At 44.1% G+C, this 57671-nt stretch carries 50 protein-coding genes and 4 tRNA genes (1 of these 54 running past the window's edge); 29 read left to right on the top strand and 25 right to left on the bottom strand.

Annotated features, from left to right (window positions below):
• On the top strand, positions 1-684 hold the 3' portion of the coding sequence (locus R7190_RS12570) for an endonuclease/exonuclease/phosphatase family protein (RefSeq protein ID WP_064369248.1). The gene continues 180 nt to the left of window position 1, outside the view; the window shows 684 of its 864 coding nt (coding positions 181-864); its start codon lies beyond the left edge, outside the window; its stop codon occupies positions 682-684.
• 36 nt (positions 685-720) lie between these two features.
• On the opposite strand, the gene R7190_RS12565 is transcribed toward R7190_RS12570, so the two are convergent.
• The 3 genes from R7190_RS12565 to R7190_RS12555 are packed head-to-tail and all read right to left on the bottom strand — an operon-like array spanning position 721 to position 1885.
• Positions 721-1161 carry a YeeE/YedE family protein gene (locus R7190_RS12565; RefSeq protein WP_064369247.1) on the bottom strand — a complete coding sequence of 147 codons (441 nt, stop codon included), beginning with the start codon at positions 1159-1161 and terminating at the stop codon, positions 721-723.
• Between the two features lie 14 nt (positions 1162-1175).
• Positions 1176-1589 (bottom strand): YeeE/YedE family protein, encoded by a 414-nt coding sequence (locus R7190_RS12560; protein ID WP_372058356.1) that lies wholly within the window; start codon positions 1587-1589, stop codon positions 1176-1178.
• 5 nt (positions 1590-1594) lie between these two features.
• Positions 1595-1885, bottom strand: coding sequence for an ArsR/SmtB family transcription factor (locus R7190_RS12555; protein WP_005376206.1), 291 nt, complete (start codon positions 1883-1885; stop codon positions 1595-1597).
• Between the two features lie 151 nt (positions 1886-2036).
• On the opposite strand from R7190_RS12555, the gene R7190_RS12550 reads away from it, so the two are divergent.
• Entirely contained in the window at positions 2037-3740 is a 1704-nt protein-coding gene (locus R7190_RS12550; RefSeq protein ID WP_104976080.1) for an FAD-dependent oxidoreductase, read from the top strand.
• Positions 3741-3807: 67 nt separating this feature from the next.
• Here R7190_RS12550 and R7190_RS12545 read toward each other — a convergent pair whose 3' ends face one another.
• Entirely contained in the window at positions 3808-4506 is a 699-nt protein-coding gene (locus tag R7190_RS12545; RefSeq protein WP_053349909.1) for an aspartate/glutamate racemase family protein, read from the bottom strand.
• Between the two features lie 139 nt (positions 4507-4645).
• The gene (locus R7190_RS12540; RefSeq protein ID WP_031781164.1) at positions 4646-5446 is read right to left on the bottom strand and encodes a PhzF family phenazine biosynthesis protein; all 801 of its coding nucleotides are present in this window, start codon (positions 5444-5446) and stop codon (positions 4646-4648) included.
• A 147-nt stretch (positions 5447-5593) separates the two neighbouring features.
• On the opposite strand from R7190_RS12540, the gene R7190_RS12535 reads away from it, so the two are divergent.
• A complete protein-coding gene (locus R7190_RS12535) occupies positions 5594-6043 on the top strand; it encodes a YkgB family protein (protein ID WP_005376100.1) in 450 nt (149 codons plus the stop codon).
• A gap of 198 nt (positions 6044-6241) precedes the next feature.
• Here R7190_RS12535 and R7190_RS12530 read toward each other — a convergent pair whose 3' ends face one another.
• Together R7190_RS12530 and R7190_RS12525 are read right to left on the bottom strand one after the other, a co-directional pair.
• Positions 6242-6718 (bottom strand): DM13 domain-containing protein, encoded by a 477-nt coding sequence (locus R7190_RS12530; protein WP_005376099.1) that lies wholly within the window; start codon positions 6716-6718, stop codon positions 6242-6244.
• 195 nt (positions 6719-6913) lie between these two features.
• Complete coding sequence (locus tag R7190_RS12525; protein ID WP_186585273.1) at positions 6914-9238, bottom strand: FdhF/YdeP family oxidoreductase; 2325 nt, start codon at positions 9236-9238, stop codon at positions 6914-6916.
• Between the two features lie 667 nt (positions 9239-9905).
• Here R7190_RS12525 and R7190_RS12520 point away from each other — a divergent pair.
• The 10 genes from R7190_RS12520 to R7190_RS12475 all read left to right on the top strand — a co-directional run bounded on the left by R7190_RS12520 (position 9906) and on the right by R7190_RS12475 (position 23338).
• On the top strand, positions 9906-10790 hold the full coding sequence (locus R7190_RS12520; protein WP_054730252.1) for a LysR family transcriptional regulator: 885 nt from the start codon (positions 9906-9908) through the stop codon (positions 10788-10790).
• Between the two features lie 53 nt (positions 10791-10843).
• The gene (fdhD, locus tag R7190_RS12515; protein ID WP_047101073.1) at positions 10844-11674 is read left to right on the top strand and encodes a formate dehydrogenase accessory sulfurtransferase FdhD; all 831 of its coding nucleotides are present in this window, start codon (positions 10844-10846) and stop codon (positions 11672-11674) included.
• 405 nt (positions 11675-12079) lie between these two features.
• Positions 12080-13474: a hexose-6-phosphate:phosphate antiporter gene (gene uhpT / locus R7190_RS12510; protein WP_021707729.1), complete on the top strand. Its 1395-nt coding sequence runs from the start codon at positions 12080-12082 to the stop codon at positions 13472-13474.
• 138 nt (positions 13475-13612) lie between these two features.
• The gene (gene uhpA / locus R7190_RS12505) at positions 13613-14221 is read left to right on the top strand and encodes a transcriptional regulator UhpA (protein ID WP_005376090.1); all 609 of its coding nucleotides are present in this window, start codon (positions 13613-13615) and stop codon (positions 14219-14221) included.
• Positions 14221-15723 carry a signal transduction histidine-protein kinase/phosphatase UhpB gene (gene uhpB / locus R7190_RS12500; RefSeq protein ID WP_170893244.1) on the top strand — a complete coding sequence of 501 codons (1503 nt, stop codon included), beginning with the start codon at positions 14221-14223 and terminating at the stop codon, positions 15721-15723. Before uhpA ends, uhpB begins: the two co-directional genes overlap by 1 nt.
• Before the next feature lie 6 nt (positions 15724-15729).
• Entirely contained in the window at positions 15730-17070 is a 1341-nt protein-coding gene (locus R7190_RS12495; protein ID WP_064369240.1) for an MFS transporter, read from the top strand.
• Positions 17071-17194: 124 nt separating this feature from the next.
• Positions 17195-18412 carry a mannose-6-phosphate isomerase, class I gene (manA, locus tag R7190_RS12490; RefSeq protein ID WP_005376084.1) on the top strand — a complete coding sequence of 406 codons (1218 nt, stop codon included), beginning with the start codon at positions 17195-17197 and terminating at the stop codon, positions 18410-18412.
• Between the two features lie 352 nt (positions 18413-18764).
• Positions 18765-20027, top strand: a complete 1263-nt coding sequence (locus R7190_RS12485) for a hydroxymethylglutaryl-CoA reductase (RefSeq protein WP_047101062.1) — start codon at positions 18765-18767, stop codon at positions 20025-20027.
• A gap of 407 nt (positions 20028-20434) precedes the next feature.
• The gene (locus R7190_RS12480) at positions 20435-22003 is read left to right on the top strand and encodes a DUF1800 domain-containing protein (protein ID WP_064369239.1); all 1569 of its coding nucleotides are present in this window, start codon (positions 20435-20437) and stop codon (positions 22001-22003) included.
• A 9-nt stretch (positions 22004-22012) separates the two neighbouring features.
• Positions 22013-23338: a DUF1501 domain-containing protein gene (locus R7190_RS12475; protein ID WP_132936433.1), complete on the top strand. Its 1326-nt coding sequence runs from the start codon at positions 22013-22015 to the stop codon at positions 23336-23338.
• Between the two features lie 86 nt (positions 23339-23424).
• Here the strand turns inward: R7190_RS12475 and R7190_RS12470 are convergent, their stop codons facing one another.
• On the bottom strand, positions 23425-24519 hold the full coding sequence (locus R7190_RS12470; RefSeq protein WP_053349917.1) for a ketoacyl-ACP synthase III: 1095 nt from the start codon (positions 24517-24519) through the stop codon (positions 23425-23427).
• 162 nt (positions 24520-24681) lie between these two features.
• Here R7190_RS12470 and trxC point away from each other — a divergent pair, with 162 nt between their 5' ends.
• Together trxC and R7190_RS12460 are read left to right on the top strand one after the other, a co-directional pair.
• Positions 24682-25116 (top strand): thioredoxin TrxC, encoded by a 435-nt coding sequence (trxC, locus tag R7190_RS12465; protein WP_005387991.1) that lies wholly within the window; start codon positions 24682-24684, stop codon positions 25114-25116.
• Positions 25117-25292: 176 nt separating this feature from the next.
• Positions 25293-26453, top strand: coding sequence for an MFS transporter (locus tag R7190_RS12460; RefSeq protein ID WP_017634647.1), 1161 nt, complete (start codon positions 25293-25295; stop codon positions 26451-26453).
• A gap of 49 nt (positions 26454-26502) precedes the next feature.
• On the opposite strand, the gene R7190_RS12455 is transcribed toward R7190_RS12460, so the two are convergent.
• On the bottom strand, positions 26503-26892 hold the full coding sequence (locus tag R7190_RS12455) for a nitrous oxide-stimulated promoter family protein (protein ID WP_025767744.1): 390 nt from the start codon (positions 26890-26892) through the stop codon (positions 26503-26505).
• Between the two features lie 14 nt (positions 26893-26906).
• Positions 26907-27416, bottom strand: a complete 510-nt coding sequence (locus tag R7190_RS12450; RefSeq protein ID WP_025767743.1) for a GNAT family N-acetyltransferase — start codon at positions 27414-27416, stop codon at positions 26907-26909.
• A 136-nt stretch (positions 27417-27552) separates the two neighbouring features.
• Between R7190_RS12450 and R7190_RS12445 the strand changes: the two genes are divergently transcribed.
• Positions 27553-27744 carry a DUF2986 domain-containing protein gene (locus R7190_RS12445; protein ID WP_005376066.1) on the top strand — a complete coding sequence of 64 codons (192 nt, stop codon included), beginning with the start codon at positions 27553-27555 and terminating at the stop codon, positions 27742-27744.
• 49 nt (positions 27745-27793) lie between these two features.
• Here R7190_RS12445 and R7190_RS12440 read toward each other — a convergent pair whose 3' ends face one another.
• Together R7190_RS12440 and R7190_RS12435 are read right to left on the bottom strand one after the other, a co-directional pair.
• A complete protein-coding gene (locus R7190_RS12440) occupies positions 27794-29965 on the bottom strand; it encodes a TonB-dependent receptor (protein WP_017634648.1) in 2172 nt (723 codons plus the stop codon).
• 89 nt (positions 29966-30054) lie between these two features.
• The gene (locus R7190_RS12435; RefSeq protein WP_042520969.1) at positions 30055-30792 is read right to left on the bottom strand and encodes a siderophore ferric iron reductase; all 738 of its coding nucleotides are present in this window, start codon (positions 30790-30792) and stop codon (positions 30055-30057) included.
• Positions 30793-31211: 419 nt separating this feature from the next.
• On the opposite strand from R7190_RS12435, the gene R7190_RS12430 reads away from it, so the two are divergent.
• On the top strand, positions 31212-32543 hold the full coding sequence (locus R7190_RS12430; RefSeq protein ID WP_213867734.1) for an anaerobic C4-dicarboxylate transporter: 1332 nt from the start codon (positions 31212-31214) through the stop codon (positions 32541-32543).
• 86 nt (positions 32544-32629) lie between these two features.
• Here the strand turns inward: R7190_RS12430 and R7190_RS12425 are convergent, their stop codons facing one another.
• Entirely contained in the window at positions 32630-33118 is a 489-nt protein-coding gene (locus R7190_RS12425) for an NYN domain-containing protein (protein ID WP_005387978.1), read from the bottom strand.
• 119 nt (positions 33119-33237) lie between these two features.
• On the opposite strand from R7190_RS12425, the gene R7190_RS12420 reads away from it, so the two are divergent.
• Positions 33238-33678, top strand: a complete 441-nt coding sequence (locus R7190_RS12420; protein ID WP_017820187.1) for a DUF4174 domain-containing protein — start codon at positions 33238-33240, stop codon at positions 33676-33678.
• Between the two features lie 16 nt (positions 33679-33694).
• Here R7190_RS12420 and cobA read toward each other — a convergent pair whose 3' ends face one another.
• The 4 genes from cobA to nirB form a co-directional block, all read right to left on the bottom strand.
• Positions 33695-34453, bottom strand: a complete 759-nt coding sequence (gene cobA / locus R7190_RS12415) for a uroporphyrinogen-III C-methyltransferase (protein WP_054865301.1) — start codon at positions 34451-34453, stop codon at positions 33695-33697.
• A gap of 173 nt (positions 34454-34626) precedes the next feature.
• Positions 34627-35478 (bottom strand): formate/nitrite transporter family protein, encoded by an 852-nt coding sequence (locus R7190_RS12410; RefSeq protein WP_213963779.1) that lies wholly within the window; start codon positions 35476-35478, stop codon positions 34627-34629.
• Positions 35479-35673: 195 nt separating this feature from the next.
• On the bottom strand, positions 35674-35997 hold the full coding sequence (gene nirD, locus R7190_RS12405) for a nitrite reductase small subunit NirD (protein WP_213866322.1): 324 nt from the start codon (positions 35995-35997) through the stop codon (positions 35674-35676).
• A 13-nt stretch (positions 35998-36010) separates the two neighbouring features.
• Positions 36011-38575 (bottom strand): nitrite reductase large subunit NirB, encoded by a 2565-nt coding sequence (gene nirB / locus R7190_RS12400; RefSeq protein ID WP_318137548.1) that lies wholly within the window; start codon positions 38573-38575, stop codon positions 36011-36013.
• A 526-nt stretch (positions 38576-39101) separates the two neighbouring features.
• Here nirB and rnk point away from each other — a divergent pair.
• From rnk to R7190_RS12375, 5 genes are all read left to right on the top strand, one after another.
• A complete protein-coding gene (rnk, locus tag R7190_RS12395; RefSeq protein ID WP_005390213.1) occupies positions 39102-39509 on the top strand; it encodes a nucleoside diphosphate kinase regulator in 408 nt (135 codons plus the stop codon).
• 238 nt (positions 39510-39747) lie between these two features.
• Positions 39748-40707 carry a GGDEF domain-containing protein gene (locus R7190_RS12390; RefSeq protein ID WP_025767735.1) on the top strand — a complete coding sequence of 320 codons (960 nt, stop codon included), beginning with the start codon at positions 39748-39750 and terminating at the stop codon, positions 40705-40707.
• Positions 40708-40934: 227 nt separating this feature from the next.
• Entirely contained in the window at positions 40935-41921 is a 987-nt protein-coding gene (locus R7190_RS12385) for an ABC transporter substrate-binding protein (RefSeq protein WP_005376042.1), read from the top strand.
• A 133-nt stretch (positions 41922-42054) separates the two neighbouring features.
• Positions 42055-43260, top strand: coding sequence for a diguanylate cyclase domain-containing protein (locus R7190_RS12380; RefSeq protein ID WP_250157692.1), 1206 nt, complete (start codon positions 42055-42057; stop codon positions 43258-43260).
• A 235-nt stretch (positions 43261-43495) separates the two neighbouring features.
• Positions 43496-44488: an LLM class flavin-dependent oxidoreductase gene (locus R7190_RS12375; protein ID WP_005376038.1), complete on the top strand. Its 993-nt coding sequence runs from the start codon at positions 43496-43498 to the stop codon at positions 44486-44488.
• Positions 44489-44493: 5 nt separating this feature from the next.
• Here R7190_RS12375 and R7190_RS12370 read toward each other — a convergent pair.
• Together R7190_RS12370 and R7190_RS12365 are read right to left on the bottom strand one after the other, a co-directional pair.
• Positions 44494-44567 (bottom strand) — tRNA-Cys (locus R7190_RS12370).
• Between the two features lie 36 nt (positions 44568-44603).
• A tRNA-Leu gene (locus tag R7190_RS12365) sits at positions 44604-44690 on the bottom strand.
• 301 nt (positions 44691-44991) lie between these two features.
• Here R7190_RS12365 and R7190_RS12360 point away from each other — a divergent pair.
• Positions 44992-45921, top strand: coding sequence for a CHAD domain-containing protein (locus R7190_RS12360; protein WP_167416011.1), 930 nt, complete (start codon positions 44992-44994; stop codon positions 45919-45921).
• 69 nt (positions 45922-45990) lie between these two features.
• A complete protein-coding gene (locus R7190_RS12355) occupies positions 45991-46779 on the top strand; it encodes a lipase family protein (protein ID WP_005375991.1) in 789 nt (262 codons plus the stop codon).
• A gap of 74 nt (positions 46780-46853) precedes the next feature.
• On the opposite strand, the gene R7190_RS12350 is transcribed toward R7190_RS12355, so the two are convergent.
• The 4 genes from R7190_RS12350 to R7190_RS12335 form a co-directional block, all read right to left on the bottom strand.
• Complete coding sequence (locus R7190_RS12350) at positions 46854-47108, bottom strand: hypothetical protein (RefSeq protein WP_005375990.1); 255 nt, start codon at positions 47106-47108, stop codon at positions 46854-46856.
• 130 nt (positions 47109-47238) lie between these two features.
• Entirely contained in the window at positions 47239-48762 is a 1524-nt protein-coding gene (gene amyS / locus R7190_RS12345) for an alpha-amylase (protein WP_167416010.1), read from the bottom strand.
• 307 nt (positions 48763-49069) lie between these two features.
• A tRNA-Cys gene (locus R7190_RS12340) sits at positions 49070-49143 on the bottom strand.
• A gap of 36 nt (positions 49144-49179) precedes the next feature.
• Positions 49180-49266 (bottom strand) — tRNA-Leu (locus R7190_RS12335).
• A 550-nt stretch (positions 49267-49816) separates the two neighbouring features.
• Between R7190_RS12335 and R7190_RS12330 the strand changes: the two genes are divergently transcribed.
• From R7190_RS12330 to R7190_RS12315, 4 genes are all read left to right on the top strand, one after another.
• The gene (locus R7190_RS12330) at positions 49817-51448 is read left to right on the top strand and encodes a methyl-accepting chemotaxis protein (RefSeq protein WP_005375988.1); all 1632 of its coding nucleotides are present in this window, start codon (positions 49817-49819) and stop codon (positions 51446-51448) included.
• A 201-nt stretch (positions 51449-51649) separates the two neighbouring features.
• Positions 51650-52879: an alanine racemase gene (gene alr / locus R7190_RS12325; protein WP_005375987.1), complete on the top strand. Its 1230-nt coding sequence runs from the start codon at positions 51650-51652 to the stop codon at positions 52877-52879.
• Positions 52880-53190: 311 nt separating this feature from the next.
• Entirely contained in the window at positions 53191-53922 is a 732-nt protein-coding gene (locus R7190_RS12320) for an AzlC family ABC transporter permease (RefSeq protein ID WP_031781397.1), read from the top strand.
• On the top strand, positions 53919-54227 hold the full coding sequence (locus tag R7190_RS12315) for an AzlD family protein (RefSeq protein ID WP_005375985.1): 309 nt from the start codon (positions 53919-53921) through the stop codon (positions 54225-54227). The genes R7190_RS12320 and R7190_RS12315 overlap by 4 nt, the downstream gene beginning before the upstream one ends.
• A gap of 140 nt (positions 54228-54367) precedes the next feature.
• On the opposite strand, the gene dld is transcribed toward R7190_RS12315, so the two are convergent.
• Positions 54368-56074 carry a D-lactate dehydrogenase gene (gene dld / locus R7190_RS12310; protein WP_053349928.1) on the bottom strand — a complete coding sequence of 569 codons (1707 nt, stop codon included), beginning with the start codon at positions 56072-56074 and terminating at the stop codon, positions 54368-54370.
• A 382-nt stretch (positions 56075-56456) separates the two neighbouring features.
• Positions 56457-57359 carry a LysR family transcriptional regulator gene (locus tag R7190_RS12305; protein WP_017633645.1) on the bottom strand — a complete coding sequence of 301 codons (903 nt, stop codon included), beginning with the start codon at positions 57357-57359 and terminating at the stop codon, positions 56457-56459.
• Positions 57360-57671: the final 312 nt, after the last annotated feature.

The raw sequence follows: 57671 nt of genomic DNA, 5'->3' as shown, positions 1-57671 counted from the left end.
CTTGCTTTTCAAGAAGTCGAAAGCGTCGCTGCAATGCAAAAAGCTGTTGGCAATGACTTCACTATTTATCTTTCCGATCGTTCAAACGCCTCCAACCGACACCTTCAGTTTAACGACACCAACCAATACACAGGCTTTGCCGTGCGCAATGGCGTAAGCGTATTAGACAAGCCAGACTTCTCTATCACACGAGGCAACAGCAAGCTGCGCTTCGCGAGCTACCTTGTTTTAAATCCAAACCAAGAAAACGAGACTCACCTACTCTCTGTACATCTGAAAGCGGGTTGCAGTGGCGCGTATCGTAATAACCGCGATTGTAAGATAGTGAAACAACAAGGACAGGCACTAGCTAAGTGGATAAAGGCGCGCGAGGACAACAAACAACATTATGTCGTGCTTGGCGACTTTAACCACAACTTGGGTTATCAAGGAGATTGGTTATGGGACGTGATATCAGACAATACTAGTGCAAAGCTAGTGACTAAAGACACTAAAGCGGAATGTAAAGTGCGTTCTAATCGTAATCCGAATAAAACCCACCAATTCCGCTCGGTGATAGACCACATTATTGTGAGTGGTGATTTAAAGGCGTCGTCTGGTGTTCAAACCGTTTTCAAAACACAAGATGTACTCGACTATAAACTGAGTGACCATTGCCCGGTTTCTACGACACTCACTTTTTAGCGTTTAAGTACTATTTTTAACGTTGAAGTACTTTCTTTATTGACGAACCACTCTTTTAGCGGTGAATGACCCAGCCAACATTGCCGCTATAAAGAGCAGAACTTGTGTGTTGCCAGTGAAAAGGCTGGCAACCGCAGGACCAGGACACACACCCAGTAACCCCCAACCAATACCAAACAGTACAGCACCACCGACTAACTTTTTGTCTATCGCTTTAGAAGTTGGGCATACAATCTCATCACCAAACACAGATTCGCTTCTTGGCTTTATTAATAAAAGATAAGCTGGAACGAACACCGCAAGTGCTCCGCCCATTACAAAGGCTAAGCTTGGATCCCATGCTCCAGTAATATCGAGAAAGCCAATCACTTTTGCCGGTTCAGCCATACCAGAGACCACCATACCAATACCAAAGAGCACACCAGAAAATGCAACAACGGACATTTGCTTAATACTTTTCATTACATGAGTTTTCATAACGGCACTATTCCTCACGATACTAGCAAGACGGTTAACATGGCTGTGGCCATAAAAGTACACGTCGCGACCACAGAACGGATTGAGAAACGCCCTATCCCACAAATGCCATGACCACTAGTACAACCATTGCCGATACGCGTACCGACACCGACTAACAAGCCAGCAACGATAACTAAAACAACAGAACCGCTGTACTGTTCTGGTACATGCCCGCCAAGAACATAAACAGCAAACACGCCACCTAATACCATCGCAATTAAAAAAACAATGCGCCAAACGCGATCTGCGTTCTCAACGGCACCGTTTAAGATCCCACTGATCCCAGCAGTCTTGCCAGTAAATAGCATCAGTGTTATCGCTGATACGCCAACTATTATGCCGCCCAACAGCGACATCCAAGGAACTTCAAACATAGCAACCGCCAAACTAATTACTTACAGAAAACTTGCTTAAAGGCCTCAACCAGCGGACCAACTCTTTCATCAGAAATTGAATAAAATACCTGCTGAGAAACTTTTCTAGCTTTAATAATGTCGTGCTTTCTCAATACGGTGAGATGTTGTGAAAAAGCAGATTGGCTTAATGATGAACCTTCAAACAGTTCACCGACCCCTTTCTCGCCCTCAATCAGCTTACACATCACGATTAGGCGCTCTGGATGAGCCATAATTTTAAGCAGCTCACTCGCTTCGGTCGCACTTTGTAGCATACTGTCGCCCATTCTTATGCCTCTTCATTACTACATTACATTTTATTAGATATTACTAATTAATATTATTAAGTCAATGCTAATGTAGATTAAATAACATTAGACTTAGCTAATTTATTTAAGTAAGGTGTAGGCGTTTTCGATCATTCAGCAGGAGAAATCCATGAGCAAAATCGTGATTATTGGTGGGGTTGCTGGCGGTGCATCTGCAGCAGCTCGCGCTCGTCGTCTTAGTGAAGACGCAGAAATCATTATGTTTGAACGCGGTCCATTTGTGTCATTTGCAAACTGTGGCTTACCCTATCACATTGGTGGTGATATCCAAGAGCGCAGCAAACTGCTTCTTCAAACGCCTGAGAGCTTTTTAGCGCGTTTCAATGTTGATGTCCGTGTGATGAACGAAGTGGTTTCTATTAACCGTCAAGACAAAACGGTTACGGTTAAGAATTTGCTTGATGGCTCGGAATACCAAGAGAGCTACGACTTTCTTCTACTCAGCCCTGGCGCAGGTCCAGTTGTGCCGCCTATTCCGGGTATTGATAACCCGTTAACGCACTCGCTGCGCAATATTCCAGATATGGATCGCATCATTAAAACGATCGAAACCAACAAAGTTGAACACGCTACGGTCGTTGGTGGTGGTTTTATCGGTTTGGAAATGATGGAAGCCTTCCACCAGCTAGGCATAAAAACCACATTAGTTGAAATGGCGGATCAAGTGATGACGCCCGTTGACCGTGAAATGGCTGGCTTCGCACATGCTGAAATTCGTGAGAAAGGCATCGACCTTAAACTTGGCGTCGCACTTGAGTCGGTGAAATTCGTACCTAACGAGCACGTGGCAAGTTTCGACTCTGGTGAGAGCGAAAAACACCAACATCTAGAAGGTGAATTGGAATTAACACTAAACAACGGTGAAAGACTCACCACCGATATTTTGATTATGGCAATTGGTGTTCGCCCCGAGACCAAATTAGCGAAAGAAGCTGGCTTAGAAATCGGCGCTCTTGGTGGTATTTATACCAATGAATACATGCAAACCAGCGATCCTTCGATCTACGCTGTCGGCGACGCGGTAGAAGAGAAAGACTTTGTGACTGGCGAGCAAACTCTAGTGCCACTTGCGGGCCCGGCAAACCGTCAAGGCCGAATGGCAGCAGACAACATGCTTGGCCGCCAAGAAACTTACCAAGGTACGCAAGGCACGGCGATCTGTAAGATTTTTGATTTAGCCGTCGCTTCTACTGGTAAAAACGAGAAACAGCTGAAACGTGAAAACATCGCTTATGAAAAAGTGTATGTGCATACAGCAAGTCACGCGAGTTACTACCCAGGTGCAGAAACCGTGTCATTCAAAATGCTGTTTGATCCAGTAACAGGTAAAATATTAGGTGCGCAAGCAGTAGGTAAAGACGGTGTTGATAAACGTATCGACGTAATGGCAGTTGCTCAGCGTGCTGGTATGACGGTAGAGCAACTGCAACACCTCGAGCTCACTTACGCGCCACCTTATGGCTCTGCTAAAGATGTAATTAACCAAGCGGCGTTTGTGGCAAATAACATCATCAAAGGCGATGCGACCGCGATTCATTATGATGAAATGGATTCACTGACAGAAGACCAACTGTTACTTGATGTTCGTAATCCTGGTGAATTGGAGTCCGTTGGTTATCTTGAAGGTGCAATTAATATTCCTGTCGATCAACTACGTCGTCGCATGCACGAACTTCCTAAAGACAAAGAGATCGTGATTTACTGTCAAGTTGGGTTACGCGGTAACGTAGCATACCGTCAGCTGGTCAACAATGGTTACAAAGCCCGCAACTTGATTGGTGGATACAGAACTCTCAAATTTGCTCGCTTATAACTTGATAATAAAAAAGAGAAAACCACGTGCTTGGTTTTCTCTTTTTTTGCAGGAAAGAAAGCGTAGATCATTCACCTTCAATTGCCAAACGGACTGCTGCTTGAGCATGGATAGAAGTGGTATCGAGTAGTGTAACATCGGTGTGACTTTGGTTTACAAGTAAGGCAATTTCAGTACACCCGAGAATCACAGCTTCAGCTCCGTGCTCTTTTAGTTTTTCAATAATTTGCAAGTATATCGTCCTTGACTCCTCTTTGATTTCACCTTGGCATAACTCTTTATAAATAATGTTATGTACTTTAGAGCGGTCGTCTTGATCGGGAATGACGACATCAAGCCCATAACGGTCGGAAAGCCTTCCTTTATAAAAGTCTTGCTCCATTGTGAATTGAGTACCAAGGAGTCCGACCTTTTGAACCCCTTTCTCACGAAGTAACTCAGCAGTCGCGTCTGCGATATGTAGTATGGGGATATTAATACTGGCTTCAATTTGAGGCGCAACTTTGTGCATTGTGTTAGTACAAATAAGAATGAAGTCAGCGCCCCCTTTTTCTATTAAAGATGCAGCATCAGATAGAATGCTTGCCGTTTCTTCCCATTTACCTTGATGTTGAAGTTTCTCTATCTCCGAAAAATTCACGCTATACATACAAATTTTTGCGGAATTTAGGCCGCCTAACGCCTCTTTGACTCCTTCGTTGATCAATTTGTAATAACTAAGCGTCGACTCCCAGCTCATACCACCTAGAAGACCGATAGTTTTCATATAACTCTCCAATCGTTATACACCACCGTGCCAGGGGGGTTTTTACAAAAAAAATCAGCCACTTAAATAAGCAGCATTCAAGCGTCTTCACTATTGAGCATTGGGTAACACGAAAATAAAATCATTCCCACAAGGACCGCTACGCGATTCTCATATATCCTCGCAATATCGTTACTGCATTTCCAGAAAGCTTAACGTGCTCAGTGCTTAACAACTCTGTATGGACGACCCCACTTCTCTTGGAGGCTTGGAAGCCTTTCAGTTGCTTTTTGTTGAGCTCTTTAGCCCAGTAAACACATAAAGCGCAATGTGCAGAGCCTGTAACTGGGTCCTCATTAACACCTACCCAAGGCGCGAAGTATCGAGAGACAAAATCGGCGTCAGTGCTTGATTGAGCAGTGATGACGACGCCACGGCCTTTTTGTTTAAGCAGCGCACCAAAATCAGGGTCGAGCTGTTCAAGCACAAATTCATCATTAATGACGACCAACTGCTTATTATCAAACTGACCGTAGGCGACTACATTGGCGGCATCTAGCCCCAAACCATGAAGTAAGTCTTTGTTAATACTAGCTCGCATATCTAAAGTTGGAGCAGGAAACACCAAATGAATTTCTTCATGATCGAGTTGTGCAGTTAAAACCCCAGATAGCGTAACGAACTCAATCGTATCTCCAGTATTATATAACCCCTGCTCTTTCAGAACGTGCGCCGTTGCAAGTGTGCCGTGTCCACACAAAGCAACTTCCGTCCTCGGTGTAAACCAACGAAGTTGCATTGTACTGAGTGACAGAAATGCCGTTTCAGATAACGACATCTCGGCCGCGATGGCCAACATCGTTTCCTCATCAAGGCTTGACTCTGTGATACAAACACCCGCGGGATTACCTTTGAAAACCTCTGATGTAAACGAGTCAACCTGAAAAATTTTAACTTCCACGAAATATCCTTAAGTTCTATCAAACACGTAATTCTGTATCACGTGATTTTTAATATCTGTTGTTTGAGCGAAAAAAACCTATGAAATTTTCTACCAACCTTATAGGTCTTGTTGGAAGCGCTAACAAACAGGAGAATGTAGTTAATTATGCAAAACGTAAAAAGCCATCATCAATGTGACTCAATTGGATATCTTATCGGAGTTTTCGGCGTTTCTTTAGTTCTAATATGGATTGGTATTTATAAATTCACACCTACAGAGGCCAAGCTTATACAACCGCTCGTTGAAAATCATTTTCTGATGAGTTGGTTGTATGATGTGATGTCAGTTCAAGCCGTATCAAACATCATTGGCGCAACAGAAATCATTGTCGCTATTGGATTAATCGTTGGCCTTAAAAACACACGAGTCGCTTATTTTTCTGGCATAGCCGCCGCAATTATTTTTCTTGCGACACTCAGCTTTCTAATTACGACACCGAATACATGGAAAGTGTCTGATGGGGTTTTGGTGACAAACTTCTTTTTAGTAAAAGATATTCTATTTTTAGCCATTGCGATTAGCGTCATCGAACGAAACAAGCCAAACAGAGAATAACTCTAAATAGTTCGAAATCTTGTTTTTCCAGAACGTAGCCTGAAAGGTGCAAACGACTTACAGGTCGAATGGTTCTGTCAATAACTCTAAACAAAGGCTCTTAAATTTAGAGTGTTTAAGAGTCTTTGCCTCTTAATTATGCGAAACAACATCCTAGCGTAAAGTGAAAAGAAAAGCCTTTCACTCTACTGCTAAGGTTTATTGATACTTTGCCGAAGTAATGAACTCACCGAATGTCTCGCACCATACAACAACCGTATTGTATTCAGAAATTGAAGTGCTTTGAGGAACCTCAACAACGAAGTTATCGAACGTTTTGACATCACCAATTAAGCTCATCTCAGATTTAAGGTCATTAAACTCTTGTTCCGTTTCGACAAACTTAGGAGATAGATAGAGTTTATAGTCTGGTCCGGGAGCGAGTTTTCCTACCAACGTAATGACTTCAGAACTCAAATGAATTTCTCCCTCTCCCCAATGAAAAGCGTCGCTACCTTTGAGTTCCCTCTTAAACACTGCGCTGTATTCTGCACCTTGCTTGCTCTTAGCAACTTGTTCATCGGTCGGCGCAGGTGGTGCAATAAGGATCGGTAAAGTATAGATACCTATCGCAATGCCAATAGAAACTGCCACTAAGTGACTGATTGTTAATTTAATTATATTTTTCAAGGTCATAAGCATCTTCTTATTAGTTTTACTACTTGAAATTAGATTCAAATCGGCCTTATCTGTCTATTATCGAGCAGCATAATGTCATTAACATTATACACAAGCTATGCGCACTAAATGCAGACTGAGCGCAATTAAAAACGGCTGATAATTAATATCAGCCGTTTGCTTATCGGAAATGTCGTTGTGCCGGTTTGGTCACTATTCCGCTTCCACCAAAGCGATCTTATCGGATGTCGATTTTTCCAATTTTATCGCAATAAACTTAGAGGTTGGCGTAAACGTTCTATCCCCATAACTGTCCAAAGGAACTAATGGGTTTGTTTCTGGATAGTAAGCCGCCGCCTGACCTGCTGGTACATCATAGGCAACAAGCGTAAATCCGCTCACACGGCGCTCAACGCCATCTTCCCACAATGACACCATGTCCACTTTGTCGCCCGGTTCAAAACCGAGTTTACGAATATCCGCTTCATTGATAAACAGCACTTCGCGCATACCAAATACTCCACGATAACGGTCATTCAAGCCGTAAAGTGTCGTATTGTATTGGTCGTGTGAGCGCATGGTTTGCAAGATCAAATCTGGCTTTTGGCCTTTTTCGAGTATCGCTTCGCTGATCAACTGCTTCGGCAACTCGCTAGAGCTGAACTGTGCTTTGCCGCTTGGTGTATTCCATCGACGCTCGGCAGCTGGGTTTACCAAGTGGAATCCACCCGGGTGTTTAAGCTTATGGTTAAAGTCGGTAAAGCCCGGAATCGTGTCTGCAATCAAATCGCGAATACGGTCGTAATCTTCAATCGCCCACAACCAATCAATTGGTTTTGCCCCGAGTGTAGCATTGGCAATACCGGCAATAATCGCTGGTTCTGAACGCAAATGCTCCGAACGCGGTTTTAGCTGACCAAATGAGATATGTACCATGCTGAAGGTATCTTCAACCGTCACGCCTTGTGGGCCAGTCGCTTGCTGATCAATCTCGGTACGGCCTAAGCATGGAAGAATAAGCGCATCTTTACCTGTGACAAGGTGAGAACGATTTAACTTCGTCGAAATGTGTACGGTTAAATTACAGTTTCGCATCGCGTTGTGCGTACGTTCTGTGTCTGGCGTTGCTTGTGCAAAGTTGCCGCCCAAACCGATAAATACTTTCGCTTGCCCTTCTTCCATCGCTTTAATGGCTTGCACAGTGTTGTGGCCTTCACCACGCGGGACGTCAAAGTTAAATCGACTTTCAATGCGATCCAACAACAGATCTGAAGGTTTTTCATCAATGCCCATCGTACGGTCGCCCTGAACGTTACTGTGACCACGCACTGGTGAAAGCCCCGCTCCCGGCTTACCAACGTTACCTCGTAACATTTGCACGTTTGCGACTTCTTTAATGGTTGGCACAGAGTGACGATGCTGAGTCAACCCCATCGCCCAACACATGATCACACGTTCTGCACGTCGATACATGCTCGCCACCATCTCGATTTCACTTAAATCAAGACCCGATTGTTCCGCGATGTGTTCCCAAGAGGTTGCGTCCACTTCAGCCAAATACTCATCAATACCTGTTGTGTGTTGCTTGATGAATTCACGATCAAATACCGCTTTTCCACCGTTTTGCAATGCCTTGCGTTCCCATTGCAACAAGAATTTCGCGATGCCACGAAACACTGCCATGTCTCCACCTAAAGCAGGACGCAGGTACGCCGTGTTGGTAGGCTCTGAACCGTTACTCAACATCTCAATCGGCATCTGTGGGTTTTGGAAACGCTCTAATCCGCGCTCTTTCAGCGGGTTTAGACAGATAACCTGTGCTCCACGTTTTACCGCTTCACGCAGAGGTTCAAGCATTCGTGGGTGGTTCGTACCCGGGTTTTGACCAATCACGAAAATCGCATCAGCTTCTTCAAAATCATCAAAGATCACTGTGCCTTTACCAACGCCAATGGTGTCTTTCATCCCGATAGCACTGGCTTCGTGGCACATGTTGGAACAATCTGGAAAGTTATTGGTACCGAATGCGCGCACAAATAGCTGATACAAAAACGCCGCTTCGTTGCTTGCACGACCAGAGGTATAAAACTCAGCTTGGTGTGGTGAATCCAATTGATTGAGATGTTTCGCGACAAGTGCAAAAGTCTCATCCCAAGAGACTGGCACGTAGTGATCGGATTCAGCATCGTATCGCATTGGGTGCGTGATACGGCCTTGGTATTCCAACCAGTAATCGGTTTGCGTTGAGAGAGAAGAAACGCTGTGATTGGCAAAAAACTCAGGATCAACCAGACGATTGGTCGCCTCCCAGTTTACCGCTTTCGCGCCATTCTCACAGAAATTGACTTTACCACTATCTGGCGACTCGCCCCATGCACATCCAGGGCAGTCGAAACCGCCATTTTGGTTGGTTTTGAGCATAGTGCGAATGTTTTTAACTGCATTTTCACTGCCCCACCAACTTCTGGTTACGGCTTTCAGTGCACCCCAACCACCAGCTGGACCTTTGTATGTTTTTATTTGTTCTTTTTGGCTCACGACTTTACTCCTCGCAGATATACCAGCAAGCAGGGTGCCCGTGAAAACAAGCGCGTTATTTATTGAGATAATGCGGAAGTATTGAAGGGCTTAGTTTCTAATCCATGTATTTTTTAATCCAAATAAGTAACCACTCAACATGCTCTCGCTTGTCCGAGCGTTTACTTATCTAGATTCTTGATATCGGATACCCGCCTACTGCTTCTAAGACTGTTAGATTCAATGCGCATTGTTGCGTCTTGATCTAAATCAAAGATTAAGTCGTTATTCAATATGCGTCCAATTGATAATCCTGACCGAGTGATAAACAAAATCTATGACGAATTTTTCCACTGACGGTCATCACATTTTTAATCAATACAATTTATGAGGTTAATCGTTTTCCCATCCGATTCCACCTAGTTCGCTTAACGAACTCAATAAAATCGCCACTCTTGATAATAGATAATATCTATCACACTATAGATACTTTAAATTTGACCCTAATTAATATCAGGAATAGCCTTGATTCAGATCAATTTTGAGTGAGGTTTTATTCTTGACTTGGTTTTGGTTTTCCATTCCCCAGTTAAAACGCTCCAGCGCTTAAAAAGTACGGTAGTGCTGTGCCCTTTTTAGGGAGTTCCCCCCGTACATGTGACTCACAACGCAAGGTTAACAAGCCATTATGGATATCAAACAACTTAAATATCTCATCGCACTTGAACAGACCAAACACTTTGGTCAAGCCGCCGCATTGTGCCACATTACGCAGCCTACCTTGTCCATGAGAATCCGAAGCTTAGAGGAAGAACTCGATCTCGAATTAATCCAAAGAAGTCAAAGATTTGAAGGGTTTACTGAAGCAGGAGAACGCATTTTAGCTTGGGCGAAAACCGTCTTAGCCGCTCATGATGGACTGCAAGCCGAGGCTGCTAACTGCCGTGGTCAGTTGGTCGGTTCACTTCGGCTTGGAATGGTGCCACTCGCCAGCCAAAACCCGATGGAATTGCTCAAACCATTAGCTCAACAGTTCCCTGAGTTACGCTTTCAAATACTCTCCATGACGACCGAACAGATCATAGACCAACTCAATCGCAATCAACTTGATTTGGGGATGTGTTATGTCGATCAAGTCAACACCGCTTACTTCGATGTTATCGAGCTATACTCGACCAAACTTGGCGTTTTATTCGATGAGCGTCATTTCGATTTTGCCGAATCTGAAGTGTTGTGGGAGTCACTCAATAACATTCCGCTAGGGCTGCTTTCGAAGGGTATGCACTATCGCCACTCAATTGATCTTAGCTTTGTGAGTAAAGGGCTGGTTCCGCAAACCGTCATTGAAAGTAACTCCACCTTTCACTTGATCCAAGCAGTAACCAGTGGCCTTTGTTGCGCCATTATGCCGCTGAACTGTGGATTAGAAGAGTTGAACGATACGCTTCGCATTATCCCTATCGAAGAAGCCGCCGTTCACGCCCCGCTAGGTTTGTTAAAGCGAAAACAAGAACCCTTCTCCGCGCTAACCGATCAGTGCTTCGCAGAAGCGAAGAACATATTCAATCGATAACAACAACCCACACGTCAATTTTTGGCATACATAACGGCTTATGAGGTGATTTCATGAGATGTACTACTCAATCTTATTTTGAACTGTCCGATTTCAATCAAGCACCACCTCAACCAAGTGCGTTCAATTACCGAGAATTGATTGATGGCCGCCCAGTGCAACAAATGTCGCTGGCGAGTGAGTCAGCTTTAGCTATCAGCTATAACGGCATTAGCCAAGCGGTCATGATGGTGACGCCAGGCCATCTGGAAGACTTTGTGAAAGGGTTTAGCCTAAGCACAGGCATCGTCCACGACTTCAAAGAGATCAAAGACATTGAAATTGGTGGCGATCACGAATCTCATTATGCGGAAGTAGAAATCAGCAACCGCGCTTTCTGGGCGCTAAAAACACAACGTCGGAATCTTGCAGGCACAACCGGATGCGGCATTTGTGGCGTCGAGGCTCTGGAACAAGCTTTGCCTGATTTAGCACCGCTAACACCGTCTCTTCCTCCGCGCTCCGATGTATTCGAAGGGCTGCGAGACAAAGTCGCACTGCATCAAGAAGCCGCACGTGAATCTGGCGCGCTACACGCCGCTTTATTTTCAGATTTACAAGGCAACATCAAGTTGTGCCGAGAGGACATCGGCCGTCACAACGCGCTAGATAAGTTGATTGGCGCATTGGCCAACAATCACATCGAACCTCAAAGTGGCTTCGCAATCATGACAAGCCGTTGCAGCTTAGAGTTGATCCACAAAGCCGTTCGCGCGCGTATCCCCACTCTGGTTTGCTTATCTGCACCGACAGCGTTAACCGTCGAATGGGCAAGAAGAAACCATTTGAACCTAATTCACTTGCCAAAATACGGCTCGCCGCGTCTATACAGCCCTGCGCCTTAACACGTCAACCTAGCCGAATTCCTAATATTTCTAACGGAGACCTCTGGGTCTCTGTTGTTTGTTTCTCATTCGCGATTGATAGCTAGCAACGAGACACTATTCTTCCAACCAAACGTACTCACCCCTTGTCAGCACTAAGCTTGCGTATATTAACCTGCTTGCATTTGAACGCTTTCCAATCCGATAAGAAACCAGTCAAAAACCCATAAATTAGTAAGGATTTTGTGTGACTCTTTTCACGCTTTTCCGCCTTCCTAGGCATTTCTAGGAATTTTTCCTAGCCGATCTAGGCAACCATCTCATGTGCCTCACAAAACCACTCTCTAGAATTCCGCTCAGTCAAAGGTAACAAGAGCGCATAACGGCCTCCGTTGTGTTTCTAAAACAATTACAAGAGAGTTCATCATGTTAAAATTCCTCGAACAGGTGCGGAAGCCGACCCTCGATCTTCCTGTCGAAGTTAGAAGAAAGATGTGGTTTAAACCGTTCATCCAATCTTACTTGGTCGTATTTATCGGCTACCTAACCATGTACTTGATTCGTAAGAACTTCAATGTCGCGCAAAACGACATGATCTCAACTTACGGTTTGAGCATGACAGACCTAGGTCTTATTGGCCTTGGCTTCTCCATCACATACGGCATCGGTAAAACCGTTGTCTCTTACTACGCTGACGGTAAGAACACCAAGCAATTCCTCCCTTTTATGCTGATCCTTTCTGGTCTTGCAATGCTTGGTTTCAGCTTCAGCATGGGCGGCGGTAGTGCAAGCCTGTTCTTGATGGTGGCTTTCTACGCTCTGAGTGGTTTCTTCCAAAGTACTGGTGGCCCTTCTAGTTACTCAACCATTACAAAATGGACACCTCGTAACAAACGCGGCTCTTACCTAGGCTTGTGGAACATGTCACACAACGTTGGTGGTGCGGGCGCAGCGGGTGTTGCTCTTTTCGGTGCCAACTACCTATTCGACGGCCACGTAATCGGCATGTTCGTGTTCCCTTCTATCATCGCGATCATCGTTGGTTTTATCGGTATGCGCTTTGGTAGCGACTCTCCAGAAGCTTACGGTCTAGGTAAAGTAGAAGAACTTTTCGATGAAGCAGTGAGTGAAGAAGACACCGCCGCTGAAGAAAACCAAATGACCAAAAAAGAAATCTTTGTTGAATACGTTCTTAAAAACAAAGTTATCTGGCTACTTTGCTTTGCCAACATCTTCCTTTACATCGTTCGTATCGGTATCGACCAATGGTCAACGGTATACGCGTACCAAGAACTTGGTCTGTCAAAAGAAACGGCAATCTCTGGCTTTACTCTGTTCGAAGTCGGTGCGCTTGTGGGTACTTTGATGTGGGGTTACCTGTCTGACCTAGCAAACGGTCGCCGCGCATTGGTTGCTTGTGTATCTCTTGGTTTGATCATCGTATCGCTTGAGTTCTACCAACACGCCACTAGCGAGTTCATGTACTTAGCCTCTCTATTTGTATTGGGCTTCTTGGTGTTTGGTCCGCAACTTCTTATCGGTGTTGCCGCGGTTGGTTTTGTCCCTAAAAAAGCAATCAGTGTGGCTGACGGCGTAAAAGGTACATTCGCTTACCTAATCGGTGACAGCTTCGCGAAACTTGGTCTCGGTATGATTGCAGACGGTACACCTATCTTCGGCTTAACTGGTTGGAAAGGTACCTTCGCAGCTCTAGATACCTCCGCCATGATTTGTATTGTTTTGCTTGCTTTCGTCGCTATCGCGGAAGAGAAGAAGATTCGACACGCGAAGAAGCTTCAACTTGCACAAAACCAAGCCTAGCTTCTCTGCGCGCTTTACTTCGGTAAAGCGCGCAAGATCATTAAAATGAGTTGATCAATTCAGTATCATTAAAGGTTTTTCTATTGGCTCCTGTTGGAGCTTATTGTTGTTAGTCGTCTGCTCTATTTGGTTGTAATAATGATTCATGTTGCTCTAGTTGATGATCACGTCATCGTGCGTTCAGGTTTCGCACAATTATTAAATTTAGAAAGTGATATTACCGTTGTCGGTGAATTCGGCTCTGTCGCCGAAGCGCGCAAAGGCTTGCCTGCGGTACACCCTCATGTCGTCATCCTAGATATCTCCATGCCAGATGAAAGCGGCTTAAACTTTCTTAGCGAAATACCAACTGGCATTGCCTGCGTGATGCTTAGCGTGCATGACTCCCCTGCGATGGTGGAAAAATCACTAAAGCTAGGTGCAAAAGGCTATCTTAGTAAACGCTGTAGCCCAGACGAACTTATTCAAGCCGTGAGAACCAGTGCTTCTGGCGGCTGTTACCTCACATCAGATATTGCACTTAAACTTGCAACGCCTAGCGACAACACCACCTCTCTATGCCAACTGACAAAACGTGAAAACGAGGTATGTCAGCTACTTGCGACCGGGTTGGATGTAAAGTCTGTCGCGGCAGAGCTTGGCTTGAGCCACAAGACCGTGCATGTGCATCGTGCGAATGCCATCGACAAACTCGGCGTGAAAAACAACGTTGAGCTCGCCAAACTATTTTCTCAAGAGTCCTTTTAATGCGAGCTTACGCTGTTACCACCATTTGCGGACTATTTGTTATGGCTTGCGCCTGGTTCTGCTTATGGGTGATTGCCTATTACTTTGTCAATGATCCCGAACTGGCGATCTTATTGTTTCCTTTCGCTTTAAGATTAGGTGTCGCCCTGCACACTCGCACCGCTTATTGGCCGACGATTTACCTTTCGGAGTGGGGACTTTCCATCGCACTTGCGATCTTACTGGGTCAACCGCAGTGGCTTACCGTGCTGATTGCGAGCATTGCCAGTATCCCGGTCACTCTGATTGCGAAAAAATACTACTACGGAGACCAAAACCGCCATTTAGCCGTGATGAGCGCAGTCATTATCATTAACGCGTTTATTAATGTGATGGCCGTTGGTTTTCACGTTCCTTCGGTTTACATGGTATGGCTGGCTAGCATTTCTGGAGGCTTGCTCGTGGTGCCTATGTGCTACTTGTTATGGAGTTATTTGTTCCAAAGTCGTTGGTCTCCGCTTAGCTCTCTCCTACTTAGTAATGCCGTTGTATTTCAGGTGCGTCATATCGTGCTTTATGCGCTACTTTTGATCGGCAGTATTTTGGTGCAAACCAGCTTGCCTGAAGAGCTAAAACGATTTGCGCCATTTTGTATGGCGATTCCAATCATCGTGCTTGCTCTGCGTTACGGCTGGCAAGGTGCTCTGCTCGCCACCATGCTCAACAGCATAGCGCTGATTGCGGCTCGTAGCGGCGTATCAAATCTAGAAATCACCGATTTGTTATTATCTCTCTCGGCGCAAACCATCACCGGCATTATGCTCGGCTTAGGGGTTCAGAAACAAAAAGACCTCAATCACAAACTGCGCGGCGAACTTGCGCGCAATCAGAATTTGTCTCGCCAGCTTATCAAAGCGGAAGAATCGGTAAGACGCGATATTGCGCGCGAGCTACATGACGAAATCGGACAGAACATCACGGCAATCCGCACACAAGCCAACATCATTAAACGAGTGAACAACGCAGAAACACGCGTTGGTTGCGCGGACATGATCGAAGGGCTTTCGCTCAACGTGTACGACACCACTAAGCGACTGTTGAGCAAGCTAAGACCCAAAATGCTGGATGATTTGGACTTGAAAGAATCCGTCGAGCAACTGACGCGAGAGATGGAATTCGCCAATCACGGAACGAATGTTCAACTGAACTGGCAAGGCGATTACACCAGCCTGAGTGACACACTCAAAGTCACCCTATTCCGTTTATGCCAAGAGTCATTGAATAACGCAGCCAAGTACGCAGAAGCGCAGTTGATCAATATTGAACTGACAATTGGAGAAGCTGCGGTGTCACTGATGATTCACGATGATGGTGTCGGTTTCAAAGTTCAGGACAGCATGAACGGCATGGGCGTTCGCGGCATGCAAGAGCGTGTGCACGCGTTAGGTGGAAAAATCGTTATCTACTCCACCAGCGATCAAATGATCGGCACACAAATCAGCATTACTTTACCTAAGGTGTAACTCAAGATGTTTGGATTTTTACGTTCACCTAAATTTACTCAACCGAGCCTGAGCAACGAGCAAATCGACCAGCGTTACCACCATTGGCGTTTGCACATTATGTTGGGGATGTACATCGGCTACGCAGGTTTCTATTTTACCCGTAAGACCTTTAACTACGCCGCACCAGCGATGATTACCGATCTTGGCTTAGATAAAGGCGATTTGGGTCTTATCGGTACACTTTTCTACATTACTTACGGCTGTTCGAAGTTTATTTCTGGCACGATTTCGGATCGCTCTAATCCTCGTTATTTCATGGGATTAGGATTGATTGCGACAGGTCTGGTCAATATCGCGTTCGGTTTTTCTAGCTCACTCGCGGCTTTCATTACTCTGTGGATCTTAAACGCGTGGTTCCAAGGCTGGGGCTGGCCTTCATGCTCCAAGCTGTTAACCACTTGGTATTCACGTTCCGAGCGTGGCTTCTTATGGGCGATTTGGAACACCGCACACAACGTTGGTGGCGCGCTGATCCCTATTTTGGTGGGCTATTTGACGTTGCACTACAGCTGGCGTGAAGGTTTTATTCTACCCGGCATCATCGGGGTATTGCTCGGTCTATTCGTTTGTTGGCGATTGCGCGACAAACCCACAACAATGGGTTTACCAAGTGTCGGTCAATGGCGCAACGACGCACTAGAACTTGCGCAAGAAAATTACGGACGTGGCCTCACCTACCGCGAAATTCTGAAATCGTACGTATTTAACAACAAATACATCTGGCTGCTCGCGTTCAGTTATGTGTTGGTTTACATCGTTCGTACCGCAATCAATGACTGGGGAAACCTGTACTTGACCGAGCAGCATCACTATAGCCTGATTAACGCCAACGCTGCTCTGTCTATGTTTGAAATCGGCGGTTTTGTTGGTTCATTGGTTGCGGGTTGGGGCTCAGACAAACTCTTTGGCGGTAACCGTGGGCCAATGAACTTGCTGTTCGCGATTGGGATTTTCTTATCTGTCTCTGCGCTTTGGCTGATGCCTCTGACCAACTTTGCATTCCAAGCGGCGGGATTGTTCTCCATCGGCTTCTTTGTCTTTGGACCACAAATGCTGATCGGTATGGCGGCGGCGGAGTGCTCTCACAAAGATTCTGCCGGCGCGGCAACAGGATTCGTGGGCTTGTTCGCCTACATGGGCGCAGCATTGTCTGGTTATCCACTGGCGTTAATTCTTGAAGAATATCATTGGACGGGTTTCTTCATCATCATTTCAGTTTGTGCAGCCGTCATTGGCCTTTTGTTGCTGCCATTTTTGCAAGCGCAGCCATCACGAAAACCACTCGAACCAAAGCCTCGGTTGTAAATCGACTTATCGCCCTTAGGGCAAATTGGCGAGTGACCTAACCGCGCTCGCCCTCCTTATTTAACGTATCTCTGCTCAATTTTTCTTCCGATTCAGTTCGGAGGGTTAACTATGGGAAAAATTCATGAATTTGAACACTATTTCATCGCATAGCTTCTTTCAAATGAACAACAAAATCCAAAACTACGCCTGGGGAAGCACCTCTTCTATTCACGATTTGTTTGGCTTTTCTAACGAAACGAATGAGCCTCAAGCAGAAGTATGGATGGGTACTCACCCAAACGGCTGCTCTGAAGTTCAGGTTGAGCAAAACACGCTGCCTTTGTCTGAACTGATCAAACAAAACCAACCCGCTTACTTATCAGCAGAAACCGCAGCGAAATTTGGCGACCTGCCCTTTCTGTTTAAGATCTTAGCGGCCGAACATGCACTGTCGATTCAAGTTCACCCAAGCAAACAAGATGCCGAAATAGGCTTCGAAAAAGAACAAAGTGCCGGGATCCCACTAAACGCAAGCCATCGTAACTACAAGGATCCAAACCATAAACCTGAGTTGGTGTACGCGCTGACAAGTTACCAAGCCATGAACGGTTTTCGTTCGTATGACGAGATTATTGAGGCATTTGGCCTTTGCGATATCAATGAGCTACGCACACCGCTAGATGCATTCAAACGCGAAATCAACTCACAAGGTTTACGCGATTTCTTTGTGCACATTCTGACCATGGAAGGCGAAACAAAAGAGCGTGCACTGAAACAGCTTCTTGCCCAAGCTTCAGACCAATCAGAGCAAGGTACTAACAACGACGTTTTCCAGCTCATCTTGGATCTATCCACTCAATACCCTGGCGATGTCGGCTTGTTTGCGCCATTACTGTTGAATGTCATCACGCTGCAACCTGGCGAAGCCATGTTCCTGAGCGCAAGAACGCCACACGCTTACATTAAAGGTACGGGATTAGAGATCATGGCGAACTCAGATAACGTTTTGCGTGCAGGACTCACGCAGAAACATATGGATGTTGAAGAACTGGTTAAATGCACAGACTTTGTGCCTAAGCCGTTTCACAGCCTTGTCCTAAAACCCAATGCCAATGGTTGCCAGAGCCTTTACCCCGTTCCAGTGGCAGACTTTAGTTTCAGCATTCTTAACCAACCGAACAATGAAGTGGTTGATGCCAATAGCGCAGAGATTTTGATGGCGATTGATGCCGACCTGACACTCATCAGTGATAACGGTGAGACGTTAACTGCCTCGAAAGGACAATCTGTATTTGTTCCTGCTTACGTTGGTCATTACCGTATTCAAAGTGCGGGACGTGTGGCTCGCGCCTTCAACTAGTTTTTGAATAACTGATTCAAACTAACGTCTGACCCAAGGGACTGGGTTAGACAATTTATTCCTTTCATAGATTGAACCATTCCGCTTTTAAGGCACTCATGCTTACACCTTGTCGAATCCAAACACCTACAGGCCAGTTTCTCTAAGAGGCATAACCTCCCGGATCTGCCATTTACTGCAACATTCATTGTCAAAACCCATTTATGTCCGGTAAATTCGTCGCTCCAATATCAAATCACTTGGATAATAAAGGCGCTTGCACAGTGGTATTTGTTGCAAAACGTATAATCAACGTTGTAATCAAAGCCTCAATCACTACAATCTCTGGTTCGATTTTTCAGTTAACGTTTGTATGCCGAAGTTAAACCAAGATAACCCTGTTCAAAGCTCCGCCCTTTCCGATATCGAAACCAGCAGTAAGATTCAATCGGCATTAGAACCGAAGTTTCACAAGCCAGAGAAACGTCTCTGCTTAAGCCCTGGCCTGTCGGATAAGCATTTGGCGCGCCGTTGGCAAGTATTGGAACACGTGACCAATAAAGATCATCTCCTTGATCCTTTCACGCAGTCACATTGCGATGCTTACTCCAACAACATCGAGCACTTCATTGGTACTGTTAATGTGCCGGTCGGCATTGCAGGCCCTTTGCGCGTCAACGGCTTGTATGCGAACGATGACTTTTTGGTTCCGCTCGCAACGACAGAAGCCGCGTTAGTCGCTTCCTACAACCGTGGCGCAAATCTTATTACCGCCGCTGGTGGCGCGAGCGCATTGTTGCTGAGTGAAGGGGTGAGCCGAACGCCAGTGTTCGCCTTTAATAACCTTGCCGACGCTGGCCAGTTCGTCAGTTGGGTTGTGACCCAGTTTGACGCATTTCGTCAAATTGCGGAATCCACCACCTCACATGGCAAACTCAAAGACATCAATGTAAATATCGAAGGAAACCACGTTTATTTGGTCTTTGAATACGTGACTGGTGACGCTTCCGGACAAAACATGGTGACCATCGCAACAAACGAAGTGTTCCATCATATTTTGGCGACCAGCCCAATCAAACCAACTCAAGCATTCTTGGATGGCAACTTATCAGGCGACAAAAAACCAAACGCGCACACACTGCGCTCGGTACGCGGTAAGAAAGTATCCGCCGAAGTGACCATTCCTGCTGAGTTGGTGGAAAAATATCTGCATACGACGCCGGAGTCTATGGTTCAATTTGGCAAAATGACTACAGTGGGCGGTTTACTTAGCGGGACAATTGGCGTCAACGCGCATTACGCAAACGCGCTTGCCGCGCTGTACATTGCTTGTGGTCAAGATGCCGCTTGCGTTGCAGAGTCTGCCATTGGAATCACTCGTATGGATGTGGACGCTCAAGGCAACTTGTACGCGTGCGTGACCTTGCCAAACATCATGGTGGGGACGGTTGGTGGTGGTACTGGCCTTCCAACACAAAAAGCATGTTTGGATATTTTGGGTTTGCACGGCAACGGCAATGCGAAAGCGTTAGCCGAAGTCGCAGCTGCGCTTTGTCTGGCTGGCGAACTCTCGATCGTGGGCGCATTTTGTGCCGATCACTTTTCTCGTGCTCACCATAAGCTTGCCCGAAAATAACCTTTGTTGCTTTGTACAAGAGAACATCCGTGTGGTTTTCTCTTGTGCAAACCAATGGACTTTATTTATTGGCTCAATAATTTCTTGAAACTAACTTAAGCCTTAACAAACATACCAATCTCTTGTTAACAGTACTTTAGCTGTCCCCCTTCTATATCCATTGCGATATCTCTGCTTGTTACTCTTCATTGGCCATATTTAATATCAGTATCTTAGAAAAAATAGCATCAAAAACTTCTAGCACTATAGTACCAAATTCATCGTTTGAGTTTTTTGTTCACCACTTATAGCTACTATACTCGCCTATGCAGCTGCTTGATTTTCATAAATTTACTAAACAGCTCAAAAGAGCTTAATAACTCCCGTTAAATGGACTTAAATCGTTACTTCGGGTAAGCGAGTTAACTATGAGACGTCAGAAGCTAAATAAAATCTCTGCTTGGGTACTAGGATTGGCTATCTTATTGCTGAGCCATGTGCCTAATGTATCAGCACAAATACAGCAATCCCCATCCGATCAAACCGTTGCGCGTTTTCTCTATCAAACCTCTTTTGGACCAACTCCTGCGTTAATTAATGAGGTTAGGGAAAACGGGTTAGAGGACTGGATACAGAAACAAATCAACCTGCCAGCAACCTACCATCAACCACTTTATCAAACGCCTTTTTCTAAAGGCCTACAGTCAAACCGAGAAAATGCTTGGTATCAGATTGTTGTTACTGCTGAAGATCAGCTCAGACAGCGAACGGCTTATGCATTGAGTCAGATCGTAGTCGTTTCTCGTTATGGCGGCGTTCTTTCCAGCAAACCTACAGGGTTAGTGAATTACTACGATCTGTTGGTTGAGCATGCGTTTGGCAACTACCGAGACCTGTTGTATGACGTTTCCATCCATCCAGTCATGGGGAGCTATTTGTCTATGCTCGGTAGTGCAAAAGAAAATAGTGCGACAGGAACGCTTCCCGATGAGAACTTTGCTCGAGAGTTAATGCAGTTATTCACTATCGGTTTGTATGAACTCAATTTAGATGGCAGTAAAAAGCTAAACCACGCAACAGGCAAACCTATCCCCACGTACAATCAAACTGATATTCAAGAGCTCGCGCGAGCATTAACTGGATGGAAAAATTCCGACATCGCATTCGTGAAACCGATGCGAGTTATCAGTCAAAGACACGATACCGGCGAGAAGCGATTTCTAGGGAACGTGATCCCATCGGGTCTAACCGCACAAGAAGAGCTTTCAAAAGTGATTGATATGTTGATGTCTCACCCAAATGTTGCTCCATTTGTTTCAAAGTTACTTATCCAACGTTTGGTCAGTTCAAATCCAAGCCCAGAGTACGTCGCGCGTGTTGCTACGATATTTAACAACAATGGGGAAGGAGAAAAAGGCGATCTAACCGCCGTTGTTCGAGCCATATTGCTCGACCCTGAAGCATTAGGGATGACGGATACCCCGCCTATAAAAGTGAAAGAACCGATACTGGTCCTGACTAATTTTCATCGAGCATCAGGTTTTACGATTAAAGGATCACGTTACGAAGACGCAACAACGATGATGAACATCGCTAATCAAGGGCCGCTTCGTTCTCCTTCCGTGTTTAATTTTTACTCTCCAGACTATCAGCCGTCTAACGAGTTTACGGAGTCTGGTATTAACTCTCCAGAGTATGAACTTCTCAATTGGTCTGTTTATACCGATTTGGTCAACTATATGTTAACCAGCACTCGTAGAGGAGGTGGTGATTCCTACCACTTCGATCTTAACGAGTTTTATCTTCTTCTGGACGATCACCGTGCCTTAGTCGAATTGGTTAACGAGCGTTTCTTTGCTGGAACGGCTTCTGCTGAATTGAAAGAGCTCATGCTCACCGCCCTGAATGATTATCGTGGGGACTATGTGCCAACAACAAAACTCGCTCTAGTGATATTTACCGCCATTTCTGGCGACGAATTCTATATTCAGGATTAGGAGTGAATTATGGATATTTCACGACGACATTTTATACAAAGCACGCTATCGATGGGCGCACTAGCCTCTCTTAGTCTGCCAGGTTACTCTCTCGCAGCGCCATCCAATGACTTTCGAGCATTAATATGTGTGTATTTAGCAGGCGGAAACGATGCATTCAACACCATACTGCCATTATCGGAGGCGCACTATCGTCAATATTCCAAAGTCAGAGGGCCACTCTCTGTCGCCAAAGAAGACATACTCCCTATCAATTTGAGTGCTGTCGATAGCTCAAATCACCCAGTGAAGCTCGGCTTACACCCAAAGTTAAATGCGTTGACTTCCGTTTTCGAACAAGGCGATGCCAGCATCGTGCTCAATAGTGGCATTCTCAACCATCCCGTCACCAAACAAGCTATTGAGCAAGGTGAAGCATCACTTCCCGAGCAACTGTTTTCTCATAATTCTCAAACAGACGCTTGGTTACTTGGTGGAATGAGCGAGTCTAAAAATCTTGGTTGGGCTGGCAGAATGTTGGATGTATTAAACTCTGAATCAGAAATAACACCGCTATACAGTGTGCATGGCAACTCGCTTTGGTTACGGGCAATGGAACACCGCCAAACCGTCCTGAAAAAAGATCGCGCAGTTCAGCTTACCGCGATTGATAGCCCTTTATACAAAGGTATCTATGACCGCCTTCTCTCTCATCAAACTGACAATCCATTTAATGGTCATTTTAATTTGATGGTTGATGAGTCGATGGTAATGAGTAGTGTATTGAGCGAGCAACTCAACCACATTGCTGACGAGCCGCTGTTTACGTCATCGACGCTCGGCAAGCAGATGCAAACCGTGTACAAATTGATAGCAAGCCAAGATGTCCTGAAGCAGCAACGACAAGTCTTTTTCGTTAAACACTCTGGGTATGACCTACACGATTCGCAATTGGCACGTCATCCAGTGTTACTTGAGGATCTCGCGACAAACCTTTTAGCAATGTATCGTGCGGTCGAACGGTTAGGGCTAAACAAGCAAGTTACCTCTTTCACTATGTCTGACTTCGGTCGACGGATGATGAGCAACGGAAATGGTACCGATCATGGCTGGGGTGGCCATCAACTATTAATTGGAGGCGCGGTAAATGGGAAACAACCTATCGGTACATGGCCGGAACTAATACTGGGCGGAAACGATGATTACTCTCAAGGCCGACTCATACCCAAAATTGCCGCTGATCAAGTTGGTTCAACACTAGCACAGTGGATGGGCGTGAGTGATAACGCTGCACTGGAATACGTCTTCCCGAACATCCGTAATTTTACTCATTCAAACCTGGGCTTTATGGCTTAAGATATTTTTCAGGTTAGCTGTAGAACGCATCATCAAATAAGGGAGCCTCGCGCTCCCTTACTCATCTTATGTTTGCAGAGTGTCCGTTACACCTCGTCGCGACGGCGTTCGTTACACAGCTTAATGGCACGCTCAAGTAATTCTAACGCGGATTGCTCACACTCAGGCAGAACCGCATCACTTTCAGAAACTGGCGTTACGCGGTCACCCCATTTCAATACTGCCGCACCCCATGTCAAACCTGCACCAAATGCAGCAAGAAGCATATTATCACCTGGGTTAACTCGACCTTGCTCTACCGCTTCACACAATGCAATTGGCACCGTCGCAGCTGAAGTATTGCCATAGTTTTGAATGTTAACAAACGCTTTGTCGTGTGGAATTCCAGACAGGTCACACAAGGTTTGAATAATACGAATATTCGCTTGATGCGGAATCACAACATCGATTTGTTCCGTCGTTAACTGTGATGCTTTCAGTACGGTTTTCGCAGCTAGCCCCATGCCTTTTACTGCACGTTTGAAAATTTCTTGTCCTACAAAGTTGAAATCCCAGTAACCGTTGTCTTCCGCAAAGCGATCCATACAAGTACCAAACTTTGGTACGGACAGAATATCTCGGCCTTTTGCGTCACAACCGATTTGAGACTGTAGTAAACCCGTTTCTTTTTCCGTTCTTGATAACACAACGGCGCCCGCACCATCACCAAATAGAACAGCGGTATCTCGCATTGCCCAATCGATGTAGAAAGACAATCTTTCCGCACCAATAATGATCGCGTTACGATAGTTACCTGATTGAATCAAACGTGTGCCCGTTTCTAGGCCATAGACAAATCCCGTACATGCGGCATTTAAGTCAAAGGCAGCGGCTGCACGAATACCTAGGTTCTGCTGTACCTTAGACGCGATATTTGGAATCAATGAATCTGGTGAACAAGTCGCCACAATGATTAAATCCACGTCTGTTGCATCGACGCCTGCTCGAGCTAATGCATGTTTAGCAGCAACGGTCGCCATGTCTGACGTGTTTACATGACTAATACGGCGGTTTTCGATACCAGTGCGGGTACGAATCCACTCATCGGAAGTATCGAGGAAAGTGCTAAGATCATCGTTAGAGAGCACGGCTGGCGGAACACATTTCCCCCAACCTGTAATTTCAGCGTAGTAATTTGTCATCGCAGACCTATTTATTGTTGTATTTTAATAAAATTTCTTAGAACCTTAGGCTCAAATACAAACCTGCGCTGCGTTATTTCGGCAGGTTAAAAAATAAGTATACAAATAATGAGGCTGACTGGTAAGTCATGTTTTCATCAATACGTAATAAAGGAAGAAGTCATGTCATCGTTTAAAACTCGCTGCCCTTCGTGCGGCGGTCTAAATCGTGTCCCTAATGAGCGCGTTGCCGAATCTGCAACTTGCGGTAAATGTAAAAGTGCACTTTTAGACGGCTCGCCTATCGAAGGTACACAAGATAACTTTTCTGCTCTATTACAAAGTGATATGCCTGTTGTAGTAGATTTTTGGGCCCCATGGTGCAACCCGTGCGTTGGTTTTGCTCCTGTTTTCTCTGATGTTGCTCATGAGCAAGCCGGAACGGCTCGTTTTGTTAAGATTGATACCGAAGCTCAACAACAACTTGCGACGCAATTTGGTATTCGCAGTATTCCTACCATTATGGTTTTCAAGAATGGTCAACGCGTTGATATGATCAATGGTGCGTTACCTAAAACTCAATTCGATCAATGGTTAAATCAAGCACTTACTAAATAATCTTCCACGCCAACCTTGTTTGTAGGTTGGCGTTTTTATGCAACTTATCAACCTATCTAGTTAACAAATATTATTTATCGAAACGACTTAAATTTATCATTTTACTTGCCTAACTATTAGCCTCATATTCGCGCCGAATAACCCTTAGATTTCATTTAACTTATAGGCGCAAAACAGTGGAAAACACAGTCGTTCCTGCAGCATCACCACGAGTTACAGTTCCAGTCGTCGCACTGTCTCTTTATGCGGTGGCTTCGGGCTATTTAATGAGCTTGATCCCTCTCATGCTCGGTGAATACAACATCTCAGCAGATTACGCGAGTTGGTTGGCGAGTGTGTTTTATGGCGGCTTATTAACCGGTGCTATTTTTATTGAACGTATCGTACGTCAAGTTGGTCACCGTAACGCGTTTATTGGTTGCTTGGCCGTATTTTCGCTAACTATCGTCACACTACCCGTGTTTGCTAACGGATTGATGTGGCTTGCCGCTCGCTTTATTGCGGGTATCGCGGTTGCTGGTGTTTTTGTCATTGTTGAATCTTGGCTAATGTCTGGAGACGAAGCATCGCGTGCGAGACGTTTGAGCTTGTACATGCTATCGCTTTATGGTGGTTCAGCATTAGGCCAGTTTGGTATTGGCGTGCTTGGCGTAAGTGGCGGCGTTCCGTTTATTGCGATCACGACGTTGATCTTAATGGCGATGCTGGTGCTAATGTTCATTGAGTGTGAGCAGCCAAACAGCCATGAATCAACCGCTTTATCATTTAAGCAAATTGCCAAACTAAACCATGCAGCAATTATTGGTTGTGTTGTTTCAGGTTTGACCTTAGGCGCGATCTACGGATTAATGCCAGTTGAGTTAACTAACCGTAAAATTAGCCATCAAGACATTGGTACATTGATGGCGCTAGTGATTCTAGGTGGCATGCTAGTTCAACCAATGGTGACCGCGTTAAACAAATACATGAGCCGCACAGTGCTAATGGCGTTTTTCTGTATTTTGGGTATTTTTTCGATCGGTATGACCTTTATTTCCTCGTCAGCCGTGGTATTGGCTGCTGCATTATTCTTTTTAGGTGCAGCTACTTTTGCCTTGTACCCGATTGCAATCAACTTAGGTTGCGAAGGACTTGATGAACGCTTTATTGTCTCTGCGACACAAGTCATGCTGTTTAGCTACAGCATCGGCTCTGTTGCTGGTCCTGTTGTCGCTGATAAATTTATGGGCCAAGAACACGGCTTGCTAGGCTACTTGTTTGCCGCTTTGGTTGCGACTGGCGTATACATGCTACTTGCTGCGAGCAAAACCAAGCAGCGTATGGCCGCTGGCCTCTAACCACGCCGCTTCTACTCAACGAAAACGAGGGCATGTCGCCCTCGTTTTTTTATTCTTCGCATTTTTGTTTAGATAAACGCTTGTGACGGTTTGACGCGTTCGCTGCAGGCTTTTCCGGTACCATTCGCTTTTCATGAAGCAAATGACGAACCGCCAAGATGGGATGTTTCAGTAACATTCTGGGGCCAGAGTAACGCATGACCAAACGCATTTGTTCTTTCGGCTCTGGTTTGTAGCAGTGAATCGGACATTTATTACACGTCGGTTTATTCTCTCCATAAGGACAGCGGTCGAGGCGCACTTCTGCGTATTCAAGCAGCTCATGACATTCTGAGCATAAGTCACGTTTTGTTCCATGATGGTCATGACAGTAAACCTCTACCATGGCTTTTACTGTCTTAAATTCAGTGGCGAGTTTGCCAAGTAAAATATCGCTCATGCGCTATCCAAAAATCACAACATCATTGTGTAAAGTTCTAACGTGCGGCCATTATCATATTGCTGCTCAACTCGTTCAAACTCAAAGCCCAGTTTTTTGAGCAAACTTATACTACGAATATTGTCATTGTTGGTGATGGCAACCAAATTATCGAGTTTCATTTCCTCTCTAGCGTATTCCAGCACTGCGGTTGCAGACTCCGTTCCGTAGCCGAAGCCATAAGCGGAAGGTAAAAATCCATATCCGAGATCATAGTGTTGTAATGTGTCACGTTTAACCAACCCACAAATCCCGATGGGTTGTCCATCTTCTTTCTTCTCTACAACGAGTAAACTCACGCCTCTAATTTTTTGCATGCGTAGCATGTTTTCTTTTATGTAACGCGCCGCTTCATATTCGGTACGAATTTGTTTGTCTCCGACAAAACGGTAGAAGTCTGGGCGGTTATAAAGTTCTAGTATAAATGGTGCATCATTTACACTCACAAGACGCAGTATCAAACGTTCGGTGTACAGTGTTTTCATTTGGGCTCCATTAAAACGCGATAGATGATTGGACATAGGAACGTACTTGAATTTTGCGACCGATACCGGCGCTTATTTAGTTGTAACTTGATAAAAAAGTAACTATCCTGCCTCGCTAAATTAAAGGACCACCACCATGAACCGCAAGAAGAAAATCAATCAGATCTTGAAAGCGAAGCAGAAGAAGCATAACGCTAAGCTACATAAGAGCAATAAGCCGCGTTATATCTCCAAAGCTGAACGCGCGAAAATGGAAGCTGAAGAACAAAACCAAGCTTCAGAACACACGGAAAACGTTGTAGACACAGCGCAGACAGATCAAGCCTAAAAGAAAAGCCGCTTCAAGCGGCTTTTTTGATATTTGGAGCGAGTTAGCTTTAGTATTCAACACTGTAGTTCAGTGTGAATGTGCGACCTCTTCCTTTGTAGTCGTACGCTGCTGCATCGTAGTGTGCTGCATAAAGAATCTGCGCACGTTGTCCCCAAGCGGTTGTGTAGTCTTCGTCAAATAGGTTTTGAATACCAAAACCTAACTGCCCGATAGGTAGTGTTACGTTACCAAGAAGATCAAACGTAGTGTATCCATCTAGTTTGTTGTTTGCGTCATCTTCGTAATCAAACATCGTCTGGCTTTGTAGACGTAGTGAATAGCCATCCTGATAGTAAGCCGCCCACGCGTTCGCTTTTGATGTACTTGCTTTACCCGCACTTAGATCTTCCCACTTACCGTTGGTTTTCAGCTCAGAAACCACATAGTGACCTGATGCACCTAACAAAATATCACGGTTTACCCAGTAGTTAATGTTTGCTTCGGCACCGTATACACGTTGCTCGTCATCAACATTGGTGATTAGGAGCGTCTTCTTGTCATACTTGATTGAGTTATCCGACACCGAGTAGTAACCCGCCGCTTGCAGTGCGACAGTATCCGTATCTAATCGGTAACCAATTTCATAGCTGTCCGTTTTGATGCCCGACATTTTTGAGTCAGATACGTTAATGCTATTGTTCAACGCGTAATGACCATTTGCATCCGCGGCATCGTAGCTACCTTGGCCGTAGTACTTTGCAGGATCAGCGAGTTCGAAACCTTGAGAGAAGTTCGCCCAAAGCTGAGATTCATCGTTAAGCTGATAAATGGTGCCCAAATTAAATAAGCTCACAGAGTAGTCAGTGCTGCCACCTGGTACCGCATCCGCTGATACACCATTACCCGATGCGATCTTCTTTTGTATACTATAGGCAACAAAATCATCAATCTTATTGTCCATGTATTGGTAGCGGTAGCCTGCTTGTACTGACCAATCTTGATTGATTTGGTAATCCCCTTGGACAAACATTGCGTAAGACGCCACATCAACATCTGGGTAACGCCCCACTTCGGCATAGGTTCGATTAATTAAGTTCCCAGAGCTGTTCGCAATGGTTGGATCGAACAGAGCCTGGTTACTTTCAAAACGGTCTAAGTACGCATCGACACCATAAACAAGTTTGAATGACTCCCAGCTTTTAGCTAACGCTAAGCGCCCAGCAAAAACTTCTGTTTTTTGTTGAGAGGCACTTTGGTAATAAGGAGTAAAGGTTTGGTCTTCACTACGGTAAGATAACTCGCCTATCAGTTGATGACCGAATACGCTGTCGTGAGCGTAGTTCGCACTTAAGAGAACTCGCTCTGTACCATGTTCACGGTCGGAATCGAACCCCTCTCGTACATCAACAAATTTATTGTTAACAATGTACAAACCGTATGGCGAATCTTGCTGGCTGTCATAGTATTGTGCGACAAGGTTTAACTTGCTGGCATCGGAGATTTGAATCTCGGTCGATCCCATAACATCGAGCGTTGAATTATACTGCAAAGAGCCCTGTGAAATGTCTGGGGTGACAATGTCGCCATTTGCGTCAAATGCACCTTGTGTCTCGGTGTACACAACCGAACCTCTAGCGGTAATTCGCTCATTACCACCCGAGATAGACTGAGCGAGTTTGTAATCAAAGTCATCGCTGCTATTAAAGCCTGTAGTGCCACTCACGTAGGATTCAAACGACAAGTCATCCGAGTACGCTTTCTTGGTGATAATGTTAATAACACCACCAGTAGCGCCTGCACCATAAATGGAGGTTGCACCAGATAGTACTTCAATTCGCTCGATGTTGAATGGGTCTATTGCATCTAACTGACGACTAATCGGGCGAGAAGACTGTAACGAGACACCATCAATCATTACCAACATTGCTCTACCGCGAAGGTTCTGACCATAGTTAGTTCGACCACCGGTGCCGACGTCTAAAGAAGGGATGGTTGCAGAAAGAATATCACCCAGTGTCTTGCCCGCACGATATTGCTGAGCAATCTCTTCTTGGCCAACAAACCAAACCGTTCCTGGAATATCGGAGATCGATTTCGGCATCACACTGCCTACAACAACCAATTGCTCATCGCTCGGAGTCGATGTTTGTTGAAGATCTTCTGCTGCTATTGAGCTAACTGCGTATCCACTGCTCATCGCAAGTACGATGAGATTGAAAGAAAACGTCCTTTTCATCATTGTATTTATCTTTTTGTTGTCAACAAGAGCATGCAATGATACTTATTCTCACTCTCAAATCGAGCACTGTTACACAAGTTAAATAAATGTTAATTAAGAACCTTCTTGCTCATAAGCTGTCGATTTTCCTCTAAACGAGGACAATCTGCACAAAGCTTTCTGCCTTCACACTTATAGACTAAACAACAACTTTTTCTTACTAACTTTAGCGGCTGATCAGATTCCGTCTCATGAAGTGAGCGGCTATTATCAACATCCAAACCCATTGCGCTTAGCCACAAGACCGCATGCTCCTGAAGTGTCGAGTTAGTCATTTGCGGAAAGCGCTGTTGGAGACGAATTAAACAAGCCATGATTCCGTCCGACATCAATTGATGGGTGAAGCCAGGACGAATGCGTGTCCATTGACTCATCTCTTGTTGATAGAAGTCGAACAGTTCTCGGATTTGACGCCCCGCCTCTTTTATCAACGCTTCTGGCTCGCCATGTATATGCGCTTCGTCGGCGAATCGGTACCCAGAAACAAAACAAGGTTTGAGGTGCTGCGCTATCTCGCGAATGTTTGGCAACGTGTGGTAACCGTAAATAGAGATGAATGCGACATAAACTGGCTGCCAACAAAGTAAATCCCACGTTCTTGTCAACCAATATGCTTTTCCCGCTTCCGGATGAGCCTCCGAGATTTGCTGGTAAAGGCCTTGGATGATCGGGTTGATATCATTCTCGATATGGATAGCTTCTTGCCCTATCTCGCCGATATCACCGTGTAGATAAGGTGTAATCTCACTCGAAGTTTGAAACAGTTGCGGGAAAAATTGCTCAGACATGATGGCTTATTGTTGGTGTAGTCATTCTGACACCTTTATACCCAAGCACCAATCGCAATGCAAACTATTATCCTTTGCGTTTTCATAACAAAGAAGCACCTTTAGGGTTAGTTATGACTGTATTTCCGCGTTCTGTGAAACTGTAAGGTCTGGTTACGTATGCGATGAATAGCAACAAACTCTTAAACCTCTTCGCATTTAACGCTCACATGATCGCAAAAATACACAGCATAAAAACACCCTGATAAAACTGTGTTAACAGTTCCCCTGTGTAGCGTGAGTTATTGCCAATAATTGAATATTGCTGTTTCTTATCCAGCGGATTGTGAACAACATGAAGTATTTTCTTTCTGAATATCGAGACAATACAAAGAGGTAATTTGGCTATGTAGCCCTCTGTTTTGAATAAGGAAATCCACATGTTGTATCTTGAGTTTCTATTTTTGCTCGTGATGCTGTATATCGGCTCACGTTATGGTGGTATAGGCCTTGGGGTCGTATCCGGAATTGGCTTGGTGATTGAAGTATTCATCTTTAAGATGCCGCCAACCTCTCCTCCTGTCACCGTCATGTTGATCATTTTAGCGGTGGTAACATGTGCTTCCATTCTTGAAGCCGCTGGCGGTTTGAAATACATGCTGCAAGTTGCCGAGCGTGTGCTTCGTAAGAACCCAAAACGCGTCACCCTTATTGCTCCGTTCGTGACTTACTTTATGACCTTCCTACTTGGTACAGGTCACGCGGTTTACTCTATCATGCCAATCATTGGCGACGTTGCGCTTAAAAACGGCATTCGTCCAGAGCGTCCTATGGCTGCCGCTTCTGTCGCCTCTCAAATCGCAATCACAGCCTCGCCAATTTCAGCAGCAGTGGTTTACTACTTGGCGCAACTCTCCGACATTCAACACGAGATCACTCTGCTCTCAATTCTGCTCGTTACCGTACCTGCAACGCTATTCGGTACGTTGTTGATGTCACTTTACAGCCTAAAGCGTGGTAAAGAGCTAGACGACGATGAAGAATACCAAGAGCGTTTGAAAGATCCTGTGTGGAGAGAAAAAATCCTCAACACAACTGCAACGTCTCTTGATGAAGTACTACCAACAAGTGCTCGTAACTCTGTATTGCTGTTCATTGCTTCTATCTTGGTTATCGTCGTTATCGCGATGTGGCCAGACATTCGTACCATCGTTGAAGGCGCAAAACCAATCAGTATGGCCGTTGTGATTCAAATGATGATGCTCTGCTTCGGCGGTATCATTTTGCTAGCGACGAAGACCGATCCTCGCGATGTACCAAATGGGGTGGTATTTAAATCTGGTATGGTGGCGGCGATTGCTATCTTCGGTATTGCATGGATGTCAGATACCTACTTCCAGTACGCTATGCCTCAATTTAAATCTGGCATCGTAGAGATGGTAACCAACTATCCTTGGACATTCGCGCTTGCGTTATTCATTGTGTCGGTTGTGGTGAACTCTCAAGCTGCAACGGCTCGCATGATGCTGCCTGTTGGTCTCGGCTTAGGTTTGGAACCTGCGCTGCTTATCGGCTTGATGCCAGCGGTATACGGCTACTTCTTTATTCCCAACTACCCTTCAGATATCGCGACTGTGAACTTCGATACATCGGGCACAACTAAGATTGGTAAGTGGTACTTCAACCATTCATTCATGTCTGTGGGCTTAATCGGCGTGATTGGTGCGTGTTGCTTGGGTTACTTGCTAGGGCAAATGATCATTCCTTCGTAACTAGCCAAATCAACGATAAATTAGAGGCGAGTCATTGTACGTTTCGTACAGCCTGAGTGACTCGCCTTTCTTTATTGCACTATTAACTACAGCAAGAAATCGTCATCAATCGCGACAAAATTGTCGGCACAATCAATCAGAGTTTGAGATGTAAGTTTAGGTACACCATAAACGGTCACCGTTTTATTGAAGCGCTGCTGAATTCTCTCTACTAGCAGACTAAAGTCTCCATCTCCCGAAACTAGAATCACTTCCTCAACTTCGGGAGCAATTTCAATTGCATCGAGAGTAATACCCACATCCCAATCGCCTTTCGAGCTGCCATCACGACGCTGGATGTAGGGTTTAAGCATCACCTCAAATCCAACACCACGAAGAATATGGTGGAACTGACGTTGCTTGGGATCATTGCTCGCAATAGCATAAGCACGAGCACTTACCACCTCTTTCCCTTGTGTGGCAACATACCAAAACTGGTTGTAATCAAAATTGCTTCGATACGCTTCGCGACAGGTGTAATACACATTCTGTACATCAACCAAAATGGCGATTTTTTGTTTGCTTTCCGAACTCATCTATTTCTACGCTCAATTTATTTGCTGCCTACCCTATGCCAGTTTTGGAAAAAGCACAATGAGCCAATTCCACTAAACTTAACGTATAAAAAGTTATTTGGGTTTCTAGGGGGACTGTCATGGGCGGAAAGTTACTAGTGATACTACTTTCTTGTATCTTGTCATCGACAGCATTTGGTTATCCAGCGCACTCCAAATACTGGCCACATAGAAGTGTGCTCTACTTTGCGCCGGAAAATGATGAATACGTCAAACAATTCTTGCTAGAAACACTTATGAATGAGTGTGAGTTGGAAGACAGAGATGTCGTCACACTGGTCATTACAGAACAAGGTTATACTTTTCCTGCTTGGCTTAAAGAAGAGTTCGACCTAAAAATGCTAGCTCGTCTTTATGCGGTCGAAAAAGGTTCTCATACCGCTATTTTGCTTGGTAAAGATGGTCTAGAAAAGCACCGCTGGGGCGCAGAAACAGACTGGCCGTTTATCAACAACCTCATTGATCAAATGCCTATGCGTAAGCAAGAAATGCAGAGGCAACAAAGCCCCTGTAAAATATAGTCACTTCTGAGCAGTATTACTTTGCGAACCAATCCAACTTGTTGTGAAGTTGAGTCACGCTGCCAACCACAATCAATGCTGGGCTCACAGCTTGCTCTGCCATGCTCGATAACTCGTTCAACTTTCCTTGAAACACGCGCTGCTCCGGGCGCGTACCGTTTTCAATAATGGCGCATGACATCTCAGGATCTAACCCATGAGTGATCAGCTTATCCATAATATGGCCGCTTTGCTTCAAACCCATGTAGAACACAAGCGTGTTGTTGGATTGCGCCAGTGAATGCCACTCAATCTCACGACCATCTTTTTGTACGTGACCAGTGATGAATTGAACGCTTTGCGCATGGTCGCGGTGTGTTAATGGAATACCAGCGTAAGCCGTTGCACCCGCTGCTGCTGTGATACCCGGAACCACTTCGTATTTGATACCAAATTCCGCTAGTTCTTCTAACTCTTCACCACCACGGCCAAAGATAAATGAGTCCCCACCTTTTAGGCGCACAACGCGTTTACCTTCTTGCGCTTTCTGCACCAAGATTTGGTTGATTTGATCTTGAGGTACACAGTGAAAATCGAGCTTTTTCCCAACATAAATCATCTCTGCTGATGCATGGGCCAACTCAAGAATCTCTTTTGATACCAATCGGTCGTACACAACAACTTCAGCCGCTTGAATGGCTTTTAAGCCTTTTACTGTGAGTAAATCAGGATCACCAGGACCTGCACCAACAAGAGAAACAAAGCCGCTGTTTAAAGATGAGTTAACAGTTGTCATATCAACGCCTATCGAAAATTTGGACATAAAAAGTAACACTCAAGTCATTAACTCAAGGTTAAAATCACCCCAAGGAGTTATTACTTTTTATAGCTAAATCAATACAATACTTATCGAAAGTTAAATGAGTTGAACAGCCCTACCTACCATAGGTAGGGCCAGATAAAAGCGGTTTATTTTGCGATTGCAGGCTCTGCTTTTACTTCTTCTTCAACTACGTTGATAGAAGGCGCTGTTTTCGCGTGAGTTAGGTACAGTGGAATACAAGTCATTACGAGACCACCAACAATATTACCTAGAATGGTTGGAATAAGGTTGAAGTTCAACCAAGTCGCGATACCAAAATCCGCACCTAGAATCATACCTAGTGGGAATAGGAACATGTTTACTACGGTGTGTTCAAATACTAGCGCAAAGAAGATGAAGATTGGGAACCACATCATTGCTACGCGACCAGACACCGAACGTGCCGTCATGTTGCCGATAACGCCTAGACACACCATTAGGTTACAGAAGATGCCGCGTACGAAACATGTAATCCATCCATCCATACCCATGTTTTCAAAACCAAGGCTACGCGCGGTAGAAACAGCGACAAATTTCTTCGCTACTGCGTTCAGTTCTAGAGAGAAGTTACCTGTTAGAGAGATAGCCACTAGGTAAGCAACGATCAGAGAACCGATAAGGTTACCCAAGCCTACAAGACCCCAACAACGGAAGATACGACCCCAAGTGATGCCCGGACGGTTAGCAAACTTAGCCAGAGGCGCTAGACCAAAAACACCGGTTACTAGGTCATACCCCATCACACTTAGAATTACGAAACCAACGGGGAAAACAAGTGCTCCTACAAGGCCGATACCCGTTTGTACAATCGCGGTAATAGCAACCACCACCGCAATCGAAAGAATAACGCCAGCCATCGTACCGCGAAGCAGAAGATCTCGCGTGCTTGTATTGGTTTTCGCTTCACCAACATTGATCATGGTTTGCACGAATTCTGCAGGCTTAAAATCAGTAGACATGAATGTGTCCTTATCCAAAATTGAAAGTTAAAAAGTTAAAGATTGAATAGAGAAAGGCTTCCCGTTGACACCTGAACGCTGTCTACAACACCTCGCTTCCCTGTTCCCCTGAGATGATGCTTGGAAAGCCTTTGTCTATTAAATCTAGGTTTCAGTTCATTCCCTCCCCCTAAGAGGAGGGAATGAAAACCAAGCTTACGCAGAGATTTCTACTTCGCCGTTGGTTACACGCGTTTTGTACGCTTTCACGCTAAAACGTTCGTCTTCCATGCACGCACCTGTTGTCAGGTTAAAGCGCTGCTTCTTAAGTGGGCTTGCCACCCAAAGCTCGCCTTGGTGCTCACAGATCAAACCGCGAGAAAGCACGTTTGATTGGAAGAACGGGTCTGTGTTGCTGATCGCCAGCACTTCTTCTGCTTGTGTTGGACGAAATACCGCAACTTGCAGACCATTAACCAAAGCACAAACGCCAGTGCCCGGTACGATGTCGCTGATTTGGCAAATCTTTTCAAATGACATAATCAACCTTCCCTTATGCTTCAGTGATCGCTACGTGTAGGATGTCGCCTTTCGCTTCAGGGTGTTTTTCCGTGAAGGTTGCTGGGCGGTGCTGTTCACGCTCTTGTACAAACACGACGTTTTCATCGCGCTTGTCAGAGTTGATGAAGTGCGCGAAACGAGTCAGTTGTGATTCGTCGTTGATGGTCGCAGTCCACTCACACTCGTACTCGTCTACAAGCTTCGCTACGTCTGCTTCTAGTTGAGCGTTGATGCCAAGTTTGTCTTCAACAATCACTTCGCGTAGGTAGTCAACGCCACCTTCCATGTTTTCCATCCAAACTGATGTGCGTTGTAGTGGCGCAGCAGTACGAATGTAGAACATCATGAAGCGGTCGATGTACTTGATTAGCGTTTCTTTATCTAGGTCACTTGCAAGTAGGTCTGCGTGACGAGGTTTCATACCACCGTTACCACATACGTACATGTTCCAACCTGCGTCAGTCGCGATAATACCAAGGTCTTTACCTTGTGCTTCCGCACACTCACGAGTACAGCCAGAAACACCGAACTTCATCTTATGAGGGGTACGAATGCCTTTGTAACGGTTCTCGATGTAAGAACCCAGACCAACAGAGTCTTGAACACCGTAACGACACCAAGTAGAGCCCACACATGTCTTGGCCATACGAAGTGCTTTTGCGTACGCTTGACCTGTTTCGAAGCCAGCATCGATAAGCTTGCGCCAGATCTCTGGAAGATCGTCTTTTTGAGCACCGAACAGACCAATACGTTGAGCACCGGTTACTTTGGTGTATAAGTTGTATTCTGCAGCAACGTTCGCTAGCGCACCCAATGCTTGAGGTGTTACTTCACCACCCGCCATACGTGGGATAACAGAGTAAGTACCGTCTTTTTGGATGTTACCTAGGAAGTTATCGTTCGTGTCGTGCAGCTTAACCAGTTGTGGCTTAAGAATGTGCTCACCCCAGCAAGAAGCTAAGATAGAACCAGCCAATGGTTTACAAACTTCACAGCCGTAACCTTTACCGTATTTCTCCAGAAGCTCATCAAACGTTTTGATCTCTTCAATACGGATTAGGTGGAACAGCTCTTGGCGTGAGTAAGCAAAGTGCTCACACACGTCGTTCTTCACTTCGATACCCGATTTAGCAAGCTCAGCATTTAGAACAGACGTCACTAGAGGAATACAACCACCACAGCCTGTACCTGCGCCAGTCACTGCTTTGATGTCAGCAAGCGTATGATTACCATCAGCAACTGCCTGAGCGATCTTGCCTTTGGTTACGTCGAAACAAGAACAGATAACTGCGCTTTCTGGTAGAGCGTCTGCACCTAATGCTGGTTTCTCAGCGCCTGCGTGAGCAGGAAGGATCAACGCATCTGGGTGTTCTGGTAGGTCGATTTCGTTCAACATAAGTTGAAGCAGGTCGCCGTAGTCAGAGGTGTCACCAACCATAACCGCGCCAAGCAGTTTCTTGTTGTCTTTAGAAACGATAAGACGTTTGTAAACTTCTTGTTCTTCGTTCTGGTAAACGTAACTCTTACAGCCTTCAGTACGACCGTTCGCGTCACCGATAGAGCCTACTTTAACGCCAAGAAGTTTCAGCTTCGCAGACATGTCAGCGCCTTCGAATTTGCTTTCTGTGTTACCTAGTAGGTGATCAACGGCAACTGTCGCCATCTTGTAGCCAGGAGCAACAAGGCCGTAGAACATTTCGTTCCAAGACGCACACTCACCAATCGCGTAGATGTTCTCATCAGAAGTCTGACAATGATCGTTGATAGCAACACCGCCACGAGGTGCCACTTCTAGCTCCATTTGGCGTGCTAGTTTGTCTTGTGGACGAATACCTGCAGAGAATACGATGAAGTCTGTTTCTAGTTCTGAACCGTCAGAAAAACGCATAACGTTGCGTGCGTTTGTGCCTTCTGGCGCAATCTCAAGCGTATTTTTGCTGGTGTGAACGTTCACGCCCATACGCTCGATCTTTTGACGAAGTTGGTTACCACCAGCCAGGTCAAGTTGCTCAGCCATTAGTTTTGGCGCGAACTCAACAACGTGCGTTTCTACACCCAGTGCTTTCAGTGCGCCTGCTGCTTCAAGGCCTAGCAGACCACCACCGACAACAACGCCTGATTTGCTCTTCTTCGCACACGCTTCGATCGCTTTAAGATCTTCGATAGTACGGTAAACAAAACAGTCTTTGCTTTCGTGACCTTTGATAGGTGGAACAAATGGGAATGAGCCAGTAGCAAGAATCAGCTTGTCGTATTGAACTTCACGGCCAGTGCTTGAGTAAACAATGCGGTTTTCACGGTTGATGTTAATCGCGCGTTCGCCGATCAGCATGTTAATACCGTGTTTCTCGTAGAAGCCTTCTTTTACTAAAGAAAGTTCATCTGCCGTATGGTGAGAAAAGTAAGAGGAAAGGTGCACACGGTCGTATGCGACACGAGGTTCTTCACAGAAAACTGTAATGTCCATATTAGACATATCAGCTTTCTCGACTAAGTCTTCAATATAACGGTGCCCTACCATACCGTTACCGATGACTACTAGCTTCAACTTGCTCATTATAATTCCTAAGGGTTAGGTTCTTATCACTGAGCTCATTGTTAATTGTGAAAGAAAATTAATACATGATGTAAATCAATTACAATTTCAAACTACCCTAAAGGGGTAGATGAACGTATTTATCTGACTATTGCGAAATAAAAAGTAATTTATTAACGGATATTGGTAGTTTTAACAAACTGAGATAACCGAAGCCATGCTAGCAACGGACTATACCGTTTTGCTTTATGAAGTAAGGCTGACCATCGAAACCGAGCACACCTACGATAAATCCTGCTTTGCTTCTAAACGACGCACTCACTTGACTTCACCGTTTCAAGGTGATCAGAGAACAATATCTGAAGTGATTGAAAGATTTAGAAAAATCAAGCTTCACAACAAAAATTTTTTACTAGCTAAGTCGCACTATAAAGACTAAAATCAGGTTTAGTTCATATGGAATAGCGTCCATATGATTGATACCGTAATTGACATATAGAGTGCCGTCCCATTTTTGTGAGGCGGCCTTTTATTTGGGAGTCATAAAATGTCAGAAAACAATTCTATCTACATCTCAAGCTTAGATATGAACCGAATCACGGCTTTGTTGGATAAAATGCCAAACATCGCAGCGGAGCTTGTGGAATTAGAAGCAGAGCTCGACCGAGCAACAGTTCTTGAGCCAGAACAAATGCCAGATAACGTGGTCACGATGAACTCGACTGTAGAGTTTAAATTTTCAGGTGAAGATAGAACCATGACAAAGACACTGGTTTACCCTTCTGAACTGAAAAGCAGTGATGATATCTCTATTTTTGCACCCGTAGGCAGCGCACTGATCGGTTTGTCTGTCGGCCAAAAACTTGACTGGCCAATGCCAAATAATCAAGTGAAGACAATTGAAATTGTCGATATCACATACCAACCTGAGCGTTGTGGTGCACTAAACCGCTAACCCTCAGTAGTCCCGGTGCAAAGGCCTCCATTTAAGACTTTGCACCAGGAGAGCCCCTCGCTTACCCCCTATTTCCTTCTTTGTTTTCCAAGCATTTACTTTACTGCTCTTAAGTAACATCACCGATTCTTTATTATTTACCGCATATTCAATATTTATATCTCCAAGCTCAATCATAGAAATTGCAAAGTATTTTTCGTATATTGTCGCTCCGAAAACGACGTAAATTATGCGCAAAATGGAAGAATATCTAACTCGAATTGCCTGCTTAGAAAAAGAAAATGAAGAGCTGAAGCGGAAGAATGCGCGACTACAAGAAAAGTTGAATGCTGCACTCGACAGTAATGGACTGTGTTTGTGGGAGCAGCATATTCCTTCAGGTACTTTGACGATATTCAATATGCAGTGGGGAAAAATGCTAGGTTATCAGCCCCATGAGTTAACCGCGACGGTTGAAACGTGGAAAAACAATCTCCACCCTGAAGATTACGATCTTGCGGTGGGTGCATTTGAAGATCACCTAGCAGGCAAGACCGACCTTTATGAGGTAGTGCATCGCATGATTCATAAAGACGGCAGTGATAGCTGGGTCTACGATCGAGGGCGCATCGTCGAGTATGGTTCTGATGGCGAACCACTACGGATGATGGGTACTCATATCGATATTACAAAAGAAAAGCGTTATGAGCAGCAACTGGCCAAGTTGGCTTCGAGTGATCCATTGACTGGATTGTTAAATAGAAAAGCAATTGAGGAAAACTTTAATCATCAACCTCAAACCGAACCGTCTCAGCAGTCTGCTTTAGTGTTTGTTGATATAGATAATTTTAAAGCAGTTAACGACCAGCTAGGCCATCATACTGGCGACACCCTCCTCATCAATATCGCCAATAGCTTAACAGAGCTTGCGTCAAGCAAGTCTCAAGTTGGACGCATAGGAGGCGATGAATTTGTTATCTTAAACTGGCATTCAAGTCGAGAGGAAATATCCCAACTTTGCAATCAACTCTTAGATTCAATCATTCCAGCGATAAATCAAGACTTACATAAAGTAACGATAGGAATGAGTATCGGTGTTTGTCTCTTTAACAAAGGAAAGCAACCGTTTAATGAAGTGTATCAAAAAGCCGATCACGCAATGTATGAGATAAAGAAAAATGGCAAAAATGGAGTACAATTTTTCAACTTAAAAAGTTGATATCTCTCCATAAATCATCATGTTATGAAATCAGTCATTTGCTACAACTTGAACTAACTAAAGATAAATTCTTTATATCTAAGCCAGTTACCGAAATTACCCCTAGGTACTCATAAATTTGGCACGATACAAATAAATCCCCTCCTCTCCTAGCATCAACCCAATAAGCAACTACACTCATTTAACTGATAGATTAATTACTACTATTATGAAGGGAGTTGTTTTTGATGGATACAAAACAGATTTCTACAGTTATCATAATTTTAGTTCTTTCTGCATTAGTAGTTGCTTATTTAAAGTTAACAACGGTATCAAATGCTATCCACAAACCTACAACAATCGGTATATCTAAGACGCCTCTGTCAGCCCCTTTTATCATTGCAGAGCACATAGGTGCGTTTGAAGAAAACGATTTAAACGTCGAACTTATCATGTGCTTTGGAGGGGTCGAATGTTCAAACCTACTTCTAGAAAACCATGTTAATTACGCCACTTTTTCTGAAAGCGTACTGATGTTTAAAAGCTTTGAATACAAAGATTTAGCATTAATCACTTCTTTTGCATCTTCTACGAATGATATTAAGCTGCTAACTAAAAAGCGGTCTGGCATAGAAAGTATAGATAAATTACCAGGAAAAAAGGTTGGTGTAATAAAAAAGAGCGCTAGCGAATATTACTTAGACTTGTTGCTACAGGTAAATGACATTGATTTAGAAAAAGTAGAAAAAATATCATCAACAACGCAGGTTATTATAAATCATTTAATGCAAGGAAACGTCGATGCAATATCTACTTGGGAGCCATACGGATTTATGGCCAAGAATAGAATAAATGAAGAAGTAAAGAACATAGGAATTATTGGCGTGTATAAACTTTACTTTTTGCTTGTATCAAAAGAAATACACATTGAAAAATCAGATCAAGAAGTAATGAAAATAATAAAGTCACTTCATCACTCAATTAACTGGATGGATAAAAACCCTCATTTAACAATGAAAATACTATCACAAAAACTTAACACAACAGTTGAAGAAATATCTTGGAGTTGGGATGATTATAACTTTCGATTAAATTTAACGAATTCTTTATTATTTACATTACAATCAGAAGCTAATTGGGCATTAAAACAAAACTATGTAGAAGGACAGATTCCAAATTACAGAAAAATATTTAAAGAAAACTATATCAATTCATATTTTGATGGTCTAGATTAAAATGCATCGTTCGTTAAACCACTATTTAGCATCACTATTCAGTCTAAGCGTAATACTATGTATCAGCGTTATAGTATACATAAGCTTCATAAAAATAGAAGATTATAAAGCCAAGAAACAATTAAACCAAATAATGGACATACAAATATCATTAGAGTCATTAAGTAGTTATCTTTGGGCTTACACTCAAAATAGGGGAAAAAACAATTTCACACAATTCATGATTTCTCATAACAAATTAAACGAATTATTATCTCAAAATGAAGATGTTTTATACCTTACTAAAGACCTAAAAAAAATGAATCTCGAACTGTATTTTTTAGTTCAATACGAAAATAATCATTTACTAGACAAAGATCGCCATTATGATTCAGTCGTAAATTATAATAAATCAAATCCTGTCATACAATCCAGAATAAACATTGTATCCCAGGATATGAATAATGAAATAATATATATTTATAAAAAAATACTTAATAATAAGTCTACAAAACTACAAAATTTAAATTATTACACTCAAGCAGGTATTATTTTTATCTCTCTGGTTGTTATGCTATTATGCTTTTATATAAAAATAAAGTTCAAGAGAAGCTTTCAAAGGTTTATAAATGGAATAAAACAATTAAGCAGGTCAAATTTTGACTATAAAATCCCTTCAGAAAATCAATTCACGGAATTTGAAAATATGTCTTGTTACTTCAATAAAATGGCGGCATTGTTAAACCACACAACAATATCAAAATCAAAACTTAAAGAAGAAGTAGAGAATCAAACTTCAGTTCTAAATCGTCAAAAAGAAAGTTTGGTATTTTTGTCTGAGCACGACTCCTTAACTAATATCTACAATCGTCGAGCAATAGAAAAACATTTGATCCAGCTTACGCGTAATTTCAGAGGCAGTGAGAATAGTTTTAGTTTGTTTTTTATAGATTTAAATTTATTTAAGGATATTAACGATAGCCATGGCCATGAGGCAGGTGATGCAGTGTTAAAATCTGTAGCTAGTAGATTATCAAGTATTATCGACGAATCAGACATGGTAGGCCGCTTTGGTGGAGATGAATTTATTATTATTCATCGTTCACACACAACAGGTACGTCTCTGTCTGCATGTGCACTACGCTATATCCAAGAAATAGAAAAAGTAATTCATTTTAAAGGTAAAGAGTTATGCGTCGGAGCTAGCATTGGTATTGCACTCTATCCTGAGCATGGGTCGAATGTACATGAATTATTAACAGCGGCAGACAAGTCTATGTATCAGTCAAAACGTTCTAAAGCTAGCTCGTTCACTATTGTCGACAACAGCAGTTCGCTGTTAAAGAGGCCTATGTTTTAATCTAAAGTAGCTGTGGAAACGTTCTACATGCGAATATTCAACGACATCGACCACTGTGGCCACTTACAGTAATAAAGCCGCTTTTATCACATAGCAAAAGCTAAACTCGTAAGCTAAACGCTCTCCAGGCATTGAAGAAAAATAATCCATTGTGAATGGTTAATCCTCCCCTTTTAAACGTCAACTTTCACCACCATATGATAGTTAAGATTCATTAACAGGCTATAACTATCCTATGTCTTTTCCTCGTTTATCTGTTCTGGATTTGGCACCCGTGTCCGACGGAACAAACTTCACCGAAACGTTCGAACGCTCCGTTGAATTAGCTCAATCAATCGAGTCCTGGGGCTATCATCGGTTTTGGATGGCTGAACACCATAACATGCCCGACATCGCCAGTGCCGCAACCAGTGTATTACTCAGTCATATTGGAGCGCACACGAACTCGATCCGTTTAGGATCAGGTGGAATCATGTTACCTAACCATGCACCACTAGTTATTGCAGAGCAATTCGGAACGTTAGAGGCATTATACCCTGGTCGTATTGACCTCGGATTAGGACGCGCACCAGGCACCGACTACCAAACAATGCATGCATTAAGGCGGGAACCAGAGCATATGGATCCTGACTTTGAAGAGCTGTTGGAGGAGCTTAATTTCTTTCTTGGTCCCGTATCTCGAAATCAACCAGTCGCGGCTTATCCAGGTAACAACACATCTCTGCCGATTTGGCTTCTGGGGTCGAGTACATACAGCGCACGTTTAGCAGCTAAGAGAGGCTTACCTTTCGCATTTGCTGCACACTTTGCTCCAGATGCAATGTCTCGTGCTCTAAACTTTTATCGAGATGAGTTTGTCCCATCCGAGCATTTAGCTCAACCCTATGTGATGATTTGTGCCAACGTTATCGTAGCGGATACTCAGTCACATGCAGATTTTCTCGCGACAACAGAGAAGCAAAAATTCTTAAAAATGATTCGCGGCAATCGCGAAAAACTTCGCGCACCAGTGAAAAGTATGGCACCACTATGGTCAGCACAGGAAAAGCTTCACGTTGAAACTCAATTACGTGAATCTATCCATGGTGATCAAACATATGTAAGACAGAAAATTGAGAAACTTTTGGAACGCACTGGGGCAGATGAAATTATGGTAAACACGATGGTGTTTGAACAATCTGAGAAGTTGAGATCCTACAGGTTACTATCGGAACTCATGGACAAGTAAAAGAATGGAGGCGCCTCCCGGAGTCGAACCGAGGTCCACGGATTTGCAATCCGCTGCATAGCCACTCTGCCAAGGCGCCTTTCTGATTTTTTATCTCTGTCACCAAAGATTTTGATGGTGCCCCGGGCCGGACTTGAACCGGCACAGCGCGAACGCCGAGGGATTTTAAATCCCTTGTGTCTACCAATTCCACCACCAGGGCAACGCAATCATGCGATGGGTTAGACACCATCTGTCTCTGCGGCCTTTGCCGTGAGAACGAGGCGTACTTTAACGGATTAATTTATCTGGTCAACAAAAAATTAGTCTCTTTTATTCAAATGGTTAAAAAGTCAACTCAAACGAACAAAGGGCGATCATTTTGCTCACAAGAACATCAGCATGCTTTGCTCTCGTTTACTTTGCTTCATCACTTCATGTCAATGAGGAATCGACAAGTCGCACAAATTGGCAGTATGGGTATAAACTTAACTCGTACTGCAGGGGACAAATAAGCGCTCATCATGTTTCGAAAGTCATCATTTCAATTACCGCTACATACTGATTCCGAACTCGACTTCGTAGTGCCCTACTTCTTCCTTAGTGAATTTGATTATGCACGCTCTCTGGAGCTGGGAATCATCGAAGACTTGGATCCTGAATATACACACCAGTATCGCGTCACACTAAGGCGCATACGCTCACTATGCGTACTACTTCGCGAACTGATACCTCCTTTTGAACTGAGTATTTTGAAACCTCATTTAAAAATAATGATGAAGAAAACAAATAAGCTGCGTGATTTAGACGTATTTATCTTGGGCAAAAAACAATACATTGAAATGCTCCCAAACCACAAATCGTCTCTTGAGCAGCTTTTTGGCTTTATCGAAGCCGAACGTGCTTACGAACAGGCAAAAGTTACGCGTTGGCTAGCTACAGAAGAATACACAACGCACTGCACTTTGGTCAGGAATAGTCTGCTGCGAAGTACGCAACACGAACGAGTGGATAGCAACGTACCTGCGTTACTCTTCGCAAGCCAAAAAATCTCCGATCAATTTAAAAAAGTTGATAAAGCACGACGCAAGATCTCGGACAAAAGTCGTGACAGTGTGATTCATTCGATGCGGATAAAGTGCAAAGCGCTGCGTTATTTGTTAGAAGGATTTTCCACGCTCTATCCTTCCCAACAGCACAAAAACAACGTGAAACAACTAAAACTATTGCAAGACAAGCTCGGTGACTTTAACGACACTTCAAGTCAAATTGAATTTTTCGCACAACTCAAAGAGACAGCAAATCTCAATAAACAAGATCGTAAGGCTTTGAAAAAGCTAATTAACGTACTTAGCGAACATCATGAACTCTCTCGCCAAACCATCTTGACGCATTTAAGCCAGTTTGAGTCTTTCATTCGCGATACCAATACACAGAATCTCTACCGACCCTAAATCAAGGTTCACGTATTTTTAATATTCATTAATTACAGTCAACCGTTAGGCTCCACTAAGAAAGTTAACGTGAAACCATTAAAACGATACCAATACGAGCGCTATGCGGTGCTTTGTAATCTCGCCTACCCTCGCGTCTTCAGGCAAACTCAATACGGGTTCGATCCTAATGGGCAACGAGTCATTAGAAATGAACACGGTAAGATTATGATTCGCGTGCTCTGGAGTAAAAAACAGAGTGAAGTGGTCGTAGTGATTAAAGGCTCACACAGTATCAGTGATTGGTTGTTGAACTTCGCGATGTGGACGAGAAGCTGTCGAAGGTTGGGACTAAACTATCGCATTCACGCGGGTTTCTATCATCTGTTGTTCCAAGAAAGTTTACCGAGCCGGAATGAAGATCGGTTAGGGTTGACCGTGATCGAACGCCTCGAAGGTATCGTTGTACCACTTATTCTCAGGGGGAAAAGAATCACTATTACTGGCCACTCTTCAGGTGGCGCGATTGGCAGTGTTTTTGCTGACTATATTGAGAAAAAATACCCAAAAAGCATTAAACGCGTGGTCACTTTCGGACAGCCCGCTGTCGGGGATTGGACGTTTAAGAAACGCTACCGTTTGGGGCACAAAACATACAGGATTTGTTGCGACATCGACATCGTGACCTTTATGCCGCCCGTACCTTTTTTGTATTGGCATGTAGGCAAAATGCTATGGTTATATAACGGGAGAATATACGAGAACACCCCAACGCTCATACGGCTTGGGCGCTCCTTATTTAGTTGGTTAATGCGACCGTTCTCTTATCACTTTATGAGTAAATACATTCGCGACAAAGACTTTTTTGATGAACGCTGAGTTAAACATCCGAAAGGTATGACGTACAGACACGAAAAAGCCGGACTTCGCCGGCTTTACGATTAAGTGGTGATCTACAGAGAGGCAATTTCTTTTTCAAGTTGATATTTGTTATCTGTGACAATTCGCTCTAACACTTCAACACGTCGCTTCAAGTCACCAATTTGCTTGTTAAGGTTATCTTGTTCTTCTCGGCTCATCGTATTACGTTCAGATATCTCCAACGCTCTTACTTCTTTACGATGGTTCAAGATTAACTTTATTATCCCGCCCCCAAATATGGCACCGAACACAATAGCCACAACCAATACATCAGCAATAGATTCCATTCTTTATCTTCCTCTAGATTATGCTCAAATATAAGTTACTCATTTGTTGAATGAATATCAAATAACACATTGATTCATTGAAAAGTTTTATTAAGAATTGCCTACTCTGTATCAAAATCACAGGAATGGATTATTCAACGCCAACCCAAACCGAGACAGATCCGCCGTTTACTGGGAACTCAGCCCAACCATTCGCATCAGTCCAAATGTCTTCAGTTCGGATACCCAACTTGTCTACGTAGCGAGCACTTGGTTTACCCGTATACATCCACTTCGAGCCGCCAGGTCCATCACTCATGATCACGGCCATTGAATGTGGATGATTTGCATCACCTTCTCGAGTCCAACCAATTACGTCCCAGTGGTCGAGATAAGAATGTTGTTTGCCATAGGCATAATCTTTACGCAGTGTTACTAGCTCTTTAATGTAAGGCACTTTGACCATATTGATGTCATGCCCTTTATCACTGTACTGCGCGCCGTAGTAATCTGCATAAAACACGGATGGATAACCTTCTTCACGCAATAAGATAAATGCGTAAGCGAGCGGCTTAAACCACCAATCAACGGTTGATTCCAACGCCTGCAAAGGCTGAGTGTCATGGTTTTCTACTAAGGTAACCGCTTTGACTGGATTGTCCTTCATCAGCGTACCATCCATGATTTGACGCATATCGTAGCTACCACCCGATTTAGACGCATTATAAAAGTTCATATGTAACGGTGCATCAAACAAAGACATGCTGCCAGAGGTTTTGGTGATAAAGTTATGCAGCTGATTCACATCGTAGTTCCAGTACTCTCCGACCGTGAAAAGTTCTTTCCCTGTTTTCCAACGTAGGTGATCAATCCATTCTTGCAGGTATTGATATTTGATGTGCTTCACCGCGTCCATTCTAAACCCATCGACACCCGTCATGTTGATATACCACTCGCCCCAGTCTTTCAGCTCTTGCTTCACTTCAGGGTGATCCATGTCTAGATCAGCATACATAAGGTAATCGTAGTTGCCTTTTTCCGAGCTAACTTCCCAATCCCATGCCTTACCTTCACCTTTGAATTTGAAGATAGCTTTTTCTTCGCCAGCATCGTCCCAGTCCACGCCATCAAAGTGGTACCACGTCCAATGAAAGTTTGAGTACTTGTCGTTGCGCCCAGGGAAATCAAACTCTACCCACGCTTCAATCCATTTATCACCAAGTTCAATATTTCGGTTGTTCCAATCTACTCGCTTGGTATCAACCCAAGACTTTCCATCCGCACCACCGCGATGGTTGAACACCACATCGCCATAAATCTGGATATTGTTTTTATGGGCAGCATTGATGGCGCTTAGGTACTGATCTTTGGTGCCATACTTGGTGCGCACCGAACCTTTTTGATCAAACTCTCCCAAATCGTACATATCATAAACGCCATAACCGACGTCGTTGCTACCACCAGCACCTTTATAGGCGGGCGGTAACCATAACGCAGTAAAGCCGTTATCAGATAGTGCCGACGCGTTGTTTTCAACTTGTGTCCAGAGTGCACCGTCATTTGGCACATACCAATGGAAGTACTGCATCATGGTGCCATTTTGTGCCGCCATTACAGGCGAACTGAGCAGCAAAGTTAAGGGTAAAAGTGTAGGTTTAAGGTTGAATGTTTTCATTATTTTTCTCTCACGTTGAGGACTAGAATCCTCCTTTCTGTATATACGCACCAAGCGATACTAACTATGACGCTAGCTAGGTTGCTGCCTGTAATACAAAAAGCTCGGATTACAATCGAAGAGAAACTATCACCAATCACACTATACAATTATTGAGTTGTCTAACATTTATAAAATCAATGAGTAGCGCGTTAAAAATATTGAATGGTGATCAAAACATGGGAGACTTTAGGAAAGCGCGAAGGGTTACGAAAAGGCGGACTAAAAACGAAAAAAGCCAGTCATTTAAGACTGGCTTTCGAAATAGTGGAGGCGCCTCCCGGAGTCGAACCGAGGTCCACGGATTTGCAATCCGCTGCATAGCCACTCTGCCAAGGCGCCTTTCTGATTTTTTATCTCTGTCACCAAAGATTTTGATGGTGCCCCGGGCCGGACTTGAACCGGCACAGCGCGAACGCCGAGGGATTTTAAATCCCTTGTGTCTACCAATTCCACCACCAGGGCAACGCAATCATGCGATGGGTTAGACACCATCTGTCTCAGCGACCTTTGCCGTGAGAACGAGGCGTACTGTAACGGATTAATTTATCTGGTCAACAATAAATTTTATCTTTTTGATTTAAGTGCTTAAAAAGCGATCTGCCTAGTATATTTGGCATTCAATTAGACCAATAAGCACCCGTTCCCTTTCATTGTCTATTAAGTCATACGCATACTAGTGTCCGAAACTGCTTCGAGGTAAACACGCGACTATCACGCTATGAACGCTGATCTTTTCACCGCTGTAACATCTGTAACAATTTGATTCCCTGCTCTTGGCACGACTGCGTACAGAACATCATATTTTGTTACCGATAACTTTATATCGAATGTGGTCGTACCTTTATAAAATCATTGACTTTTTTTATTTTCAAACAAAGCTCAATTCATTATCGAAAATATCAATAAATAATGGTACGTTACACGAGTTGCAGTAATTTAATGGACATATATCACATATAAGGATGTGGTTTACTTTGGCGACACAACATAAGAAAAACAAGGTATATCACTAATGTCTATCAAGAATCTTTCTATAGCGAAAAAGATATCGCTATCGTTTTTACTCATTGCCATCGTCAACATTGCATTTGGCGTATTTTTATCTACAGAGCTCAAAAGCATCAAATCTGAGCTTTTAAACTATACCGACGATACGCTTCCTGCAATGGAAAGGGTCGATTCGATTCGAGATCACTTGTCTCGCTGGCGCCGAGCTCAATTTGCTGCGTACACTTATGAAGACGCAGACCAAGTCAAAACTAAAATTTCTAACAATATTAGAGAACGCGAAAAGATCACTAGAGAGCTCAACGCTTACGGTGAAACTATCTGGCCTGGCGAAGAGCAGCAAACTTACCAGCGTCTTATGCGTCAATGGAAAAAGTACTTGGTTACTATGGACCAGTACAATGAAGCGATGCTAGCTAACGACAAAAGCAAGGCCCACCCTATTTTGGCGAACTCCTTGTCTGCTTTCGAAGCGGTTGACTCAGAGTTAGGCGAACTAATCCGTCTCCTTAAAGAAGCTATGGATAGCAACAAAACTCATATCCTGTCCTCTGTAAATGGATTGAGTAATTCTTCAATTGCAAGTAACGTGATTATTCTACTGATCATGGTAGGCATGACATACGTGCTGACTCGCCTAATTTGTGGCCCACTTAAACTTGTTGTTGAGCAAGCAAATGCCATCGCGACAGGTGATCTATCAAGTGACATTGACCGTAAAGCAATCGGCAATGACGAGCTTGGTGAACTGGCAGACGCGACCACTAAGATGCAAGACGACTTACGCCAAGTTATCGATAATGTGATTGCTGCAGTTACTCAGTTAAGCAGCGCTGTCGAAGAGATGAACCAAATCTCCGATATTTCTGCGTCTGGTATGAAAGATCAACAGCTGCAAATTACGCACATAGCAACAGCAATGACAGAAATGAAAGCGGCCGTAGCCGATGTTGCTCGTAACACTGAAGACTCAGCGAACCAAGCTAACGAAGCAAACCGACGCACACAACACGGTGTTCGTGAAACCCAAGGTATGGTTGACGCGATTCAAGAAGTTTCAAACGTAATTGGCGCTGCAGGCGATACCGTAGCAGAGCTTGAACAGCAATCGAATAAAATTAACGTGATCGTGGATGTTATCCGCGACATTGCCGATCAAACCAACCTACTTGCACTTAATGCAGCCATTGAAGCGGCGCGTGCTGGTGAGTCTGGTCGTGGCTTTGCCGTCGTTGCAGACGAAGTTCGAACTCTTGCCGGCCGTACGCAAGATTCAACGAGTGAAATCACTTCGATCATTGAGCAGCTACAATCACTTGCAAAAGACGCAAAATCAGCTACTGAACTTTCTAGAACCAGTATCTCAGAATGTGCAGAACAAGGCATTCAATCAAAACAGCTGATGAGCGACATTGAGCATTCGATTTCGGACATCTCAGACATGGGTACCCAAATCGCCACGGCTTGTAACCAGCAAGACTCTGTTGCGGAAGAGCTTAACCGCAGCATTGAAAACATACATTTGGCATCTCAAGAGGTCTCGCAAGGTTCGGAGCAAACCGCACAGGCGTGCCGCGAACTAAGCCAGCTATCCATTTCTCTTAAAGATGTAATGAGCCGCTTTAAACTGAGTTAAACTCAGTGGATACCTTAGTAGATATCAAATCAATCCCGATTTGCTTAAATTGAATGTCATCACTGAGGTATATTTAGGTATATATTAAATCACTATCTTAATAAACGCTCCAAAGCACCACTTGGAGCGTTTTACTTCGTCAGGTACTTTCCCCAAGTACTCAATAACATAACCAATACAAAAAACGCGTACGGAGACTTTATGCGCTTAAATAAAACCTTACTATCACTGACTATCGCTGCTGCAGTCGCGGTTCCTGTAATGCAAGCCACTGCCGCTCCTCTTCAAATTAGCAATACAGCAGCAAAAGCAGAGCAAGTTCAAGGTGCTAACGCTTGGCTAGAAATAAACTTAGGTCAGTTCCGCGATAATATTGAGCAGTTTAAATCGCACATGGATGGCAAAACGAAAATCTGCGCCGTGATGAAAGCCGACGCATACGGCAATGGTATCGCAGGCCTGATGCCGACTATTATCGAGCAACAAATTCCTTGCGTTGCCGTTGCAAGTAACGCCGAAGCACAAACTGTTCGCGACAGTGGCTTTAAAGGCCAACTTATGCGTGTACGCTCAGCGGATATTGGCGAGATTGAAGCCGTAATCGACCTAAACGTCGAAGAGTTGATAGGCACAGCAGAGCAAGCTAAAGCACTGTCTAAACTAGCCGAGAAAGCTGGTAAAGAAATCAAAGTTCACCTTGCTCTGAACGACGGTGGTATGGGACGTAATGGTGTTGATATGACGACAGAAGCGGGCAAGAAAGAAGCGCTAGAAATCGCTCAACAAGCTGGCGTTAATATTGTTGGTATCATGACTCATTTCCCTAACTACAATGCAGACGACGTGCGCCAAAAGTTAGCTTCATTCAAAGACAGTTCTGCATGGCTGATTAAAGAAGCGAATCTAAAACGCGACAACATTTTACTGCACGTAGCAAACTCTTACACCGCGCTTAATGTTCCTGAGGCCCAGCTTGATATGGTTCGTCCTGGTGGCGTTTTATACGGAGACTTACCAACTAACCCTGAGTACCCTTCTATCGTGTCTTTCAAAACACGCGTGGCATCCGTTCACCACCTGCCAAAAAATAGCACAGTCGGTTACGACAGCAGCTACACAACAAGCAAAGAAAGCTTAATGGCGAACATTCCTGTTGGTTACTCTGATGGTTATCCACGAAAAATGGGGAATACAGCAGAAGTTCTGATCAATGGCCAACGTGCAAAAGTTGCGGGCGTTGCTTCAATGAACACCACAATGGTAGATGTTACAGGTATCAAAGATGTTGAGCCTGGTTCTGAAGTTGTTTTGTTTGGCTCCCAACAAGGCAAAACGATTTCAGCTGCTGAGATGGAAAAACACGCAGAAGTCATCTTCCCTGAACTATACACGGTTTGGGGAAGCGCGAACCCTCGTGTCTACGTAAAATAAACCTATTCAGTTATTCGTAACAGAGCGAAAAAGCGAGCCTCGTGCTCGCTTTCTTTCTTATTTACTAATCTGTACTAGCTCGTGATGTTATCAATTAAACAGAGCTTACTATTTCTGTTGTTTTAATCTCCTTTAGCACTACCAAGTACGACTCTCTACACTCTGTTTCTTAAAGCCGCTTGGATGGCTCATTTTTATATAGCACTTAGTGTTTGAAAGCCCCTCCAATTGATGTTAAACATGAAGTTTACAAAAGAATAACAAACACACTCGTATGGCACTGCCCCTTTGCCTGCTAGCTAGGTATCTCTATGACAGAAAATACTCAACATCTTCAACGCTCCTCCGCTGAGTTGCACGAATTTAATCGGCTTGACGTCTGGAACGGATTCACCCAACTTTTACCCCTCTCTATGTTCGTGGTCATATTTGGCCTCGCTTTCGGTGTTGCTGCGGTACAGACTGGACTAGATGTATTTCCCACTATGTTGATGAGCACACTGGTCTTCGCCGGTGCTTCACAATTTGCCACGTTAGAAATGTGGGGAGCAGAAGTCCCTCTCATTCCAGTTCTTATTACTGTATTTGCTATTAATGCTCGTCACCTCTTGATGGGAGCCACACTTTATCCATGGTTACGACAACTCCCACCAACAAAACGTTACGGTGTAATGCTGGTAGCATCAGACGCTAACTGGGCAATGGCACTCAATGCATTTGGTAGAAAAGAACCAGGCTTTGGCTTGCTTGTTGGTGGCGGCTTAGCGATGTGGTCTTTTTGGATTGTGGGCACCTGGATCGGCATTTATTTTGGTAGCGCAATCAAAGATCCGGTGGGCCTCGGGCTCGATATGGTTATGGGATGCTTCCTGCTGTCTATGGTGGTGGCCGGGCCGAAAGACTTAAGAATCTTTTCTATTTGGGCCATAGCAGCAGCCTCTTCTATGTTGGCGTATTGGTATTTGCCAGAGAATAGCCACGTAGTGGTTGGCGCCATTACTGGCGGAGTATTGGGTGCTTGTTGGAAGGAGAAGAAAGCATGAACATCGAAACAACCATAGGTGGCACACTGCTTATCATCATCGCTATGGCGTTAGTCACGCTCATAACCCGCTGGGGCGGAGTGTATGTTATGTCATTCATTCCAATTAGCGAACGGGTTCAACGTTTCATTACTGCGATGTCAGGCTCCGTACTGGTTGCCCTTTTAGCTCCGCTAGCAGTAGAGGGTGATAATGGTGCTAGAGCAGCACTGTTTTCTACTGCTGTTGTCATGTTCATCGTGAAAAAGCCTCTACCCGCAATTGCAGCAGGCATCATCGCCGCCGCCGCGGTACGTGCTCTTTAGTCGCTGTTTCAACGCCGATACCAGTCATCAATAAAAGACCCAAAACACAAAGCCCTGATGTCACAAGTGTCATCAGGGCTTATCTTATGCTCATCATTTGAACGATGAACAACGATTATTAATCATAGTGAGACAGCACATTACGCACAGCAGTTACAATTGCGCTTATATTTGTCCATTTTACCAATACCAGGGTTAAAGGTATTGGTTGGGTCTAATTCGTGGTAAAACTTCTGCAACGAGTTTTCGGCTTCATACAAGTGACCCACATTATGTTCTGCTGGGTATTTGGCACCACGGCTATTGAGGTGCTCTAGCATCAGCTTTTTCATCAACTTCGTGTCAGTCCCTTTTTTGAAAATGTAATCTTGATGGAAGACGTAACACATAAAGTGACCATAATAGAGCGCTTGAACAAGGTGCTTACTCACCTCTTCAGGCAAAGTTTCTAGCCACTCTTCATCATTGCGTCGCAATGCGATATCAAGTGCAACGATGTCTTCTACGTCTTTTCGATGAATCGTCTCGTACCGAATTGCTGCACCAGCGGCTGCAAAGCGATGTAAATAAGCTTTTTTACCTTCTTCCGGCGTACACTCGAAGAAATCACAGTCGTCTTCAACAGCCCAAACTTCTTTGAGGTATTTTTGTGCTTCAGCAATACCACCATCACTCATTTTCAATACCAGGTGATGCTCATACTTGTCACGGAAATCCAGCATTCGCTCTGGTAAATGTTGTGGGAACAACTTGCTCGCGTAGTACAAAATGGTGTCTGGCAGATATTTACTGACAAACGGGATGCGCTCTAAGAAGTTTTCTACCTTAGCTTTAAGTGCGAACATTTTTGGCAGCTTATCTGTGCCTAACAAGTCGATGGATAAGAACACATCCTTGCCGTACTTCTCTGCCATGTTGAAGATATCTCGATGCAAGTATTCTCCCATCTCAGGCAAGTTATCAAACGTAGATAAGAAGTCTTTTCGCAACTTCGTTAGTTTCGCAGGGTCATTGGTGCCAAGGTAAAAAACCTGCTCTTTTTCGGGTACTGGGTAGCTGTCAACCCGAACGGCAAAAACCCCCAACTTACCAGCGCAGCCACTGGCTTCAAATAATCGGCGTTCATCGGCATTAAAGCGAGAAGGAATGTCAGAAGTCACGTCTCGAACACGTTCATCGTATTCTTTGTCTGATGCCATTCGCTCATCATGAATGATCTTCGCTGGGTCAAAGTTCCCTTCTTGCAGGTTTGTTAGAATTTCTTCTGGCGTTTCACCTAACCCTTCAATACCAAGGTGGTTCACCAAATGTAACTGGCCTTGCTTATCGACCTGCGCGTAGAGCGCCAGTTCCGTATAAGCAGGACCACGCTTAACTAGCGCACCGCCTGAGTTATTGGCGATACCACCGACCACAGTGGCACCTAGCGATGAAGAGCCGATGATAGAATGCGGTGCTCGGTTCACTGCCTTCAACTCTTTCTCCAAAGAGTGTAAGCTCGCACCAGGCAAGCAAACCGCCTGCTTACCACCATCTAATAAGTGAATCTTCTTGATTTTGGTAATATTGATCACAACCACATCGCGATCATAATCATTACCACTCGGAGCTGAGCCCTCTGTTAAACCTGTTTTAGCCGCCTGCATGATAATGATGCAGTTTGCTTCAACACACTGTTTAATAATCTTCCATTGTTCTAGAAGAGTGTTAGGAAACACGATAGCAAGCGCATTACCACTACCCGAACGAAACCCCGAGCGGTAATATTTCGTTTTAACCTCGTCGGTTAGAACATTTTCTTCCCCCACGATGGTTTTAAATTCTTCAATCAGCTGCTTTTGTTTCATATCCGTATCTCTAGTTATTGTACTTCGCTCACAACACCGCTTAGCGGCAGGCATGGCGTTTGAGCCACTATAAGCAGTCCATTTCTCTGCGTCTATGTCAGGCGGACGAACAATACGTAATCAATAAACAACAAACAAAATAATTCTTTATTTTTCTGTTACTTATCTTTCACATTTGAGAAATTTAACGTAAGAAACAGACCGTTTCTTAAAAGAAACAATAGCAAAACCATTTGTTAACAGTTGTGCGGGGTATCTTGTTATCAATATTAGTGAAGAAAACGAGGAGAAGCGTAAGCTCCTAAATTTAAGAGGACTCTTAGAAATGAAGATGGAAACATAAGCTCAACACCAACATAACGATCGGTGTTGAGTTATTGGCTTAAAATCGATGGTTTTGACTTTGAAAGCTTGTGTATAGATGATCGATAAAGATCTTAATTTTTTCTGGTTGCTGACGAGTGTAAGGGTACACCGCATAAATACCCAAACATTTGGCGGTTTCGTCTTTAAATAACTGAATCAGACTGCCTTGCTTTAAGTCTTCATAAACCAATACACGCGGCACATAGATGATTCCCTGCCCTAACAGCGCCACATTTCTCAATACAGAAGAATTGTTAGTACAGAGGTTACCGTCGACGGTGATTTGATATACCTCGTCTCCATCTTTAAACGCCCACTCATGCGCTCCGGTTTCTTGGTAGGAATAGACTAAACAATTGTGTTTAGCCAAGGCTTGAGGTTGTTTAGGTATGCCATGTTTAGCTAGGTATTGGGGTGACGCGCAAATGATCCAATTTGCATCCACCAGCTTTCTTGCAATCAGACTAGAATCTGGCAACACACCCGTTCTAATTGCCAAATCAAAACGTTCATTCACGATATCGACGAAACGATTATCTAGATCCATATCGATATTGATGTCTGGGTATTTCTGATTAAATTCATTAATCACTTGAGGAAGAATTAATTCACCAGAGATAGTAGGCACCGAAATTTTAATGTTTCCAGATAAGTTTTTACCTAAACCCACAATGGATTCTTCCGCCGTTGCCACCGCTTGATAAACCGCTTTTGCATGAGTAAAAAACGCTCGTCCTGCTTCAGTCAACGTTAGCGTTCGCGTTGTTCGGTAGAGAAGCTGTACACCAAGCTCTTGTTCAAGCTTGGCAATCCGTTTACTGACGACCGATTTGGTCAGTGACATATGTCTCGCGGCAGCACTGAATGAACCTTGCTCGATCAAGTGATAAAAAATGATGTAATCGTCGGTATTTCTCATGCGTCTTCGTCAAATCCTTTGGAAGCCCGTATTGTAAACTGAAATTGGCTGAGGTGCGAAACATCGGGTCACACTTAATATCAGAAACTCGTGACAGAGATGGGGTTGCTAAGCTCACAGGTAATGAAAAAGAGATGGTGTGAATTTATCAGTCTTCAGATACAAAAAAACCAGCTTTCGCTGGTTTTAAGTTGATGCACTTGGCATCGAGATACCGCCATGGCCATATCTGAATAATTTGGAGCGACACACGAGGTTCGAACTCGTGACCTCAACCTTGGCAAGGTTGCGCTCTACCAACTGAGCTAGTGT

This window comes from Vibrio sp. 1078-1, from assembly GCF_033340475.1.
This window is presented reverse-complemented; position numbering and strand designations above follow the sequence as displayed.

Bases quoted from the DNA above. Each gene is read 5' to 3' on its own strand.
- R7190_RS12495 (WP_064369240.1), top strand. From the start codon at position 15,730: ATGTTTGGATTTTTACGTTCACCTAAATTTACTCAACCGAGCCTGAGC.
- amyS (WP_167416010.1), bottom strand. From the start codon at position 48,762: ATGAAAACATTCAACCTTAAACCTACACTTTTACCCTTAACTTTGCTG.
- R7190_RS12555 (WP_005376206.1), bottom strand. From the start codon at position 1,885: ATGGGCGACAGTATGCTACAAAGTGCGACCGAAGCGAGTGAGCTGCTT.
- R7190_RS12565 (WP_064369247.1), bottom strand. From the start codon at position 1,161: ATGAAAACTCATGTAATGAAAAGTATTAAGCAAATGTCCGTTGTTGCA.
- rnk (WP_005390213.1), top strand. From the start codon at position 39,102: ATGTCAGAAAACAATTCTATCTACATCTCAAGCTTAGATATGAACCGA.
- R7190_RS12380 (WP_250157692.1), top strand. From the start codon at position 42,055: ATGGACATACAAATATCATTAGAGTCATTAAGTAGTTATCTTTGGGCT.
- cobA (WP_054865301.1), bottom strand. From the start codon at position 34,453: ATGACAACTGTTAACTCATCTTTAAACAGCGGCTTTGTTTCTCTTGTT.
- R7190_RS12350 (WP_005375990.1), bottom strand. From the start codon at position 47,108: ATGGAATCTATTGCTGATGTATTGGTTGTGGCTATTGTGTTCGGTGCC.
- R7190_RS12425 (WP_005387978.1), bottom strand. From the start codon at position 33,118: ATGAGTTCGGAAAGCAAACAAAAAATCGCCATTTTGGTTGATGTACAG.
- R7190_RS12520 (WP_054730252.1), top strand. From the start codon at position 9,906: ATGGATATCAAACAACTTAAATATCTCATCGCACTTGAACAGACCAAA.
- R7190_RS12360 (WP_167416011.1), top strand. From the start codon at position 44,992: ATGTTTCGAAAGTCATCATTTCAATTACCGCTACATACTGATTCCGAA.
- R7190_RS12410 (WP_213963779.1), bottom strand. From the start codon at position 35,478: ATGTCTACTGATTTTAAGCCTGCAGAATTCGTGCAAACCATGATCAAT.
- uhpA (WP_005376090.1), top strand. From the start codon at position 13,613: ATGATTCATGTTGCTCTAGTTGATGATCACGTCATCGTGCGTTCAGGT.
- R7190_RS12320 (WP_031781397.1), top strand. From the start codon at position 53,191: ATGACAGAAAATACTCAACATCTTCAACGCTCCTCCGCTGAGTTGCAC.
- dld (WP_053349928.1), bottom strand. From the start codon at position 56,074: ATGAAACAAAAGCAGCTGATTGAAGAATTTAAAACCATCGTGGGGGAA.
- nirB (WP_318137548.1), bottom strand. From the start codon at position 38,575: ATGAGCAAGTTGAAGCTAGTAGTCATCGGTAACGGTATGGTAGGGCAC.
- R7190_RS12550 (WP_104976080.1), top strand. From the start codon at position 2,037: ATGAGCAAAATCGTGATTATTGGTGGGGTTGCTGGCGGTGCATCTGCA.
- manA (WP_005376084.1), top strand. From the start codon at position 17,195: ATGAATTTGAACACTATTTCATCGCATAGCTTCTTTCAAATGAACAAC.
- alr (WP_005375987.1), top strand. From the start codon at position 51,650: ATGCGCTTAAATAAAACCTTACTATCACTGACTATCGCTGCTGCAGTC.
- trxC (WP_005387991.1), top strand. From the start codon at position 24,682: ATGTCATCGTTTAAAACTCGCTGCCCTTCGTGCGGCGGTCTAAATCGT.
- R7190_RS12430 (WP_213867734.1), top strand. From the start codon at position 31,212: ATGTTGTATCTTGAGTTTCTATTTTTGCTCGTGATGCTGTATATCGGC.
- R7190_RS12420 (WP_017820187.1), top strand. From the start codon at position 33,238: ATGGGCGGAAAGTTACTAGTGATACTACTTTCTTGTATCTTGTCATCG.
- uhpB (WP_170893244.1), top strand. From the start codon at position 14,221: ATGCGAGCTTACGCTGTTACCACCATTTGCGGACTATTTGTTATGGCT.
- fdhD (WP_047101073.1), top strand. From the start codon at position 10,844: ATGAGATGTACTACTCAATCTTATTTTGAACTGTCCGATTTCAATCAA.
- uhpT (WP_021707729.1), top strand. From the start codon at position 12,080: ATGTTAAAATTCCTCGAACAGGTGCGGAAGCCGACCCTCGATCTTCCT.
- R7190_RS12470 (WP_053349917.1), bottom strand. From the start codon at position 24,519: ATGACAAATTACTACGCTGAAATTACAGGTTGGGGGAAATGTGTTCCG.
- R7190_RS12435 (WP_042520969.1), bottom strand. From the start codon at position 30,792: ATGTCTGAGCAATTTTTCCCGCAACTGTTTCAAACTTCGAGTGAGATT.
- R7190_RS12530 (WP_005376099.1), bottom strand. From the start codon at position 6,718: ATGACCTTGAAAAATATAATTAAATTAACAATCAGTCACTTAGTGGCA.
- R7190_RS12485 (WP_047101062.1), top strand. From the start codon at position 18,765: ATGCCGAAGTTAAACCAAGATAACCCTGTTCAAAGCTCCGCCCTTTCC.
- R7190_RS12330 (WP_005375988.1), top strand. From the start codon at position 49,817: ATGTCTATCAAGAATCTTTCTATAGCGAAAAAGATATCGCTATCGTTT.
- R7190_RS12455 (WP_025767744.1), bottom strand. From the start codon at position 26,892: ATGAGCGATATTTTACTTGGCAAACTCGCCACTGAATTTAAGACAGTA.
- R7190_RS12535 (WP_005376100.1), top strand. From the start codon at position 5,594: ATGCAAAACGTAAAAAGCCATCATCAATGTGACTCAATTGGATATCTT.
- R7190_RS12545 (WP_053349909.1), bottom strand. From the start codon at position 4,506: ATGAAAACTATCGGTCTTCTAGGTGGTATGAGCTGGGAGTCGACGCTT.
- R7190_RS12385 (WP_005376042.1), top strand. From the start codon at position 40,935: ATGGATACAAAACAGATTTCTACAGTTATCATAATTTTAGTTCTTTCT.
- R7190_RS12315 (WP_005375985.1), top strand. From the start codon at position 53,919: ATGAACATCGAAACAACCATAGGTGGCACACTGCTTATCATCATCGCT.
- R7190_RS12480 (WP_064369239.1), top strand. From the start codon at position 20,435: ATGAGACGTCAGAAGCTAAATAAAATCTCTGCTTGGGTACTAGGATTG.
- R7190_RS12475 (WP_132936433.1), top strand. From the start codon at position 22,013: ATGGATATTTCACGACGACATTTTATACAAAGCACGCTATCGATGGGC.
- R7190_RS12375 (WP_005376038.1), top strand. From the start codon at position 43,496: ATGTCTTTTCCTCGTTTATCTGTTCTGGATTTGGCACCCGTGTCCGAC.
- nirD (WP_213866322.1), bottom strand. From the start codon at position 35,997: ATGTCATTTGAAAAGATTTGCCAAATCAGCGACATCGTACCGGGCACT.
- R7190_RS12390 (WP_025767735.1), top strand. From the start codon at position 39,748: ATGGAAGAATATCTAACTCGAATTGCCTGCTTAGAAAAAGAAAATGAA.
- R7190_RS12305 (WP_017633645.1), bottom strand. From the start codon at position 57,359: ATGAGAAATACCGACGATTACATCATTTTTTATCACTTGATCGAGCAA.
- R7190_RS12440 (WP_017634648.1), bottom strand. From the start codon at position 29,965: ATGATGAAAAGGACGTTTTCTTTCAATCTCATCGTACTTGCGATGAGC.
- R7190_RS12450 (WP_025767743.1), bottom strand. From the start codon at position 27,416: ATGAAAACACTGTACACCGAACGTTTGATACTGCGTCTTGTGAGTGTA.
- R7190_RS12445 (WP_005376066.1), top strand. From the start codon at position 27,553: ATGAACCGCAAGAAGAAAATCAATCAGATCTTGAAAGCGAAGCAGAAG.